At 59.4% G+C, this 55,637-nt stretch carries 56 protein-coding genes and 2 tRNA genes (1 of these 58 running past the window's edge); 34 read left to right on the top strand and 24 right to left on the bottom strand.

What is annotated here, in order from left to right:
* The 4 genes from GPS82_RS00710 to GPS82_RS00695 all read right to left on the bottom strand — a co-directional run.
* Nucleotides 1-544 carry the 5' portion of an A24 family peptidase gene (locus GPS82_RS00710; protein ID WP_296490154.1) on the bottom strand. Its footprint begins 299 nt before the window's first position, so the window shows 544 of its 843 coding nt (coding positions 1-544); it begins with the start codon at nt 542-544; its stop codon lies off the left edge, out of view.
* On the bottom strand, nt 544-1,758 hold the full coding sequence (locus tag GPS82_RS00705; protein ID WP_296490153.1) for a type II secretion system F family protein: 1,215 nt from the start codon (nt 1,756-1,758) through the stop codon (nt 544-546). Before GPS82_RS00705 ends, GPS82_RS00710 begins: the two co-directional genes overlap by 1 nt.
* 129 nt (nt 1,759-1,887) lie before the next feature.
* Nucleotides 1,888-2,568 carry a carboxylesterase gene (locus GPS82_RS00700; RefSeq protein ID WP_296490152.1) on the bottom strand — a complete coding sequence of 227 codons (681 nt, stop codon included), beginning with the start codon at nt 2,566-2,568 and terminating at the stop codon, nt 1,888-1,890.
* Between the two features lie 49 nt (nt 2,569-2,617).
* The gene (locus GPS82_RS00695) at nt 2,618-3,769 is read right to left on the bottom strand and encodes a signal recognition particle-docking protein FtsY (protein ID WP_296490151.1); all 1,152 of its coding nucleotides are present in this window, start codon (nt 3,767-3,769) and stop codon (nt 2,618-2,620) included.
* Nucleotides 3,770-3,843: 74 nt separating this feature from the next.
* Here GPS82_RS00695 and GPS82_RS00690 point away from each other — a divergent pair, with 74 nt between their 5' ends.
* From GPS82_RS00690 to GPS82_RS00665, 6 genes are read left to right on the top strand one after another with little or no spacing between them, the layout of a single operon-like run.
* Nucleotides 3,844-5,238, top strand: coding sequence for a pitrilysin family protein (locus tag GPS82_RS00690; RefSeq protein ID WP_296490150.1), 1,395 nt, complete (start codon nt 3,844-3,846; stop codon nt 5,236-5,238).
* 21 nt (nt 5,239-5,259) lie between these two features.
* Nucleotides 5,260-6,630 (top strand): pitrilysin family protein, encoded by a 1,371-nt coding sequence (locus GPS82_RS00685; RefSeq protein ID WP_296490149.1) that lies wholly within the window; start codon nt 5,260-5,262, stop codon nt 6,628-6,630.
* A gap of 28 nt (nt 6,631-6,658) precedes the next feature.
* On the top strand, nt 6,659-7,297 hold the full coding sequence (rsmD, locus tag GPS82_RS00680) for a 16S rRNA (guanine(966)-N(2))-methyltransferase RsmD (RefSeq protein ID WP_296490148.1): 639 nt from the start codon (nt 6,659-6,661) through the stop codon (nt 7,295-7,297).
* 36 nt (nt 7,298-7,333) lie between these two features.
* The gene (gene coaD, locus GPS82_RS00675; RefSeq protein ID WP_296490147.1) at nt 7,334-7,840 is read left to right on the top strand and encodes a pantetheine-phosphate adenylyltransferase; all 507 of its coding nucleotides are present in this window, start codon (nt 7,334-7,336) and stop codon (nt 7,838-7,840) included.
* Nucleotides 7,841-7,856: 16 nt separating this feature from the next.
* Nucleotides 7,857-8,312 (top strand): universal stress protein, encoded by a 456-nt coding sequence (locus GPS82_RS00670; RefSeq protein WP_296490146.1) that lies wholly within the window; start codon nt 7,857-7,859, stop codon nt 8,310-8,312.
* Between the two features lie 48 nt (nt 8,313-8,360).
* Entirely contained in the window at nt 8,361-8,630 is a 270-nt protein-coding gene (locus GPS82_RS00665; RefSeq protein ID WP_296490145.1) for a YfhL family 4Fe-4S dicluster ferredoxin, read from the top strand.
* Nucleotides 8,631-8,636: 6 nt separating this feature from the next.
* On the opposite strand, the gene GPS82_RS00660 is transcribed toward GPS82_RS00665, so the two are convergent.
* From GPS82_RS00660 to GPS82_RS00625, 8 genes are all read right to left on the bottom strand, one after another.
* Nucleotides 8,637-9,032: a hypothetical protein gene (locus GPS82_RS00660; protein WP_296490144.1), complete on the bottom strand. Its 396-nt coding sequence runs from the start codon at nt 9,030-9,032 to the stop codon at nt 8,637-8,639.
* A 42-nt stretch (nt 9,033-9,074) separates the two neighbouring features.
* The gene (gene pth / locus GPS82_RS00655; RefSeq protein ID WP_296490143.1) at nt 9,075-9,713 is read right to left on the bottom strand and encodes an aminoacyl-tRNA hydrolase; all 639 of its coding nucleotides are present in this window, start codon (nt 9,711-9,713) and stop codon (nt 9,075-9,077) included.
* Nucleotides 9,714-9,791: 78 nt separating this feature from the next.
* On the bottom strand, nt 9,792-10,454 hold the full coding sequence (locus GPS82_RS00650; protein WP_296490142.1) for a 50S ribosomal protein L25/general stress protein Ctc: 663 nt from the start codon (nt 10,452-10,454) through the stop codon (nt 9,792-9,794).
* 93 nt (nt 10,455-10,547) lie between these two features.
* Nucleotides 10,548-11,525, bottom strand: a complete 978-nt coding sequence (locus tag GPS82_RS00645) for a ribose-phosphate pyrophosphokinase (protein WP_296490141.1) — start codon at nt 11,523-11,525, stop codon at nt 10,548-10,550.
* Between the two features lie 64 nt (nt 11,526-11,589).
* Nucleotides 11,590-11,666: transfer RNA gene (locus tag GPS82_RS00640), tRNA-Gln, on the bottom strand.
* Between the two features lie 39 nt (nt 11,667-11,705).
* Nucleotides 11,706-12,539, bottom strand: a complete 834-nt coding sequence (gene ispE / locus GPS82_RS00635; RefSeq protein ID WP_296490140.1) for a 4-(cytidine 5'-diphospho)-2-C-methyl-D-erythritol kinase — start codon at nt 12,537-12,539, stop codon at nt 11,706-11,708.
* Nucleotides 12,540-12,580: 41 nt separating this feature from the next.
* Nucleotides 12,581-13,048 (bottom strand): lipoprotein insertase outer membrane protein LolB, encoded by a 468-nt coding sequence (locus GPS82_RS00630; protein ID WP_296490139.1) that lies wholly within the window; start codon nt 13,046-13,048, stop codon nt 12,581-12,583.
* Between the two features lie 35 nt (nt 13,049-13,083).
* Nucleotides 13,084-14,838: a tetratricopeptide repeat protein gene (locus tag GPS82_RS00625; protein WP_296490138.1), complete on the bottom strand. Its 1,755-nt coding sequence runs from the start codon at nt 14,836-14,838 to the stop codon at nt 13,084-13,086.
* 20 nt (nt 14,839-14,858) lie between these two features.
* On the opposite strand from GPS82_RS00625, the gene mutM reads away from it, so the two are divergent.
* A complete protein-coding gene (gene mutM / locus GPS82_RS00620; RefSeq protein WP_296490137.1) occupies nt 14,859-15,674 on the top strand; it encodes a bifunctional DNA-formamidopyrimidine glycosylase/DNA-(apurinic or apyrimidinic site) lyase in 816 nt (271 codons plus the stop codon).
* Nucleotides 15,675-15,698: 24 nt separating this feature from the next.
* Nucleotides 15,699-16,742, top strand: a complete 1,044-nt coding sequence (gene mutY, locus GPS82_RS00615) for an A/G-specific adenine glycosylase (protein ID WP_296490136.1) — start codon at nt 15,699-15,701, stop codon at nt 16,740-16,742.
* Here mutY and rapZ read toward each other — a convergent pair.
* The 3 genes from rapZ to GPS82_RS00600 are packed head-to-tail and all read right to left on the bottom strand — an operon-like array spanning nt 16,739 to nt 20,187.
* The gene (gene rapZ / locus GPS82_RS00610) at nt 16,739-17,629 is read right to left on the bottom strand and encodes an RNase adapter RapZ (protein ID WP_296490135.1); all 891 of its coding nucleotides are present in this window, start codon (nt 17,627-17,629) and stop codon (nt 16,739-16,741) included. The genes mutY and rapZ overlap by 4 nt on opposite strands.
* 6 nt (nt 17,630-17,635) lie before the next feature.
* Nucleotides 17,636-19,288 (bottom strand): DNA repair protein RecN, encoded by a 1,653-nt coding sequence (gene recN / locus GPS82_RS00605; protein ID WP_296490134.1) that lies wholly within the window; start codon nt 19,286-19,288, stop codon nt 17,636-17,638.
* Nucleotides 19,285-20,187 carry an NAD kinase gene (locus GPS82_RS00600; RefSeq protein WP_296490133.1) on the bottom strand — a complete coding sequence of 301 codons (903 nt, stop codon included), beginning with the start codon at nt 20,185-20,187 and terminating at the stop codon, nt 19,285-19,287. Before GPS82_RS00600 ends, recN begins: the two co-directional genes overlap by 4 nt.
* Before the next feature lie 28 nt (nt 20,188-20,215).
* Between GPS82_RS00600 and hrcA the strand changes: the two genes are divergently transcribed.
* From hrcA to GPS82_RS00585, 3 genes are all read left to right on the top strand, one after another.
* Nucleotides 20,216-21,220 (top strand): heat-inducible transcriptional repressor HrcA, encoded by a 1,005-nt coding sequence (hrcA, locus tag GPS82_RS00595; protein WP_296490132.1) that lies wholly within the window; start codon nt 20,216-20,218, stop codon nt 21,218-21,220.
* Between the two features lie 24 nt (nt 21,221-21,244).
* Nucleotides 21,245-21,323: transfer RNA gene (locus GPS82_RS00590), tRNA-Ile, on the top strand.
* A gap of 36 nt (nt 21,324-21,359) precedes the next feature.
* Nucleotides 21,360-23,516, top strand: coding sequence for an adenylate/guanylate cyclase domain-containing protein (locus GPS82_RS00585; protein WP_296490131.1), 2,157 nt, complete (start codon nt 21,360-21,362; stop codon nt 23,514-23,516).
* 26 nt (nt 23,517-23,542) lie between these two features.
* Here GPS82_RS00585 and GPS82_RS00580 read toward each other — a convergent pair whose 3' ends face one another.
* From GPS82_RS00580 to glsA, 4 genes are all read right to left on the bottom strand, one after another.
* The gene (locus tag GPS82_RS00580) at nt 23,543-25,498 is read right to left on the bottom strand and encodes a TolC family outer membrane protein (RefSeq protein ID WP_296490130.1); all 1,956 of its coding nucleotides are present in this window, start codon (nt 25,496-25,498) and stop codon (nt 23,543-23,545) included.
* Between the two features lie 36 nt (nt 25,499-25,534).
* Complete coding sequence (locus GPS82_RS00575) at nt 25,535-26,008, bottom strand: FecR domain-containing protein (RefSeq protein ID WP_296490129.1); 474 nt, start codon at nt 26,006-26,008, stop codon at nt 25,535-25,537.
* A 118-nt stretch (nt 26,009-26,126) separates the two neighbouring features.
* Nucleotides 26,127-27,497, bottom strand: coding sequence for a hypothetical protein (locus tag GPS82_RS00570; protein WP_296490128.1), 1,371 nt, complete (start codon nt 27,495-27,497; stop codon nt 26,127-26,129).
* 75 nt (nt 27,498-27,572) lie between these two features.
* A complete protein-coding gene (glsA, locus tag GPS82_RS00565; RefSeq protein ID WP_296490127.1) occupies nt 27,573-29,405 on the bottom strand; it encodes a glutaminase A in 1,833 nt (610 codons plus the stop codon).
* Between the two features lie 180 nt (nt 29,406-29,585).
* Here glsA and GPS82_RS00560 point away from each other — a divergent pair, with 180 nt between their 5' ends.
* The 16 genes from GPS82_RS00560 (at nt 29,586) to GPS82_RS00485 (ending at nt 45,907) form a co-directional block, all read left to right on the top strand.
* Entirely contained in the window at nt 29,586-33,482 is a 3,897-nt protein-coding gene (locus GPS82_RS00560) for an FAD/FMN-binding oxidoreductase (RefSeq protein ID WP_296490126.1), read from the top strand.
* 31 nt (nt 33,483-33,513) lie between these two features.
* Entirely contained in the window at nt 33,514-33,927 is a 414-nt protein-coding gene (locus GPS82_RS00555) for a DUF971 domain-containing protein (protein WP_296490125.1), read from the top strand.
* A 31-nt stretch (nt 33,928-33,958) separates the two neighbouring features.
* On the top strand, nt 33,959-34,690 hold the full coding sequence (gene ubiE / locus GPS82_RS00550; RefSeq protein WP_296490124.1) for a bifunctional demethylmenaquinone methyltransferase/2-methoxy-6-polyprenyl-1,4-benzoquinol methylase UbiE: 732 nt from the start codon (nt 33,959-33,961) through the stop codon (nt 34,688-34,690).
* Nucleotides 34,691-34,752: 62 nt separating this feature from the next.
* Nucleotides 34,753-35,745 carry a TIM44-like domain-containing protein gene (locus GPS82_RS00545; protein WP_296490123.1) on the top strand — a complete coding sequence of 331 codons (993 nt, stop codon included), beginning with the start codon at nt 34,753-34,755 and terminating at the stop codon, nt 35,743-35,745.
* A gap of 34 nt (nt 35,746-35,779) precedes the next feature.
* Nucleotides 35,780-36,331 carry a hypothetical protein gene (locus tag GPS82_RS00540; protein ID WP_296490122.1) on the top strand — a complete coding sequence of 184 codons (552 nt, stop codon included), beginning with the start codon at nt 35,780-35,782 and terminating at the stop codon, nt 36,329-36,331.
* Nucleotides 36,328-37,896, top strand: a complete 1,569-nt coding sequence (gene ubiB / locus GPS82_RS00535) for a ubiquinone biosynthesis regulatory protein kinase UbiB (protein WP_296490121.1) — start codon at nt 36,328-36,330, stop codon at nt 37,894-37,896. The genes GPS82_RS00540 and ubiB overlap by 4 nt, the downstream gene beginning before the upstream one ends.
* An 82-nt stretch (nt 37,897-37,978) precedes the next feature.
* The gene (locus tag GPS82_RS00530) at nt 37,979-38,305 is read left to right on the top strand and encodes an FmdB family zinc ribbon protein (RefSeq protein WP_296490120.1); all 327 of its coding nucleotides are present in this window, start codon (nt 37,979-37,981) and stop codon (nt 38,303-38,305) included.
* 23 nt (nt 38,306-38,328) lie between these two features.
* Nucleotides 38,329-38,967, top strand: a complete 639-nt coding sequence (locus GPS82_RS00525) for a DUF502 domain-containing protein (RefSeq protein ID WP_296490119.1) — start codon at nt 38,329-38,331, stop codon at nt 38,965-38,967.
* 52 nt (nt 38,968-39,019) lie between these two features.
* On the top strand, nt 39,020-40,822 hold the full coding sequence (gene aspS, locus GPS82_RS00520; RefSeq protein ID WP_296490118.1) for an aspartate--tRNA ligase: 1,803 nt from the start codon (nt 39,020-39,022) through the stop codon (nt 40,820-40,822).
* 77 nt (nt 40,823-40,899) lie between these two features.
* On the top strand, nt 40,900-41,388 hold the full coding sequence (gene nudB, locus GPS82_RS00515; protein WP_296490117.1) for a dihydroneopterin triphosphate diphosphatase: 489 nt from the start codon (nt 40,900-40,902) through the stop codon (nt 41,386-41,388).
* Nucleotides 41,385-42,119, top strand: a complete 735-nt coding sequence (locus tag GPS82_RS00510) for an endonuclease/exonuclease/phosphatase family protein (RefSeq protein ID WP_296490116.1) — start codon at nt 41,385-41,387, stop codon at nt 42,117-42,119. Before nudB ends, GPS82_RS00510 begins: the two co-directional genes overlap by 4 nt.
* 8 nt (nt 42,120-42,127) lie before the next feature.
* Complete coding sequence (clsB, locus tag GPS82_RS00505; protein ID WP_296490115.1) at nt 42,128-43,351, top strand: cardiolipin synthase ClsB; 1,224 nt, start codon at nt 42,128-42,130, stop codon at nt 43,349-43,351.
* Nucleotides 43,352-43,455: 104 nt separating this feature from the next.
* Nucleotides 43,456-44,157: a GTP cyclohydrolase I gene (folE, locus tag GPS82_RS00500; RefSeq protein WP_363716712.1), complete on the top strand. Its 702-nt coding sequence runs from the start codon at nt 43,456-43,458 to the stop codon at nt 44,155-44,157.
* 2 nt (nt 44,158-44,159) lie between these two features.
* A complete protein-coding gene (locus tag GPS82_RS00495; RefSeq protein ID WP_296490113.1) occupies nt 44,160-44,582 on the top strand; it encodes a BLUF domain-containing protein in 423 nt (140 codons plus the stop codon).
* A gap of 3 nt (nt 44,583-44,585) precedes the next feature.
* Nucleotides 44,586-45,413 carry a DUF429 domain-containing protein gene (locus GPS82_RS00490; RefSeq protein ID WP_296490112.1) on the top strand — a complete coding sequence of 276 codons (828 nt, stop codon included), beginning with the start codon at nt 44,586-44,588 and terminating at the stop codon, nt 45,411-45,413.
* A gap of 50 nt (nt 45,414-45,463) precedes the next feature.
* On the top strand, nt 45,464-45,907 hold the full coding sequence (locus GPS82_RS00485) for a thermonuclease family protein (RefSeq protein WP_296490111.1): 444 nt from the start codon (nt 45,464-45,466) through the stop codon (nt 45,905-45,907).
* Between the two features lie 4 nt (nt 45,908-45,911).
* On the opposite strand, the gene moeB is transcribed toward GPS82_RS00485, so the two are convergent.
* From moeB to gpmA, 3 genes are all read right to left on the bottom strand, one after another.
* Nucleotides 45,912-46,682 (bottom strand): molybdopterin-synthase adenylyltransferase MoeB, encoded by a 771-nt coding sequence (gene moeB / locus GPS82_RS00480; protein WP_296490110.1) that lies wholly within the window; start codon nt 46,680-46,682, stop codon nt 45,912-45,914.
* 8 nt (nt 46,683-46,690) lie between these two features.
* Nucleotides 46,691-48,163: a S41 family peptidase gene (locus tag GPS82_RS00475; protein ID WP_296490109.1), complete on the bottom strand. Its 1,473-nt coding sequence runs from the start codon at nt 48,161-48,163 to the stop codon at nt 46,691-46,693.
* 85 nt (nt 48,164-48,248) lie between these two features.
* Nucleotides 48,249-48,992, bottom strand: a complete 744-nt coding sequence (gene gpmA, locus GPS82_RS00470; RefSeq protein ID WP_296490108.1) for a 2,3-diphosphoglycerate-dependent phosphoglycerate mutase — start codon at nt 48,990-48,992, stop codon at nt 48,249-48,251.
* A gap of 95 nt (nt 48,993-49,087) precedes the next feature.
* Here gpmA and GPS82_RS00465 point away from each other — a divergent pair, with 95 nt between their 5' ends.
* The 6 genes from GPS82_RS00465 to nadA are packed head-to-tail and all read left to right on the top strand — an operon-like array spanning nt 49,088 to nt 53,389.
* Nucleotides 49,088-49,495, top strand: coding sequence for a rhodanese-like domain-containing protein (locus GPS82_RS00465; RefSeq protein ID WP_296490107.1), 408 nt, complete (start codon nt 49,088-49,090; stop codon nt 49,493-49,495).
* Nucleotides 49,496-49,510: 15 nt separating this feature from the next.
* Complete coding sequence (grxC, locus tag GPS82_RS00460) at nt 49,511-49,771, top strand: glutaredoxin 3 (RefSeq protein WP_296490106.1); 261 nt, start codon at nt 49,511-49,513, stop codon at nt 49,769-49,771.
* A 30-nt stretch (nt 49,772-49,801) separates the two neighbouring features.
* The gene (gene secB, locus GPS82_RS00455; RefSeq protein WP_296490105.1) at nt 49,802-50,260 is read left to right on the top strand and encodes a protein-export chaperone SecB; all 459 of its coding nucleotides are present in this window, start codon (nt 49,802-49,804) and stop codon (nt 50,258-50,260) included.
* Between the two features lie 50 nt (nt 50,261-50,310).
* Nucleotides 50,311-51,336 (top strand): NAD(P)H-dependent glycerol-3-phosphate dehydrogenase, encoded by a 1,026-nt coding sequence (locus GPS82_RS00450; protein WP_296490104.1) that lies wholly within the window; start codon nt 50,311-50,313, stop codon nt 51,334-51,336.
* Between the two features lie 30 nt (nt 51,337-51,366).
* Complete coding sequence (gene nadC, locus GPS82_RS00445; RefSeq protein ID WP_296490103.1) at nt 51,367-52,245, top strand: carboxylating nicotinate-nucleotide diphosphorylase; 879 nt, start codon at nt 51,367-51,369, stop codon at nt 52,243-52,245.
* Between the two features lie 22 nt (nt 52,246-52,267).
* Complete coding sequence (nadA, locus tag GPS82_RS00440) at nt 52,268-53,389, top strand: quinolinate synthase NadA (RefSeq protein ID WP_296490102.1); 1,122 nt, start codon at nt 52,268-52,270, stop codon at nt 53,387-53,389.
* A gap of 16 nt (nt 53,390-53,405) precedes the next feature.
* On the opposite strand, the gene GPS82_RS00435 is transcribed toward nadA, so the two are convergent.
* Nucleotides 53,406-54,311, bottom strand: coding sequence for a DMT family transporter (locus GPS82_RS00435; RefSeq protein ID WP_296490101.1), 906 nt, complete (start codon nt 54,309-54,311; stop codon nt 53,406-53,408).
* A gap of 109 nt (nt 54,312-54,420) precedes the next feature.
* On the opposite strand from GPS82_RS00435, the gene GPS82_RS00430 reads away from it, so the two are divergent.
* The gene (locus GPS82_RS00430) at nt 54,421-55,416 is read left to right on the top strand and encodes a quinone oxidoreductase (protein ID WP_296490100.1); all 996 of its coding nucleotides are present in this window, start codon (nt 54,421-54,423) and stop codon (nt 55,414-55,416) included.
* Between the two features lie 3 nt (nt 55,417-55,419).
* Here GPS82_RS00430 and lspA read toward each other — a convergent pair.
* A partial coding sequence (lspA, locus tag GPS82_RS00425) for a signal peptidase II (RefSeq protein ID WP_296490099.1) occupies nt 55,420-55,637 on the bottom strand: 218 nt, incomplete at its 5' end.

The raw sequence follows: 55,637 nt of genomic DNA, 5'->3' as shown, positions 1-55,637 counted from the left end.
CCACTGCGCCCCAGAAGGCGTCGTTGAGTCCGATCGGGGTCAGATGCAGGGCGGCCGCCATCAGGCCCGCCCACAACAGCGGCAGCGTCATGTCGTCGGGCAACAGGGTGGTGTCCCAGTCAATCAGGGTCAATGCCAGCAGGGTGGCGCTGAAGAAACTCCACGCCAGACCGGTTGCGTTGGCCCCAAAATGCCAGCCACACCACAAAAACAAAAGCCCCGTGACCAGCTCAACCAGGGGATAACGCGGGCTGATGCAGGCCTGGCAATGGCCACATCGACCGCGCAGCATCAGGTAGCTCAGCACGGGAATGTTTTCATGCCAGCTGAGCTGGTGCCCGCAACTTTGACAGCGCGAGCGCGGAACCAGCAAATTGAACCGTTCAGACACGGGCTCGGTGTGACCTTGCAACTCGGCGCATTCGGCCTTCCATTGGGCCTCGAGGATGACTGGCAAACGGTAAATGACCACGTTGAGAAAGCTGCCGATCAACAAACCCAGAATGCCCAGCAAGCCGGCATCCACTGCGGGGGATCCACTCATCAGACCACCTGTCCGAGTTTGAAAATGGGCAGGTACATGGCCACCACGATGCCGCCAATGACGGTGCCCAGAATCACGATGATGATGGGCTCCATCAGGCTCGAGATACCCGCCACCATGTCGTCCACCTCCGACTCATAAAAGTCGGCCGCCTTGCCCAGCATATGGTCGATGGAGCCGGATTCTTCGCCAATGGCGCACATCTGCAGCACCATGGAGGGGAACAGGTTGACGTTGGTCATGGCTGCGGTGAGGGCGGTGCCGGTGGAGACCTCCTGCTGAATCTTGACCGTGGCCACTTCAAACACCGAGTTGCCTGAAGCCCCCCCCACCGAGTCCAGCGCTTCCACCAGTGGCACGCCGGCAGCAAACATGGTCGACAGGGTGCGCGTCCAGCGGGCAATGCACGACTTTTCGACCAGGGTTCCAAAAATCGGCAGTTTCAGCATGATGCGATCCATCACAAGCTGCATCTTTCTGTTGCGCCGCCAGGCTTGCATAAAGAAATACACACCGCCGCCGAGGCCACCAAAAATCAGCCACCAGTACTGCACAAAAATCTCACTGATGGCGATCACTGCCAGGGTTGGCGCCGGCAGGTCGGCACCAAAATTGGAAAACACTTCCTTGAACGCAGGCACCACAAAAATCATGATCACCGCGGTGACCACAAAGGCCACCACCAGCACCGAGATGGGGTACATCAGGGCTGATTTGATCTTGGATTTCATGGCCTCGGTTTTTTCCATGTACACCGCCAGCCGATCCAGCAATTGGTCCAGGATACCGGCGGCTTCACCGGCCTCGACCAAGTTGCAGTACAGGTTGTCAAAGTACAGCGGGTACTTGCGAAATGCCATGCTCAGCGAGGTGCCGGTCTCGACGTCATTGCGAATGTCATTGAGCAGGCGGGTCACGCTCGGGTTGGGGTTGCCGCGGCCAACAATGTCAAACGCCTGCAACAGCGGCACGCCGGCTTTCATCATGGTGGCGAGTTGGCGCGTAAAAATGGCCATGTCTTTGGGCTTGATGGATTTGGTTGAACCCATGCGCCTCTTTTTAATCTTGATGGGTGTGACACCCTGGCGACGCAAACCAGCCCGCACCTGGTTTTCACCACCCGCACGGGTTTCGCCCCGCACCTGTTTGCCATTGCGGTCTTTACCCTCCCACTCATAAACAAATTCCTTGATGGATTTTTTTTCGGTTGCCATAAAGTTGTCAGAGGGTTAAGTTGATCGTTGCTGATGGAACACACGCTCATCAGGGAAGCATGCGCTATTTTCACGTTTTTCAAGTCAAAGTTGCGCAACCTGCCAAAACCAGGCTGTGGGGGGTTGCTTTCAGGCCACTTTAGGCGCCAGCACCCGGGTCAAAAAGACGGAAATATCAGCCACTTCGCGCGGATGCACGCTGTGTGGCATGGGGTAAATGTGCCAAGCCACGTTGTAACCCGAAGCTTTCAGCAGGTCGCGGCTGGCCTCGCCGCGCGCCGGCACCACCACCGGGTCCTGGCTGCCGTGCGCCATGAAGATGGGCGTGTCGGCATTGGCATGGGATCGCTCGGCGGGAAAACGGTCCGCCAGCGGCAGGTAGCCAGACAAGGCCATGATCCCTGCCAGTGGCGCGGGAAAGCGCAGCCCGGTGTGCAAGGCCATGGCACTGCCTTGTGAAAAACCCGCAAGCACAATGTTTTTGGCAGGAATGCCGCGTGCGATTTCACGCTCAAGCAGTGCTGTGATCGCCTTTTCTGACACGCGAATTCCCGGCTCATCCTGGCGACTGGTGAGGTCAGCGCCGCGAATGTCATACCAGGCGGGCATGACGTAGCCGCCATTGATGGTGACAGGCATGCTGGGTGCGTGCGGAAAGATAAAGCGGATGCCGGGGCAGCCCGAAAGGTCAAGCTCGGGCACCAGTCCGGCAAAGTCGTTGCCGTCAGCCCCCAGGCCATGCAGCCAGATCACGGCGGCGCCAGGGTTGGGGGTGGTGTCAATCTGGATATGGGGCAGCAGTTCAGTCATCAGGGTGAGGGTGTAGGTTGGTGCAAAAAAATAACCGGACCGCCAAGGGCTAGGCCAGCAGTGCCTGGGCAAATTCGCGTGCGTTGAAAGTTTCCAGGTCTTCGAGTTTTTCGCCCACGCCAATGAAATACACGGGCACCGGCCGCTCGCGTGCGATGGCTGCCAGCACGCCACCCTTGGCGGTACCGTCGAGTTTGGTCACGATCAAGCCGGTCAGGCCCAGCACGTCATCAAATGCCTTGACCTGTGTCAGGGCGTTTTGGCCCGTGTTGCCGTCAATCACCAGCAGCACTTCATGCGGGGGCGTGGCGAGGAGCGCTGCAGCTTGGTTATCAGGAGCCGAATTTTGGCCCTGATTGTCCTGGGCAGGTCCCGCTTTCTGGATCACGCGTTTGATTTTTTTCAGCTCTTCCATCAGGTGCAACTGGGTGGGCAGGCGTCCGGCGGTGTCCACCAGCACCACATCGCGACCGCGGGCCTTGCCCGCGCTGATGGCATCAAAAGCCACCGCGGCCGGGTCGCCGCCGTCCTGGCTGATGATGTCAACGGCGGTGCGGTCGGCCCATACCCCCAGTTGCTCACGCGCAGCCGCTCGAAAAGTGTCGGCGGCGGCCAGCAGCACACTGGCGTTGGCGGTAACCAGATGCCGGGTGAGTTTGCCAATGGATGTGGTTTTGCCGGCGCCATTGACGCCCGTGACCATAATCACCGTGGGTTTGAAGCGGCCAATCACCAGCGGCTTTTGCAGCGGCGACAGCAGGCTCGTGAGAGCCTCTACCAGCAAGCCTTTGACGGCAGCCGGGTCGGTGGTCTTGCTCTCCTTGACGCGGCGTTTCAGGTCCTGCAGCAAATGCTCGGTGGCCTTGACCCCGGTGTCGGCCATCAGCAGGGCGGTTTCCAGGTCTTCATACAAGGCGTCGTCGATTTGCGTGCCGGTAAAGACTGTGGCAATGCTGGCACCGGTTTTGCGCAAACCGGTCTTGAGTTTGTCAATCCAGGTGGTGCGCGCCGGTGCCGGCGCCGGGGTTGTGGCCAGGGCTTGTCCCAGCGCAGGGGCCGATGGCTCGGGCGCGGCAAACGGCAGCACGATTTCAGCTGGCACGGGCGCCGGCATCGGGGCGGACGTGGCCAGCGTTTCAGGCGCTGCGCCGACGACGGGCTGGGCGGGAGGAGGGGGCTTTTTTCTGAAAAAACTGAACATTTTGTGGGTTCGTGGTATCACTGCATTCTATGAAACACAAAGCACCTTCTTTTTTACCTGCGGGTATCACCCGAATGAGCGTTGCCTCCCTGATCTGCCTGACGCTCACCGCCGCCAATGCACAAGTGACCAGCGCGCCTGAGTCAGCTCCGCTCCTGGCGCAGCAGTTCACGCTGGCCAACGGCATGACCCTGATTGTCAAACCCGACCGGCGTGCGCCCACGGCCGTGCACATGCTGTGGCTGCGTGTGGGCTCGATGGACGAGGTCGATGGCAGCTCGGGCGTGGCGCACGTGCTGGAGCACATGCTGTTCAAGGGAACGCCGACGGTGCCCGCTGGCGAGTTTTCGCGCCGTGTGGCGGCTTTGGGCGGACGCGACAACGCTTTTACCAGCTACGACTACACCGGCTATTACCAGCAAATTCCCTCAACCCGGCTGGAAGATGTGATGCAACTTGAAGCTGACCGCTTTGCCAATAACCAGTGGCCCGACGAAGAGTTCAAAAGAGAGCTTGAAGTGGTCAAGGAAGAGCGCCGCATGCGCACCGAGGACAACCCGCGGGCACTGATGTACGAAGCCTTGAATGCGACTGTTTTTGTGGCGTCGCCGTATCGCCGACCAATTGTTGGCTGGATGAGCGACCTCGAGGCGCTCAAGCCGGATGATGCGCGCGACTTCTACCAGCGCTGGTATGTGCCGGCCAACGCCGCGGTGGTGGTGGCCGGTGACGTGGATGTTGCCGAGGTGCGCCGCCTGGCTGAAAAATACTATGGCCGCCTGCCGAGCCGGGCACTGCCCGAGCGCAAACCGCGCGTCGAGCCGGCCCAATCTGGCCTTAAACGTATCGCCTTCAAAGCGCCAGCCGAACAGGCCATGGTGACCCTGGCATTCAAGGTGCCGTCGTTCCAGTCGTTCGAAGGGGGTCAGGATGAAGCCGACGCACTGGCACTGACCGTGCTGTCCGCCGTGCTTGATGGCTACAGCGGCGCCCGGCTTGAGCGCGCCCTGACCCAGGGGCCTGACCGGGTGGCCGACAGCGCGGGCGCTGACAACGGTCTGTGGGGCCGCGGCCCGCAGTTGTTCACACTCTCAGCAGTGCCGGCACAGGGCAAAACAACGCAGCAAGCCGAGGCAGCGCTGCGCGAACAGGTGGCGCGCATTGCCAACGAGGGCATTTCCGAGGCCGAGCTTGCCCGGGTCAAAACGCAGTGGGTGGCCAGTGCCGTGTACAAGCTGGACTCGGTGTTTAACCAGGCGCGCGAGTTGGGCACCAGTTGGGCCCAGGGCCAGCCGCTGGATGCCAACGAACGCCTGATCGAGCGCCTGCGCGCGGTCACTGCAGACCAGGTCAAGGCGGTGGCCAGCAAATACTTTGGTGACGACCAGTTGACGGTGGCCCAGTTGCTGCCTCAGCCCCTGAACAAGGAGCGCAAGCCGCGCACCACCCTGGCTGGTGCCAGGCACTGAAACCGTTACCGAATTCCATCCATGATCACTCTGAAAAAAATAGTCAAAAATGCTTTTTTGGCAGTTGCCGCTGTTTTTGTTACCGGGCATGCCGCCATGGCAGCCATTGCCATCGAACACTGGGTCCAGCCCAGCGGCGCCCAGGTTTTTCTGGTGCAAAGCCATGCCATCCCGATGCTCGATGTGCAGCTTGACTTTGACGCTGGCAGCCGCCGTGACCCGGTCAACCAGGCCGGCCTGGCCAGCGTCACCGCCAGTCTGAGCGGCATGGGGGTGCTGGCCAGCCCGTCACGCGGTGAGCCTGCGCTGGATGAAAACGCGCTGGGCGAGGCCTGGGCCGACCTTGGCGCCAACTTTGGTGCCCAGGCCAGCAGCGACCGCATGAGCTTTGCGTTGCGCTCGCTCACCTACCCCGACTTGCTCGGTAAGGCGATTCATCTGGCTGCGCGGCAATTGGCTGAGCCCGCGTTTCCGGCAGACATCTGGCAGCGCGAGCGGGAAACCATGATTGCCGCACTCAAGGAAGCCAACACCCGACCGGCCACGCTGGCCCAGCGCGCTTTTGACCAGGCCGTGTTTGGATCGCATCCTTACGGGTACGACATGACGGAGGACAGCTTGAAGCGCATTGAGGTGGTTCACATGGCCGCCCTTCACCGGCAGTTGATTCAACCGTGTCGCGCCAAGGTCACACTGGTGGGCGCGCTCAATCGCAGCCAGGCCGATGCCTTGGTCACCCAGCTACTGGCCCGGCTGCCCGTCGATGCCAAAGCGGCGGCTTGCCCGGCGCTGCCTGCCGTGGCTGAGGTTGCGCCATTGAGCCGGGCCAGCGAGCAACGCATCGCCTTTGATTCGGCCCAGGCACACGTGCTGCTGGGTCAGCCTGGCTACAAGCGCAGCGACCCGGATTTTTTCGCCCTGCTGGTTGGCAATTACATTTTGGGCGGCGGTGGCTTTGTCTCACGCCTGACCAATGAAGTTCGTGAAAAGAGGGGTTTGAGCTACAGTGTCTACAGTTATTTTTCACCCGGACTGCATGCGGGTGCCTTTGCCATCGGCCTGCAAACCCGACCCGACCAGGCCGATCAGGCGCTGCAGGTGTCGCGCGAGGTGTTGGCCCGCTTTGTGACTGACGGACCGACCGAGGCTGAGCTCCAGGGCGCCAAAGACAATCTGATCGGGGGCTTTGCCCTGCGCTTGGACAGCAACCGCAAACTGCTCGACAACGTGACCAACATCGCCTGGAACGGGTTGCCCCTGGATTACCTCGACCACTGGACGCAGCGTGTGCAGAAAATCACGGTTGCTGACATCAAGGCGGCATTCCAGCGCAAGCTGCAGCCCGACCGGATGGTGACCGTGGTGCTGGGCGGCGCTGGCGCGGCACGATAGGGCCCTCCCCGAAGGTAAGATGAGGCGCATGAAGCGACCTCCATCCCCAGACCAGCCACGAAGCTTGCGCCCGAGCCGCCCGAAGGCGGTGCAAAGCCATGAAGTTCGCATCATCGGCGGTCAATTCAAACGCAGCAAGTTACAGGTGGCCGACAAGCCCGGTCTGCGCCCAACGCCTGACAGGGTGCGAGAAACCCTGTTCAACTGGCTGGGACAAGACCTGAGCGGCTGGCGCTGCCTGGACGCGTTTGCCGGCACCGGGGCGCTGGGCTTTGAAGCCGCCTCACGCGGCGCCGAACAAGTGTTGCTGGTCGAGCAGGATGGCGCACTGGTGGCGCAACTCAAGCGGATGCAGGAGCAATTCAAGGCGACTGCGGTGCAGGTGGTTCGCGGGGACGGGGTGGCGGCGTTGCGCCATGCGGCACCCGGCAGCCTGGAACTTGTTTTTCTGGATCCACCGTTTGACTCGAACCTGTTTGCGTCGGCGGTGCAGGCGGCTGCACCCGCGCTGACAGCTGCCGGTTTTGTTTACCTTGAAGCCCCGAAGCGCTGGACGGAGCCCGAATTGCAAGGCATGGGCTTGCAGGAGCACCGCCACCTCAAGGCGGGCTTGGTGCACGCGCACCTGCTCAAGCGACTTGATCCAACGCCAGCGCCAGCGGGTTGATAATGAACGGATGTCAACTCACTCCCTCTATTTCCCATGGCCAATGATCTGATTGCGGTATATCCCGGCACCTTTGATCCGATCACGCTGGGCCATGAAGACGTGATCCGACGCGCGGCCCAGTTGTTCAGCCATGTGATCGTGGCGGTGGCGGTCGGCCACCACAAAAAGGCCATGTTTTCACTGGAGGAGCGCATGGCCATGGCGCAAGAGGCTGTCAAGGCTTTTTCAAATGTCAAAGTGGAAAGTTTTGACGGTTTGATGCGGGACTTTGTGGTGACGCGCGGTGCCAGGGCGATGGTGCGCGGCTTGCGCGCCGTGACCGATTTTGATTACGAGTTCCAGCTGGCTGGCATGAACCGCAGCCTGATGCCCGATGTGGAAACCGTATTTTTGACCCCAGGCGACAAGTTCCAGTTTATTTCCAGTACTTTTGTTCGCGAGATTGCCACGCTGGGCGGTGAAGTGGATAAATTTGTATCGCCGGGGGTCAACCAGCGCCTGCTGGAAAAAGTGCGCAGCCTGGCGGGGCGCAACGTTTGAATTTTTGGAGAAAAAAATGAAGATTCTTTTGCCTTTTGATGGTTCGGCACTGGCCCTCGAAGCCGTGCGTTTTGTCATTCGCATGGCTGGCGATGGCCTGCAGACCAGCGTGGTGCTGGCCAATGTGCAGGAGCCTGCCACTTTGTACGAGTTGATGGTGGCACATGACCCCCAGGTGATCGAGCAGGTCAGCGCCGCGGCCGGGGCCAACACCCTGAATGCCGCCAAGGTGCTGCTTGACGCCGCAAGCCTGAGTTACGAAGTCGAGGTGGCCTCGGGCGACCCTGCGCACACCCTGGTGGATATTCTGGAAAACTACAGTTGCGACCTGGTGGTGATGGGCGCCAGCGGAACCAGCGCCCTGCGCAGCGCGCTGTTGGGTTCGGTCTCCAACGAAGTGCTGCACGCCGCCGGCGTGCCGGTGATGATCGTCAAGGGTGCTGAGCAAGTCAATGCTGACGACACGGAATAAGCCAGACTTTTAAAATCAGGGCCTTGTTACCTTTGACTGACTGCGCTTATGGCCCTGTGGATCACCGATGAATGCATCAATTGTGATGTTTGCGAGCCCGAATGCCCCAATGATGCCATTTACATGGGTCAGGAAATCTATGAAATTGACCCGGCAAAGTGCACCGAATGCGTCGGTCACTTTGACGAGCCGCAATGCGTGCAGTTGTGCCCGGTCAATTGCATCCCGGTCAACCCGGATTTTGTCGAAGACAAAGAAACTTTGTGGCAAAAATTCCGCCGTCTGCAAGCGCAAGGCGCGCCCGTTCAAACGAACTGAGTTGACTTAGGCGGGCTTTTTGCCCTTCTTCCTCGATTTCTTTTTCGGCACCTTCTTCTTGCCGCTTTCTGCGATTTCAGCGCCACTGGTCTTTTGTTCCTTGCTTGCGTCAACCCGTTTGGGTTGCTCAGGGGGCGCCTGATTGGCTGCCAGCAGACGTTTTTCTTCTGCCAACCGGTCTTGTTCCATGGTTTTGGCAAGTCTGGCATCGGTTAAGGCAGCAGCTTGCGTCTGTGTTTTTTGCTCTGGTTGGCGCGCGTCGCTCAGGTCCATCGGCAAGGCGCCCGGGCAGGGGAGTTGGCTGTAGGTGTTCCCACAACGGTAGATGGGTTGCGCCTGAACGCGCCAGGTGAATGCGACGCCAACAATCAGGAACAAGACCGGCAGACAAAATTTTCTCATCAGAACCCCCCTTGCTCCCTTAGGGAAGCATGGCGAAGCGTATCACGTGCCACCGTCTGCCGGTGGCGTTTCTGCGTTGGTGACTGGCCTGGGATTGTTGGGTCGGGGTGGTTTGCTGGTGTGCACCACGCGCGTTGCCTGTTCCATATTGCCGGATAAAAAATCAGGCAGCGCCTTGAGGGTGCGATCAATCGCCTGGTCAATGGCAATGCGGTGGTCAAGCGATGGTTTTTTCAGCACCCAGTGCAGCACCTCGGCCTTGCTGCCGGGGTGGCCAATACCCAAGCGCAGCCGCCAGTATTGGTCAGCGCCCAATTGGGCATGAATGTCGCGCAGGCCGTTGTGGCCGGCGTGACTGCCACCGAGCTTGAGCTTGACCTCGCCGGGCGCAATGTCAAGATCATCATGCGCCACCAAAATCTCCTGCGGTGCGATCTTGAAAAAGTTGGCCAGCGCGGCCACTGATTTGCCGCTTAGATTCATGAAGGTCTGGGGCGCCAGCAGCCAGACTGATTGGCCATTGACGCTGGTGCGTGCAACCAGACCGTGGAAACTTTTGTCGGGAGCAAGAGCGACCTTGAGTTCGCGCGCTGCCGCATCCAGCCACCAAAGACCGGCGTTGTGGCGGGTCTGCTCGTACTCCGGTCCCGGATTGCCCAGTCCGACAAAAAGTCTGATCATGATGTCATTATTGAACAAGTTGCAGGCAAAAAAAGAGCCCACCGTCGGGTGAGCCCTTTGGGTTAAGCACGGAACGGCTTATTTTTTGTTTGCTTTTTCTGACGGTTTGGCCGCGGCTTTGGCGGCTGGCTTGGCAACCGCGTCAGCAGCAGGTTCTGCGGCTGCCACAGGTTCAGCGCCCGCAACGACCACCACCGAGACGACCACCGGATTTTTGTCGCTGCCATGCTTGACCACCGACACGCCCTTGGGCAGGGTGATTTCAGCAAGGTGCAGCGACGAGCCCTTTTTCAGGCCGCTCAAGTCCACCTTGATGAACTCGGGTAGGTCGGCTGGCAGACACAGCACGTCAATCTCGCTGATCACGTGGTTGGCAATGCAGCCTTCGGTCTTGATCGCAGGCGAATTTTCGTCACCGAAGAAGTGCAATGGCACCTTCATGTGCAGCTTGGTCGAGGCATCGACGCGCTGAAAGTCAACGTGCAGGATGAGCTGCTTGAAAGGGTGGACCTGCACGTCGCGCAGCAGCACCGGGTTGCTGGCATCGCCAATTTCCATGGTCAGGACGCTGGAGTGGAAGGCTTCCTTTTTCAGCGCGTGCCACAGGGCGTTGTGATCAACCTCGATCACTTGCGGGGGCGTTGTGCCACCATAAACGATGCCTGGCGTGCGACCGGCGATGCGGAGACGGCGGCTCGCACCCGTGCCCTGCTTGGAACGCTCAAAAGCGGTAAATTTCATAACTAACTCCTTGAAGGGCCCACCGCGACCAGCAGTACCCTGATTTAAAAAACCGGGCACCTTTGACGGCGGCACCGGCGACTAGAAATCCGATCAGAAAAGATTTTCCTGATCAGAAAAAAAACTCATTACTGACTTGCCCTTGGCAATGCGCTGGATGGTCTCCCCAATGAGCGGCGCCACACTGAGTTGCCGAATCTTGGGGCAGGCAAGGGCTGCAGCCGACAGGGGAATGGTATCGGTGACCACCACCTCATCGAGTGCCACACCGGTGGTGATGCGCTCGATGGCCGGGCCCGAAAAAATGGGGTGTGTGCAATAGGCATACACCTTTTTGGCGCCGCGCTCCTTCAGCACCTCAGCAGCCTTGACCAGAGTGCCCGCAGTGTCGATCATGTCGTCCATGACGACGCAGTTGCGCCCCTCGATTTCACCGATCACATGCATCACTTCGCTGACATTGGCCTTGGGGCGGCGTTTGTCGATGATGGCCAGGTCGCAATTGAGTTGCTTGGCCAGGGCTCTGGCACGCACCACACCACCCACATCGGGCGATACCACGATCAGGTCATCGTAATTCTTTTGGCGCAGGTCACCGAGCAGGACTGGCGAGGCATAAATGTTGTCGACCGGAATGTCAAAAAAGCCCTGGATCTGGTCGGCATGCAAGTCCATGGTCAAAACGCGGGCCACGCCCACGGCCTGCAGCATATTGGCCACCACCTTGGCCGAAATCGGCACACGGCTGGACCTGGGGCGGCGGTCTTGCCGCGCATAGCCGAAATAGGGAATCACGGCGCTGATGCGTTCAGCAGAGGCGCGCTTGAGCGCATCCACCATGATCAGCAGTTCCATCAGGTTTTCGTTGGTGGGCGCACAGGTGCTTTGCACCACAAAGACGTCGCGCGCGCGCACATTTTGTTTGATTTCAACGGTCACTTCACCATCGGAGAACCGGCCAACCTCGGCATTTCCCAGCCCAATGTTGAGGTAATGCGCAATGTCATTGGCTAGCACGGGATTGGCATTGCCTGTAAAAACCATGAAATCAGGGGTTTGTTCGGCGTGCATTGAGATCCCAACTTATGAATCGCGGTGGCAGTTTCATGTCTCAGGTGGACATGTGCAAAAAATTTGGCAGGGGAGGAAGGATTCGAACCTTCGCATGCTGGAATCAAAATCCAGTGCCTTAACCAGCTTGGCGACTCCCCTACACGGGTTGAACATGAGACATGTCCAACCGAAAACTCTCTACGCAGCCCAATCCTGAAGTGGATGAACTGCCAAATTCCGGCATCGTCGGATCAGAAAACCGGCATCTTGACCAATCTCGAGATCATCCGTGATCCGTGCAAACACAGCACTTCCAGAGCCTGTCATTCTGCCTTTGAGCCCACGTTCGTCACACCAGGAAAGTGCCTGTGTCACAGGGGGGCAAAGCAGCTGAGCAACAGCTTGCAAGTCGTTTTGACCAAAGCCAAATGCGTTTGCAGCGAAGTCCAATATTGTAGAGGATTTGGTATCTCTTTTTAAGCGTGAATCTGAAAAAATTCGCTCGGTTTTCAGGCCATCCCCGGGCTTGATCACGACAAAACTGGCTTGTGGCAGCGCGATGGTGGTCATTTTTTCGCCAATGCCGCTCACCCACGCGTTGTGGCCATTCAAGAAGAAGGGCACATCGGCGCCCAATCGCAAACCAATTTGGCTGAGCTGTGCCAGGCTCAGCTTGAGCCCCCACAAACGGTTGAGCGCCAACAGGGTAGACGCGGCATCCGAGGAGCCCCCACCCAGTCCGGCCTGCTCTGGAATATGTTTGGCAATGCCGATGTGAACGCCTTGGGGTGTGCCGCTGGCAAGTTGCAATGCGCGGGCGGCGCGAACAATCAGGTCATCGGCGGGCAGGGGTGTGGTCAGGTCTTCCCGGCTGATATGTCCGTTCGGAGCCGCCTCGAAGTGCAGCGTGTCGCACCAGTCGATCAACATGAACACCGATTCCAGCAAGTGGTAGCCGTCGGCACGGCGGCCAACAATGTGCAAAAAAAGGTTGAGCTTGGCCGGTGCCGGAATATCAAACAAGGATTTCATGAAAATTCTGTGGATTCAGATCAGGCACCCGCTGTGGGCGATCACCGCTCGAGCAAGACCCGGATTTCGGCGCGCGGGGCGGGGTTGATGCGCTGCGCCACAATTTTGCCAGAGTCAAACTGTGAATGATCCACTTTCCAACCGTCCACGCCTGAAGGGTCGCCGGTCAACCATGCAAACAGCGCTGACAGCGGAACGGCGGTTCCAAGTACTTGCTCGATCAGTTCAGCGACATTGTTGAAATACCTGATTTCACCACCGGTCTGCAGTTGTGCCTGCAGGGGCGACCAGATGATGGCCGCAGCGGTGCTGCCCAGAGGCGTGAAAAATCGCAATTGCCCCAGCTCGGGTTTGCCTTGCAATTCAAATGAAGACGAAAACGACTGGGAACCCTGTGATGGCGTGGCATCCACCCGCACTGACAGCCGGCCGCTCCAGCTTGTGACTTGAGCGCTTATCTCGTCCTGGGTTCGGCTGGTCGTGGCACAACCAGTCATCGAAAATAGCATGAACAGGCCGAGCAGCCATGCCGCGCGATGGATGATCACAGCTTGACACGCAGACGTTGCAGTGTCTCGTTCAAGGTGTCGTTGTCAGGGTTGGCCTGAAAACCCTCACGCCAGAATTTCAGTGCCTCTTCGCGTTGGTCCGTGACCCACAATACTTCACCCAGATGGGCCGCGATTTCGGTGTCGGGTTTTTGGCTGTAGGCGCTGCGCAACAACCGCAGCGCTTCCTCGGTCTGTCCCATGCGAAACGCCACCCAGGCCAGGCTGTCAACAATAAAAGGATCGCCAGGGGCGAGCGCCAGGGCCTTTTCTATCAGTTGACGGGCCTCAGGCAAGCGCAAATTGCGGTCAGCCAGTGCATAACCCAGGGCGTTGTAGGCTTGGGCATCATCCGGCTTGAGTGCGATTTGGCGCCGCAGGAGCAGTTCCATCTCCGCTAAATCGCCCATTTTTTCAGCCAGCAAAGCAAGCTCATAGACCACATCGGTATCTTCCGGGTTGTCGGCCAAGGCTGTTTCGAGCAGTTTTCGGGCCCGGGCGAACTGCTTTTGGTCGCGCAGAATTTGTACTTCTGCCCCGCGCTTGAGTCGTGCATCCGTGGCTGAACGCTCTGGCAGACCATGAATCAGTGCCAGCGCTTCTTCCATCCTGCCTTGCCTGACCATCAAATTGGCACGCCTGAGTTGGGCCGTCAAGAGGTCGTCGGGATGATCGACGCGTTGCAACCAGTCCTGCGCTTGCTGCAAGTCTTTGCGTTGCATTGCAATTTGTGCCAGCGACAGGTAAGCCTGCGACAGGCCACGGGGTGACAGTGTGTCTGTTTGCGCCGCTGCTGGCGCTTTCATCAGTTCAATGTAGTGTAAAAAGTGGCTTTCTGCTGTGTCCCATTGCTGCATTTGCAGATTCACCACACCCTCTAGCAGCCAGGCCGGCGCATAGTCGGGTTGCTGAAGATTGATGTTGCGCAGCTCAGCGCTGGCTTCGGCGTTGCGTTTGGCCAGCAGCAGCGTTTGCACGTAAGCCATGCGAAATTCGGTACTGGCGGCGTTCGCGAGGTGAATCTTGACCAGGCTTTCGGCCTGGCTCACATCGGCCCGCATCAGGCTCAGCGCCAACCAGGCCGGGTGATCCTGGTGCACCGAGAAGGTCTGCCCCTTTTCAGCAGCACGCAGGGCTGCCACCAGGTCGCCGGCATTGACCCACATGCGGCCCAGTGTCGCCCAGGCCGTGGCACCCAAGGCAGTGTCGCTCAGCATGGGTGTCAAGGCTTTTTGCACCACCAAGGCAGCCAGTTGCTTTTCGCTGACACGTTCAAAGAGAGTAGGAATGGCCCAGATCGTGTCCACAAGTTCCCGTTGGGGCGTCAGCGTCAGCAGGCGTTTGAGAGGCTCCAGCGTGTCAGGCACTCGATTCATGCTCAACAGTATCTGGAGCACAAAGCGGTTGGCTTCCTGCGACATTGGCTTGGCCTCGCGCCAGGCCTTGGCCGCCTGCAGGGCAGAGTCGCCCGAACGGGCCCGTATCGCGACCTGCACTGACCGCATGAAAAGGGCCTCATCGCCGGTCTTGCGTGCGGCATCGAGCAGCAAAGAAAAAGCCGCCGCGGGCTCCTGGGCTTGGGCGCTGAGTTCACCTAGCAACACTTGGTAAAAAAGGGCGCTGTCGAGCGCCGAGCTTTGGGCTGGTGTTTCGGGAGGAGCGGGTGTTTGTGCCTGAGCGCTGAACCAGCCAGCCAAGAGCAAAGCAGACAAGAGACGATAGATGTGACGCATGTGGTCATAATAATTCATGTCCGTCAGAAAAAAATGCGATGCCTGAATTACCCGAAGTTGAAGTCACCCGGCGAAGTTTTGCCCTCGCCATAGAAAATGCCACCGTGCTGGCTGCCCGGTCTGGAAAACCCCTGCGTTGGCCGCTCGGATGCGCGCCTGAACTTTTGGTCGGTCGATCTGTGATGTCGGTCGGGCGACGCGGCAAGTATTTGCTGATTCAGCTTGACCCTGGCGTGTTGCTGGTGCATTTGGGGATGTCCGGCAGCCTGCGCTTTGCCACCGACTTGCCCGCCATGGGTACACATGATCATTTTGAACTGGTCACCACGCGCGGCACGCTGCGTCTGCACGATCCACGCCGTTTTGGCGCGGTGGTTTATGCCGACAGCCTGGCCGATCCGGTGGCGCAAAAGCTGCTTGGGCACTTGGGGCCGGAGCCCTTGTCTGACGCCTTTGAACTGGCGCAGTTTCAGCGGCAACTCAAGGGCCGCAAGGCCGCCATCAAGTCGGTGTTGCTGGCCGGTGAGGCGGTGGTGGGTGTGGGCAATATCTATGCGTCCGAGGCGTTGTTTCTGGCGGGTATCCGCCCCACCGTGTCGGCAGCTCGGCTGAGCCGCGCCAGGGTGGCACGACTTCACGAAGCGGTTGTGAATGTTTTGAGCCGCGCGGTGGAGCAGGGCGGCAGCACGCTGCGTGATTTTTCCAGTGCCAGTGGCCAGGCGGGCTACTTCCAGTTGCAGACCATGGTCTATGGACGCGCCGGCATGCCATGTCATGTGTGCGCCAGCCCGGTGCGCCAGATCAAGCAGGGTCAGCGTTCGACGTTTTACTGTGCCACCTGTCAGAAGACCTGACATGACTCCATTGAGTTTGTTCTGATGGATGGTTTTTTGGCAACGCAAGTTGTGCGCTGGCAAGCGCAATCGGGCCGGCATGATTTGCCATGGCAAAACACCCGCGACCCATACCGTGTCTGGCTTTCGGAGATCATGCTGCAACAAACGCAGGTGATCACAGTGCAAGCCTACTTTGGCCGTTTTTTGGCACGTTTCCCCGATGTGCAGGCGCTGGCGCAGGCACCGCTGGATGATGTGCTGCATCTGTGGGCGGGACTGGGTTACTACAGCCGCGCCCGCAATCTGCACCGCTGCGCCCAGGATGTGGTGCGTTTGCATGGTGGCCGCTTTCCAGAAGCCGCTGAGCAACTGCAAACCTTGCCAGGCATCGGCCGCTCCACCGCGGCAGCCATTGCTGCCCTGTGCTTTGGCCAACGGGTGGCGATTCTGGACGGCAACGTGAAAAGGGTGCTGACCCGCTACCTGGGATTTGCGGATGATCTGGCCCAGTCCGCGAACGAGCGGCGTCTGTGGGACTTGGCGACAAAACTTTTGCCTGGCCACCCCACTCTGGGCAACATGGCGCGCTACACCCAGGGCATGATGGACCTGGGTGCGACCCTTTGCACCTCCAAAAAGCCGGCTTGTGTGGCCTGCCCGTTGGCATCCCGCTGTGTTGCCAACGACTTGGGCTCGCCCGAAAAATTCCCCAACAAAACGCGCAAACTCAAGCGCAGCGCCCAGTCAATCTGGCTGTTATGGGTGGTCGCTGCTGACGATTCGGTCTGGCTGAGTCAGCGGCCCACTCCCGGTGTCTGGGCGGGCTTGTATTGCATGCCCTTGTTTGAGGAGCGTGAGGCATTGAGGGCTGTCGCCGGACCTGAAAACGAATCCGGGCTGCAGGACCTGCCGCCTTTCAAGCATGTGCTGACCCACAAGGACTTGTATTTGCACCCGGTATGGCTCGGCTTGCCAGGGCGGCAAGCGCTGCCGCTTGAGGGGCAGTGGTTTGACGGCGCCCAACTGGCGCAACTCGGCTTGCCCGCACCCATCAAAAAATTGTTGACCAAGCATCAACAGGCTTAGCGCATCGCCAGTTCACGGTGCCGCTTGAGCGTGCTCCAGCGCCGCTCGAAAAGTGCATTCAGCTGCTCCACCAGATAGACCGAGCGATGCTGGCCACCAGTGCAGCCGATGGCAACGGTCACATAACTGCGGTGATTGCGCACCATTGCCTCCAGCCAGTGATCCAGAAAAGCATGGATATGGTCCAGCATGCGCTTCACATCGGCCTGCTGCTGCAGAAATTCAACCACCGGGGCGTCGCACCCGGTGAGTTCGCGCAGCCCTGGTTCATAGTGCGGGTTGGGCAGCATGCGCACGTCAAAAACAAAATCGGCATCGTTGGGAACACCGCGCTTAAAGGCAAAGGATTCAAAGACCAGGGTCAATTGATCGTCCGGGGCATTGATGAAGGACTTGACGTAGCCCTGCAACTGTGTCGGTCTGATGATGCTGGTGTCGATCACATGGGAGCCGGCACGCAGTTCGCTGAGCAGTTCACGTTCAAGTTCAATGGCTTCAGCCAGTCCCCAGTGCTGGTCGTGGCTGCGATCCGGGGTGTCGGTTTTGGACAAGGGGTGACGCCGGCGCGTTTCGGAAAAGCGGCGCATCAGGGTCTCGGTGCTGGCATCCAGAAAAATGGAATCCACCTGCAAACCCTGTGCCTTGAGCTGGGCCAGCTGGCTGGGAACGAGCGGCAAGGACCCGGCACTGCGCACATCCATGGCAACCGCCAATTGGCTGGCATGGTAAGAACGTTCCAGCTTGATCAGCGGCATCAGCAGTTCGGGGGGCAGGTTGTCCACGCAGTAAAAACCCAGGTCTTCCAGCGCATTGAGTGCCACTGACTTGCCCGAGCCCGACATGCCAGTGATCAATACCAGGTGCATTTTTAGGGGTGGCTTTGTCATGTGGTCTCAGGGTGTTTGGACTTGCAGCATTTCACGCGCATGCGACAGCGTGCTGCTCAGCAGGCGCTCGCCACCGAGCATCCTGGCCAGTTCGGCAACGCGGGATTCATTTTCGACCGCGTTCACAGAGCTCAGCGTAACGCCATCCTGAAGTTGTTTGCGCACCACCAGATGGTGATCAGCGCAGGCCGCCACTTGCGGCAAATGCGTGACAGCCAGCACCTGGCGGTCCTGGCCCAACTGCTTCATGAGCGCACCCACGGTTTCAGCCACCGCGCCGCCCACACCGGCATCCACCTCGTCAAAAATCAGCGTTTGGGCCGCACCCAACTGGCTGGTGGTGACGGCGATGGCCAGCGCGATGCGCGACAGTTCGCCGCCGGAGGCCACCTTGTTGACCGCCCGTGGTGTGCTGCCCGCGTGACCCGCGACCAAAAACGTCACTTCTTCGAGCCCGCTTTGCAGTGGCTGTTCTGCGGGCAGCAAACGCACTTCAAATTGCCCGCCCTGCATGCCCAGGCCCTGCATGGCGAGTGTGATCGCGCGGGCCAGTGCAGGCGCACTCGTGTTGCGCGCCCGGGTCAATATTTTGGCCTCATGCGCATAGGCCTGCCAAGTCGCTGCGACGGCGTTTTCCAGCCCTTGTCGATCGGCCGCGGCATCAAGTTGCGCCAGTTCCTGTTGCCAACTCGCGAGCAACTCCGGCAATTCGTGCGGACTGCGCTTGTAACGCCGTGCCAGCGACAGCCACAGACCCATGCGCTCATCCAACTCGGCGAGCCGCTCCGGGTCCAGCTCGGTCTTGCGCAAGTAGCTGCGCAGCGCGTGTGCAGTGTCTTGCACTTGCGCCAGGCTTGAGGTCAGCACCTCGGTCAAATTTTTGAAAGCTGGCTCCAACTGTTCCTGTTGCTGCAGCAGTTGGCAGGCATGGCTCAAACGTTCAATCGCGTTGCCATCGTCTTCGTCCAGGGTCAGGGCAGCCGCCTGGGCGGCATCGAGCAGGGCCTGAGCATGGGCCAGTCGGGTGTGCTCGGTGTTGAGCGCGGGCCACTCTTCTGGCGCAGGGGCGAGCTTGTCAAGCTCGCCAATTTGCCATGTCAGGCGCTCGCGCTCGCGCAGCAGCACATCCTGTGAGGCCAGCGCCTGCGCCAGTTGGTTTTGCGCACTGCGCCACAGCTGCCATTTTTCGGCGACCGCGGTGCTGGAAACCTGGGCATAGGCGTCAAGCAGACAGCGCACCGCCTCCGGGCGGGTCAGACTTTGCCAGGCATGCTGGCCGTGGATGTCGAGCAGTTGCTCGCCCAGGTTGCGCAGTTGACTGGCGGTGGCCGGGCTGCCGTTGATCCAGCCACGGCTTTTGCCCTGGGCATCGAGCGTGCGGCGCAGCAACAAAGTGACATCTGGCTCGAACCCGGCCTCTTCCAGCCACTGCCTGACACCGGGGGTGCTGTCAAATTCAGCGCTTGCTTCACAGCGGCTGCATCCTTCGCGGATCAGGTTCACGTCGGCGCGGCCACCGGTGACCAGTTGCAGGGCATCAATCAGGATCGACTTGCCGGCGCCGGTTTCACCCGTCAACACGGTAAATTGATTGCCAAATTCAAGGTCCAGTTCGCTGACGATGACAAAGTCCCGCAGCACCATGCGTTTCAGGCTCACGTGACAGCCACTCCTTCATTCCAATGCAGTTTTTCGCGCAGCGTGTCGAAGTATGACCAGCCCTGCGGATGCAAAAAGCGCACATGGTGCTTGGAGCGGGTGACCTCAATCCGGTCGCCATGCATCAGCGAGGCCAGCGACTGCGTGTCAAAACTGGCGCTGGCATCCCGGCCTGAAACGATTTCGATGGCGATTTTGGCACTGTTGGCCAGCACGATGGGTCGGTTTGACAAGGTGTGCGGCGCAATCGGCACCATCACCCAGCCTGGAATCGAAGGGTGGATCAGCGGACCGCCAGAGGACAGCGCGTAAGCGGTGGAACCGGTGGGCGTGGCAATGATCAGGCCATCGGCGCGCTGGTTGGCGACAAAGTGGCCGTCCACCTCCACCCGCAGTTCCACCATGCCCGAAGTTGCCCCCCGGTTGACCACCACGTCGTTCATGGCCGTGGCCTGGTAAACGCAATGGCCGTCGCGCAGCACCTGGGCGTTGATCAGGCTGCGATGGTCTTCGACGTAGGCGCCACGCAACATTTGCGCAAGATGAGTGGCAAAGCTGCCATAAGGCACATCGGTGATAAAGCCCAGTCGACCCTGGTTGATGCCGATCAGCGGCACACCGTAAGGCGCCATTTGGCGGCCGATGCCGAGCATGGTGCCATCCCCCCCGACGACCAGTCCCAAATCACATTGGCTGCCAATTTGTGCCACGCTCAAGGCTGGGAAGTCGGTAAGGCCCATGTTGAGCGCGGTATCTTTTTCAAGCGAAACATCACAGCCCTGGTCATTCATGAAATGCGCCACCGCCAACAAGGCCGCGCGCGAGTTGGCGCCGCTGGTGCTTGCCGAGGTGGTCTGGTATTTGCCGATCAAGGCAACATGATGGAATTTGGACTTCATTTGCAAATTACATCACTAAAATGAAATCATGCTCGATGATCGTGCCAAGTTATTACTCAAAGCGCTGGTGGAACGCTACATTGCCGACGGCCAGCCCGTGGGTTCGCGCACCTTGTCGCGTGCATCCGGTCTGGAATTGTCGCCGGCGACCATCCGCAACGTGATGTCGGATCTGGAGGAACTGGGTCTGATCGCCAGCCCCCACACCTCGGCCGGGCGCATTCCCACGGCGCGTGGCTACCGCCTGTTTGTTGACACCATGCTCACGGTTCAGCGGGGCCAGATCGGCACACCGAGCCTGGCGCACGACCAACCGCAAAAGGTGATCTCCAACGCGGCTAACCTGCTGTCGAGCCTGTCGCAGTTTGTGGGCGTGGTCATTGCTCCAAAGCGTACCTCGGTGTTCAGACATATCGAGTTTTTGAGGTTGTCCGAGCGGCGTCTGCTGGTGATCATTGTCTCGCCGGAGGGTGATGTGCAAAACCGGGTCATCTTTACTGAAGTGGACTACGCCCAGGGCCAACTGGTCGAGGCGGCCAACTATCTGAACACCCATTTCGTCGGTCTGGCCATAGAGCAGGTGCGCGAGCGGCTGAAAAATGAGGTCGACAACTTGCGCGCGGAGATTGCCAGCCTGATGAACGCCGCCGTGGCAGCCAACTCGGAGGCCATGACAGAAGCGCAGGATGAGGTGATCATTTCTGGTGAAAGAAATCTGCTGTCGGTCAGTGATTTTTCCAATGACATGAGCCATCTGCGTCGTGCCTTTGATCTGTTTGAGCAAAAGGCGCAATTGATGCGCCTGCTCGACGTGACCGGCCAGGCCGAGGGCGTGCGTATTTTTATTGGTGGTGAAAGCAAGGTGGTGCCGTTTGAAGACCTGTCCATCGTCAGCGCACCCTACGAGGTGGACGGCCAGATCGTGGGCACGCTGGGTGTGGTCGGCCCGACCCGCATGGCCTACGACCGCATGATCCAGATTGTGGACATCACTTCCAAATTGGTCAGCAACGCGCTGAGCCACCATAAGTAGCCCCTTACAATCCACCACGCGATCGGGCCCCTAGCTCATGCTTGGTTAGAGCAGTGGACTCATAATCCATTGGTGCCGTGTTCGACTCACGGGGGGCCCACCACCATCTGCCCCAGTCTCTGCGGCTGGGTATTTTCTTATGATCAAAAAGCTGCGCCGCTGGTTTACCCTGAGCTTGAACATGCTGGTGCCAACGCTGGCAGTGTTCATCGGCGCGGCGCTGCTGTTGATCGACCCGCCGCTATTGCAAACCCTGCGTAATTCGGTCTTTGACCAGTACCAGCAGGCGCGTCCGCGGGTCTACCAGCCGGCGCCGGTGCGGATCATCGATATCGATGAGGAAAGCCTCACCCGAATCGGCCAATGGCCCTGGCCGCGCAGCCGGATTGCCGAACTGGTGGAGCGACTGCGCCAGGCCGAGGTGGCGGCTGTCGGCTTCGACGTGCTGTTTGCCGAGCCGGACCGCACCTCGCCCAAAGCCATGCTGGGCATTTGGAACCTGCCTGCCAGAGCGCAGCGCAGCGTTGCCAGCCTGCCTGATCACGATGAGCTGCTTGCCGCTGCCCTGAAGCCCGGCGGCGTGGTGCTTGGTTATGCCCTGGAGCGCCAGGGAGCCAGGGGGGCGACCCTGGCCGACGAGAAGTACCGTTACGTGATGATGGGCGAGCCGGCGCTGCCCTTTGCCCATGCTTTTGCCAGTGCCGTGCCGTCCTTGCCCCTGCTGAGCGCAGCGGCTGCAGGCAATGGTGTCATGACCTTTGTTCCGGACACTGACGGCGTGGTGCGCCGTGTGCCGTTGCTGCTGCGCCTGGGCGACACCCTGGTGCCTTCGCTGGCGGCCGAGGTGTTGCGGGTTGGTCAGGGCGCGCAAAACTACATGGTGCGCACCTCCGAAACCCCGGGCGTTGGCATGACAGAGGTGAAGATCGGCCAATTCACGGTGCCCACTACCGCCGCAGGCGAATCGTGGGTGTATTACACCAGGCCGGTCAAGGAGCGCACCATTGCGGCCTGGAGAATTTTGGCGGGAGAAATCCCCGATGCCGAGTTGCAGGGCAATCTGATGCTGGTCGGAACCTCGGCGCAGGGGCTGATGGACTTGCGCTTCAGCCCGCTGGGCGGCGTCATGCCGGGGGTCGAGGCGCACGCTCAGATGATGGAGCAGGTGCTGACCGACAGTTTCCTGCAACGGCCGGCCTGGGCCAATTCGATTGAGGCATTGACCATCATCATCGGCAGCATGACGCTGGCAATTCTGGGGCTGGTGACCGGAGCAGTCGCCTCCGCGTTACTCACGCTGGGGGTGATTGCGGGCATTATCTGGGGTGGCTGGGTGGCCTTTACCGATTACCAGTTGCTGCTGGACCCGGTCACGCCCGCGTTGGGTATTTTTGCTGCCTTCCTGTTGTCAAGTTTGATGCACCATTTTTCCAGCGAACGAAGCCAGCGCTTTGTCAAACAGGCCTTTTCACGTTATGTGTCTCCCAATCTGGTGTCCTACATCGTGGACCATCCGGCAGAACTTGAACTTGGCGGCAAACGTCAGGAATGCAGCTTTATCTTTACCGATCTGGCGGGTTTCACCAGCCTGATGGAAAAGATCGATCCAGCGGACGCGGTCGCGCTGCTGAATGCCTATCTGGATGAAATGATCGCCATTGCATTTCAATTCAACGGCACGCTGGACCGGATTGTCGGCGACGCGGTGGCCATCATGTTTTCGGCGCCAGTGCACCAGCCCGATCACCGGCAGCGGGCGCTGAACTGCGCGTTGGCCATGCAGCGCTTTGCCACCAAGTATGCAGGTGACTTGCAAGCCAAAGGCATCCCTTTTGGCCATACCCGCATCGGAATTCACACGGGTGAAGTCATTGTCGGTAATTTTGGTGGTTCAACCATCTTTGATTACCGTGCGCTCGGAGACCCGGTCAACACCGCATCGCGCCTTGAAGCAGTCAACAAGCATCTGGGCACGCGGGTGTGTGTCTCCGAGGCAACCTTGTCGGGCTGCACCGGGGTGGTGACCCGCCCTGTGGGTCAACTGGTGCTCAAAGGCAAGTCGAAGCCGCTGATGGTGTTTCAACCCATCCACGAAGGTTTGGAGATCCCGGGCGCGTCGCCGGATGATCCGCAATATGCTGCAGCCTATGCCTTGTTGACTCAGGACCCATTGGCGGCGCGCGCCGCCTTTGAGCAACTGGCCCTGGAGCGGCCGATGGATCCGCTGGTCAAATTGCACCTGCAGCGGCTGCGAGAAAATCAGACAGGCAACCTGATCGTGATGACCGAGAAGTAGTCGCCGCCCGCAGGCCTGAAGCCAGCCTAGCGCAAAGTTGCTTCGGCGCGGCGGTTTCGCTGTTCGGGCGTGTTGTCAGGAGTAGCCACCAGGGGGCTTCGCTCGCCGTAGGACTCGACAGTCACATTCAGGTCCTTGATCCCGAGTTTCTCAAAATTCCTGGCCAGCACCTGCGCCCGTTTGAGTCCCAGCGCATCGTTGCGTTTGGCGTCGCCTGTGGTGTCCGTGTGGCCGATCAACCAAATGTCCAGGGTCTGGCGCGCGCGCACTTTTTCCAGCACGCTAGGTAGCAGCGCCTGGGATTCTTTGGTCAGTTGCGTGCTCCCCAACTTGAAATAAAACACAAACTGTTCAGGCACGGGTGGACGCGCAGCGATCGCCGAGCCAAAATCCGCCTTCACTTTTTGCTCGCTCACGTCGATCGGCACTGGGGTGATGCCATCCAGAGAGACGGCTTGTCCGGCCTTGTTCAGAACCTGCTCGCCCTGCTTGCCCTGCACCGTCACCCGTCCGATACTGCCGTCCGGACTCGGGATCAGCACCACGTAGGAGCCTGGGCCCTTGGTCACAAATCTGGCCTTGATGGCATCCACGGTGTCCACCACGCTGGTGTCCAGCGGGCATAAATCAGCCGGGTCGGTGTGGTCCCGGTCCTGTCCTGCATCGGCGGCGCTTGGCATATCGGGGCGCTGGACACCCATCGCCGCCACCAGTTGACCCATGCCGGCCAGCGTGCGCGCCTGCGCCAGCACCTCGCCATGACGGGCATTGATGTAAGAGCGGCTGGCTTCGTAGTATTCTTTTTGACTGTCCAGCACATCGAGCAGGGTGCGTTGACCGATGTCGAACTGCTGGCGATAGGCTTCGCGCGATTTTTCAGTTGCCAGGCGGTATTGATTCAGGTAGCGCTGTTGCTCGCTCAGGTTTTGCACGTCACTGTAGGCGATGGTCAGCGTCTGGCGCACGTCGCGGCAGGCTTTCTCCTGCAGGTCGCGTGCCTGGGCCCGCTGGTCTTCTGCCTGGCGCTTCCTGGCGCTGTCCGCGCCACCACGGTAAAGGTTGTAGTTGAGAACCAGTTCAACCCCTTTGACATCGGTCGTGCCCAAATCCCCCGAGAGATTTTCGTCCTGGCTGACGTAGCCACGCAGATCAACACGCGGCATGAAAGCCGCTTGCCGGGTGGCAATGGCTTGCTGGTAGGCGCGTGTGTTTTCAAGCGCTGCATTCAGAGTCGGGCTGCCCGACAAACCTTGCTGCAACAGTGCTTCGGTATTGGCTGGCATGCGGCCCAGACTGAGTGATTCGGGCAGGCTTGGCAACTTGCCGGGCGGTTTTTCGCCGACCACACGCAGGTAGCGCGCGCTGGCGTCGTGCAGATTGGTCAGTTCGGCCAGCAAGCTGGATTCGGCCTGCGCCAGGCGACCACTGGCCTGCTCGACGTCGGCGCGACGTCCAACGCCGCCCTTGTTGCGCTCCTCAACCAACTGGGCAGATTGTTTGTGCTCGGCATAGTTTTGCGTGGCGGCTTCCACCTGTTCCTGGAATCGCGCCACGTCAACATAAGCGCGCACCGCTTCCAGGGCGGCGGTTTCGGAAATTTCTGCCAGCTCATAGTAACGAACGAGCTTGGCATAGCCCAGACGTTTGACTTCGCTGGGTGTGAACAGGCCGTCAAACAGCATCTGGTTGAGTGTGAGCTGGGCGCCGTTGATGTCGTAGCGGCCGTAATCGGTGGCGGGGGTGGTGCGGTTTTCACTGCCCACCGATGCTCTCAAATCAAGCTGGGGAAAATAGCCACCGCGCGCAGTCGACTGTTCTTGCCCGGCGGCCTTGAAACCGTTCCAGCGCGCCTGCACTTCAGGATTGGTCAGAACCGCCTGGCGGGCAGCTTTGACCAGTGCCTCTGGCATGGCCTGGGCCTGGGCGCCCCAGCAGCCCAGCAGGGCCAGCGTCAATGCCGTCAATTTCGTTTTTGTAGTCATGCGGGCCTCTGTCAGTGTTGCTCTTATTCTGATGGATCAGTTGACTTTGGCAGGCTCATCCACATTGAGCAGGAACTGGGTGCCACGCACACCAATGGTGCCGGTGGGTGTCTTGACAGTAACCGCTTCGGGCTTGAGCTTGGCGATCAGGCCGGAGACGTAATTCAGGCTGCCCTTGTCCAACCGGGTGCCCAATTTGAGCTGCCCCTGGGTCGGGGCAAAAAGAAACTCGTCAACCGTCATTTCGGTGTCGGGCCCGAAGGACATCAGCGTGTTGTCTTTGAACGTCACGCCCATGCTGGATGCCTTGGCGGTCTTGAGCTGACTGCCCAAATTCACGGGAGTGCCAACCTGTGCCTTGACGCGCTGCTGGGCTGTGATCACCCAGGCTTCACCGGTGACAGTCTTGACGGATCCGACGACCTCGGCGTGGGCTTGGGACAGGGCTGCAGCCGAAGCCAGCATCAGAATCGCGCTGGCGGTTAGAAATTGCCGAATGCTATGTGTCATTTTGAGTTACTCCTTGAAAAAACACGTTTATATACAATTTTTACGTTATTGCAAAATAAACTTACAAATTAGCGATCAGCCCCACCCAAAATACGCTATTAAATAAGACGGAACTAATCTATAGATTTTGTTCGAGTTCCAGGAGCGCGCCCCGCCGGGACACGGCAATTTGCGCACACGCATGAACGATGGCGAGGACCATGTTGCGATCCAGGGACTTCAGGAATTCGCGCGCCGACAAATGCCCGTCAAACATCTGTTTGGCCTGCCCAAGCGCACGCTGGGTTCCGGGTTGACCCAGAAACCGGTAGACGAATTCCGTCAGAGGCGATGCCGTCAGGTCATTGATCGAATCCAGCAAGTGGTCATTTCCAAAAAGTTGCAGCAACTCGGCGTTGACCGGCTGCCCGGCAGGCGGTACCGGCAGAAGTTCTTCGATCTGGTCTGGTTCGTTCAAGGACTGCGACTTGTCGCCGAGAAACATGCCGATTGGGCAGTCAGACCCGGTGCTCAGTGCCAATGCCTCGACGACGGCCATCGAGGCCAGTATGGCGGCTAGGTAATCGCATGAAAACGCGATGTTCTTAGCCACTGCGGCGTCCATTTCCAGCCGGGTATTTGCATCTGGCAGGTTGTCGTAACTCTGGCAGACAAGCTTCGGGTTAAGCTTGCTCAAGAAGGCATCCATGCGCAGCAGGGCGTCCCGGTACTCCTGAATCGAACTGAAACTCAGCGCCGCATAATGAGGCATTGACTCCTCAATCAGCAAAAGCGTGTTTGACAAGCACCGTCCAGGGTTGGGGTCGGTGAATCCGGAAAGATCCCGGTTGGCAAAAACGACGGCATCCGTGACAACCGTCCGAACAAATCGTGCCGCGTCCTGTTCCGAAAGTGAAGGAAAGCCCCCTGGTTTGTGGCAAAAGGCCAACACACGCTGTGCAAGCAACTGGGCGGCTGTCCGTCCGCTCTCGTCCGGTGCCCGGAAAGGGATCGTCATTTCGATACAGGCAAATACGGCGATCAGTTGCGCATCGCTCAGATAGTGCTGAAGAAGACGGGCTGCCAAGGCCGCACTGAGAAACTCATTCATTCCCCTTTGCAGTGGCAAGGTTTGACCTGGCACGAAGCCAAAAAGATCGGCACACAGCGCAACCGCTTTGTCTTCGGGCTTGATTTCACCAAGCAGCAGGGCGTCATTTTCTGATCGTGTGATGCCGTCAAGCAGCGTGGCGGTCTGTCCCGACAAGCCGCCATCGAGTTGGAAATACACCACATCATGAAACAGCGCAGCCAGCACCTGTTCCGGCTTCATCCCCCGGCTCAAATGCAAAACATGCTTGGTGGTGTGAAAAGCCCGCTTTTTCCCACTCATGGCAGTCTGGATCAGCATGGCCAGTTGCTCCACTTTCACCATCGGCACATCGACCGCCAAGGACCGAAATGCACCATCAAACAAAATAATGATGCGGTTGATTGTTGCAATTGCCACGCTTAAGTGCTCCTCGGTCTACACAAAAACAGTTTTTACACTGTAAAGAGTGGACGTATTTGAACACGAACCTGGCTACTTGAGAGATGCCAGTTCCCGCCCGTTATGGCGCAGCATGGTGGTCAACCTGCCTGCCAGGTTGCTCAGCAAGTGGATCTTGATGGCTGGCGCTAGTGTGTCAAGCTGGTCAAACGCTTCGCGGGTAAGTATCCGGCACGTCACCGGACTAAGCGCGGTCACGTTCGCCGAGCGCGGAGACCGGTCCAGAAAAGCGACTTCGCCAAAGGCTGCACCTGAAGAAAATGCGTCAAAGCGGGCAATGCCGTCCTGGGTTGCCATGCTGACCATGGCCGATCCCTTGGTCAAAACAAACAGTTCGTTGGAGGCTTGGCCAGCGGTGATGATGTTTTGCCCTTTAAGATAATTTCGATAAAACAAAAGCCGATCCATCAAGGCCAGTTCATCCGGGTTGAGCTCAAGCAAGAGGTCGCATTTTTCCAACGGGGTCTCGCTGCCCCAGGCCAGGTTCGGAAAGCGGTCGCCAAGCAAATGGTTCTCGCCACACTCCAACGCAAAGTCGTCGTCGGCAAAGAAGGCCTCCCGATCAACGCCAGCGTCTATTAATGGTTGCCAGAAGTTTCCTGATTCGGTAAAAAACAACAACTTGCCAGTACCGATCAAATCTCTGCGCAGCTCAGCCAGAATATTCACGCTGGCGCGGTCAATGCGATGGACCAGTCTGAGGTTCACGATAAAAACCTCAGTCTGGGCAGATTCGTCTGCCATGGTTCGGGCAACTGGCTCAATGGAGGCAAAAGTCAGTGCGCCATGCAGTTGGTACACGCGCAGCTTCTTACCAACACGCAAGAGGTAGTCATTGGCCGCCTGGGTGCGGCGCAGGTTGGACTTGACGGATTTGCGCGAGGTGGCTCTGCGAATGGCGGGAATGGCCGGCTGCGATGCACCAAACATGTGCAGTTCCAGATCGTCAGCCAAAGCCTGGCACGTGGCAAGTCCGCGAACACTGTTGCCTTGCTGATCGAGCCTGGGTGAAAACACGGCAATCCCCAGTCGACCCGGCAGCACGGCCATGATGCCACCGCCCACACCGCTCTTGGCTGGCATGCCGGTGTCGTAAAGCCATTCTCCCGAAGCATCGTACATGCCGCAGGTGGCCATCACCGAAAGCACATTGGCAACATATTTTTCAGGGATCGCCCGCTTGCCGGTGATCGGGTTGAGGCCCCCATTGGCAAGCGTTGCGCCCATGATGGCCAGATCACGGCAGGTGACACGTATGGCGCATTGCTGAAAATACGCTTCCAACGTTGCCGTGGGGTCGCATTCGATCACGGAGAAGTTGCGCAGCATCCAGCCGATGGCGCGGTTGCGGTGGCCGGTGTCGCTTTCTGACTGATAGACCGTGTGGTCGATGTCAAGCGCACGGCCGGCGTAGCGGGAAAAGGTCTCCAGAATGACGGCTGATTTTTCCTGCATGCTGTCACCGGGAATCAGGCTGCAAGCGGCAATGGCGCCTGCGTTGATCAAGGGATTCAGCGGTGTGCCGCTTGTCGGATGAAGGCTGATGGCATTAAAAGCATCGCCCGAAGGTTCGATGCCAATTTTTTTAAGCACGGCTGCTTCGCCATGCTGCTCCAGTGCCCGCCCGTAAGTCAGGGGTTTGGAGACTGATTGAATGGTGAAGTGCTGCTGGCTGTCGCCCACTTCGTAGATATGACCGTCTTGCGTGGCGATACAAATCCCGAACCAGTCGGGGTTTGCCAGCTTGAGTTCGGGAATGTAATCAGCCACCTCACCCTCGCTCAACCCGCTGAAACGGGCGATCAAGGTTTGAAGGTAATCTTGAATTGGGGAAATAGCCACGATAGATATAAGTGAGTTGGTCATTGCAGTCCAAGCAATAACAATGCCTGTTTAGCGGTTGATGCATGAATTTGGTGCCTTTTGAACAGTTTCCATGTCCCCAGCAAGGGGAATGCAGCGCTGCGGTACCATCGCCGTCTCGGCTTGAAAGTGCCTTTGTGCCAGTGCGCAATCGCCCGCCATGGCTGCTAACAAACTTTTCCGATGAACGCCCCCACACCGCTCAAGACTCTATTGCCTGCTGGCGCCATGACGCCGCATGAGCCCGAACGCATCCGCGAAATCCCCTACAACTACACCTCTTTTTCTGACCGCGAAATCGTCATTCGACTGCTCGGCGCACCAGCCTGGGGCTGGCTCAACAAACTGCGCGATGAACGCCGCACGGGCCGATCAGCCCGCATGTTGTACGAGGTGCTGGGTGACATCTGGGTGGTGCAGCGCAACCCGTATTTGCAGGACGACCTGCTCGACAACCCGAAACGCCGGGTGCTGCTGGTGCAAGCCCTGCAGCACCGTCTGGGTGAAATAGAAAAGCGCCGCACGCCCGCCGACGATCCCGAGCGCGATGCGCTGGTCGGTCAATTGCTCGATGTGGCGCGTCGGGCCGTGCAAGCCTTCGATGCCCATTTTGTGGAAACTGCCACGCTGCGCCGCCAGTCCCAAAAAGTGCTGGTCAGGCTGACCGCCAAGGACAACATCAAATTTGACGGTCTGAGCCGCGTCAGCCATGTGACGGATGCCACCGACTGGCGCGTGGAGTACCCGTTTGTGGTGCTGACGCCCGACTCCGAGGCCGAGATGGCGAATCTGGTGAAGGGATGTATTGAACTGGACCTGACCATCATCCCGCGCGGCGGCGGCACGGGTTACACCGGCGGCGCGATTCCGCTCACTTGGAAGAGTGTGGTCATCAACACCGAAAAGCTGGAAGCCATGACCGAGGTCGAAATGCGCGTGCTGCCGGGCCTTGACCATGAAGTCGGCACGGTCTGGACTGAAGCCGGTGTGGTCACCAGCCGCGTGGCTCATGCCGCCGAGCGCGCCGGGTTTGTGTTCGCGGTGGATCCCACCTCGGCCGATGCATCCTGTATTGGCGGCAACATTGCCATGAATGCCGGTGGAAAAAAAGCCGTACTTTGGGGCACCTCGCTGGACAATTTGGCCAGCTGGCGCATGGTGACACCGCAGGCCGAATGGCTGGAAGTGACCCGCATCAATCACAACATGGGCAAGATCCATGATGCAGAGGTGGCCAGCTTTGAGCTGCAGTATTTCAAGGCTGACGGCAAAACACCCATTCGCAAAGAACAGCTGGACATTCCCGGCAAAAGCTTTCGCAAGGAAGGCCTGGGCAAGGATGTGACCGACAAGTTTTTGAGCGGACTGCCGGGCATTCAAAAAGAAGGCTGTGACGGCCTGATCACCAGCGCGCGCTGGGTGGTGCACCGTATGCCCAAGCACACACGCACCGTATGCCTGGAGTTTTTTGGCAATGCCAGGGACGCGGTGCCGAGCATTGTCGAGATCAAGGACTTCATGTTCGCCGAGCAAAAGCGCTCTGGCGTGCTGCTGGCCGGGCTGGAGCACCTGGATGACCGTTACCTGAAGGCGGTGGGATATGCTACCAAGAGCAAACGCGGCGCAGCCCTGAGCAGTGGCGGCGTGCCCAAAATGGTACTGTTTGGCGATATTGCGGGCAACGATGCCGACGAGGTGGCCCGCGTCACCAGCGAAGTGGTTCGCATCGCCAACTCGCGCAGCGGTGAGGGCTTTATTGCCATCAGCCCTGAAGCGCGCAAGAAATTCTGGCTTGATCGCAAGCGCACGGCGGCCATCAGCAAACATACCAACGCCTTCAAAATCAACGAGGACGTGGTGATCCCGCTGCCACGCATGGCTGAGTACACCGACGGCATCGAGCGCATCAACATCGAGCTGAGCCTGCGCAACAAGCTGGCGCTGTGTGATGCCTTGCAAGATTTTTTCAGGCAAGGCCATCTCCCCGTGGACCGACAGGACGACGCCAATGAGATCAGCGCTGCCGAACTGCTGGAAGACCGCGTGGCCCAGGCGCTGGTGCTGCTTGACGAGGTGAAATCGCTTTGGTCAGGTTGGCTGCGCGATGTCGAACCGCTGTTTGCCCAACTGCAGGACCATTCGCTGCGTGCCAGCTGGAAGACGCAGATTCGCCAGCCACTGCAGCAAATTTTTGGTGGCGTTGCCTTTGAAGCCATCCTGAAAGAATGCAACGCCATTCACCAGCGGGTGCTCAAGGGTCGCGTCTGGGTGGCGTTGCACATGCATGCCGGTGACGGCAATGTGCACACCAACTTGCCCGTCAACAGCGACGACTATGCCATGCTGCAAGCCGCGCATGGCGCGGTCAAACGCATCATGGCGCTGGCCCGCAGCCTGGATGGCGTGATCTCGGGTGAACACGGCATTGGCATCACCAAGCTCGAATTTTTGAGCGATGCCGAGTTGCAGCCGTTCACCGACTACAAGGCCAGGGTCGATCCGCAAGGGCGTTTTAACAAGGGCAAGCTGTTGCGCAACAATCAGACGCAGCCAGGTCTTTATGCCGATTTGACCAACGCCTACACCCCCAGCTTTGGCCTGATGGGGCACGAGTCGTTGATCATGCAGCAGTCAGACATCGGCGCCATTGCCGACAGCGTGAAAGACTGCCTGCGCTGCGGCAAGTGCAAGCCGGTGTGCGCCACCCATGTGCCGCGCGCCAATTTGCTGTACAGCCCGCGCAACAAAATTCTGGCCACCTCGCTCCTGGTGGAAGCCTTTCTGTACGAGGAGCAAACGCGCCGGGGTGTGTCCATCAAACACTGGCAGGAATTTGAAGACGTGGCCGACCACTGCACGGTCTGCCACAAGTGCCTGTCACCGTGCCCGGTCAATATAGATTTCGGTGACGTTTCGATGAACATGCGCAATCTGCTGCGCAAAATGGGCAAGAAGAGCTTCAGGCCAGCCGGGGCTGCAGCCATGTTCATGCTCAATGCCACCAACCCCGAGACCATCAAACTGGCGCGCTCGGTGATGGTCAACGTGGCCATCAAGGCGCAGCGCATGACCGCCGATGTGTTGAAGGTGATGGGCCGCAAGCAGACCAAAGCACCACCGGCCACGCTGGGCACCGCGCCCATCAAGGAGCAGGTGATTCACTTCATCAACAAAAAATTGCCCGGCGGCCTGCCCAAAAAGACCGCGCGTGCCTTGCTCGATATTGAAGACAAGGACTACGTGCCGATCATCCGCAACCCCAAAACCACCACGGCCGAGACCGAGGCGGTGTTTTATTTTCCCGGTTGTGGTTCCGAGCGCCTGTTCAGCCAGGTCGGACTGGCCACGCAAGCCATGTTGTGGCACGCCGGGGTGCAGACGGTGCTGCCGCCGGGTTACCTGTGCTGTGGTTATCCGCAGCGTGGCGGCGGCCAGTTCGACAAGGCCGAGAAAATGATCACCGACAACCGGGTGCTTTTCCACCGGGTCGCCAACACACTGAATTACCTGGACATCAAGACAGTGGTGGTGAGTTGTGGCACCTGTTATGACCAGTTGCAGGGCTACGAGTTTGACAAGATTTTTCCTGGCTGCCGCATCATCGACATCCATGAATACCTGCTTGAAAAAGGTATCACGCTGGCCAACGCCGGGGCGTTTTTGTTCCACGATCCGTGCCACAGTCCGATGAAGCTGCAGGAGCCGATCAAGACCGTCAAAGCCTTGCTGGGTGACAATGTGATCCAGTCCGAGCGCTGCTGCGGTGAATCTGGCACGCTGGCCCTGAACCGGCCCGACATCTCAACCCAGGTGCGTTTTCGCAAGGAAGAAGAGATACTCAAGGGTGAGGCGCAGTTGCGCCAGATTCCGGGAGTTGGCGCCGAGGACAACATCAAGATGTTGACCTCATGCCCGGCCTGCCTGCAGGGCTTGAGCCGCTTCGGCGACGATCTGCAAAACGGACTGATGCAAGCCGATTACATTGTGGTTGAGATGGCGCGGCAGATTCTGGGCGAACAATGGATGCCCGAGTACGTCAAGGTGGCCAATGACGGCGGCATTGAGCGTGTGCTGGTTTGAGTTTGATGACAATTTAAAAGAGGAGACACACATGGCAGGTTTGCAGGCAGGCGCTCCAGCGCCACAAGACATCACCGTGCACAGTCAGTCGCGCGTTCTTGAAATCAGTTTCTCGGACGGTGCGCAATTTCGCATTCCGTTTGAACTGATGCGCGTTTATTCGCCGTCGGCCGAGGTGGCGGGCCACGGGCCGGGGCAGGAAACACTGCAGACTGGCAAGCGTGACGTCACGCTGACCGGTCTGGAGCCGGTGGGCAACTACGCCGTTCAACCCAGCTTTTCAGACGGGCACGACACCGGCATTTATTCGTGGGACTACCTGTACTTTCTGGGTTCGCAGCAAGACAAGTTATGGGCCGACTACAACGCACGCCTGACGGCGGCTGGCATGGACCGCGACGCACCCATGCCAGAAAAAGCTGGCAGCAGCTGCGCCAGCCATTGAGATATTCTTTCAGCCAAACTGCGATCCAATCATGAGTTCCACCCATTTCGGTTTTCGTACCGTTGAAGAGGCCGAGAAGGCCACCCACGTCAAAGGTGTTTTTGACTCTGTTGCGCCAAAATACGACGTCATGAACGACCTGATGTCGATGGGTTTGCACCGCGTCTGGAAGGCCTACACCGTCACCGTCGCCAACGTGCGCGAGGGCGACAAGGTGCTTGACATTGCGGGCGGCACCGGCGACCTGGCGCTGGCCTTTGCCGGCAAGGTGGGCAAGAGCGGGCAGGTGGTGCATACCGACATCAACGAGGCCATGTTGCTCACCGGACGCAACCGCCTGGTGGACGCCGGGGTGGTGTTGCCCACGCTGGTGTGTGATGCAGAAAAACTGCCGTTTCCAGACAACCATTTCAACCTGGTCACAGTCGCCTTTGGCTTGCGCAATATGACGCACAAGGACGTGGCGCTGGCCGAGATGAACCGGGTGTTGCAGCCCGGCGGCAAGTTGCTGGTGCTGGAGTTTTCCAAAGTGGCCAAGCCGCTGGAAAAGGCCTACGACTGGTATTCGTTCAAGGTGCTGCCCAAGCTCGGCGATTGGGTGGCCGGCGACGCCTCCAGTTACCAGTATCTGGCTGAGTCGATCCGCATGCACCCCAGCCAGGAAGAGCTCAAATCCCTGATGAAGGCTAATGGCTTTGGCCATGTCGACTACCACAACATGACGGGCGGTCTGGTAGCCTTGCACGTTGGTATCAAGTGTTGAGATGGGTCAGCCTGGTGGCCGCCTGATTATTTTTGGTTCATCAAATTAGATTTGGAGACGGTATGAAACGATGGCTTTCAGTGGTGACGATGAGTCTGTTGTTGTTGGTCGGGCACGCCGAAGCTGCCAAGCGTTTTGGCGGTGGCTCGTCGTTTGGCAAGCAGTCCAGCAACGTGACGCAACGCCAAGCTGCTCCTGCTCCTGCGCCAGCCGCGCCCAACCAAGCCACCGCAACAAAATCCCCCGCGGCGGCGGCCCCTGCTGCAGCGGCGCCCAAGAAGCCTTGGGGTGCCATGCTGGGCGGACTTGCGGCTGGTCTGGGTCTGGCCTGGCTGGCCAGTTCGCTGGGCCTGGGTGAAGCCATGGGGCAGGTGCTGATGTTTGCCTTGCTGGCCATCGTGATCATGGCCGCGGTGAGCTGGTTCAAGCGGCGCAAAAACCAGGGTTCTCAGACTTCTGCATCGCCCTTTGCATTTCAGGGGGCAGGAGCTGCCAGCCCGGCTTCGGTACCAGTCAGTTACCGACCGGAAAATGTTGGCAACGATGCTTCTGCGCGGCCCTGGGAACGCAGCACATCAGCTTTTGACAGCACCGCGCTGGGTGGCGCTTCGCCTGCCGCAGCGGGTTCGATGATCGGCTCCGGTTTGTCGGGTTCGCAGACCTGGGGTATTCCTGAAGGTTTTGATTCCGAGGGCTTCCTCAAGGCGGCAAAAGCCAACTTTGTGTCGCTGCAAGCGGCTTGGGACAAGTCCGATATCCCGGCGCTGCGTGTCATGATGACGGACACCATGATCAAAGAAATCCAGGCGCAACTGGCCGAACGCGAGGCCCACACCGGCGGACCTGTCAACCAGACCGAGGTGGTGATGATCGAAGCGCATTTGCTCGGCATTGAAGACCTGGGTGAAGAATACATGGCCAGCGTTGAATTTACCGGCATGATCCGCGAAGAACCTTCATCCGGTCCGAGCCCGTTCCGGGAGGTCTGGAACATGACCAAATCCAAAAGCGGTCGCAGTGGCTGGCTGGTGGCAGGGGTTCAGGCATTGCAGTAAGCTGGGGGTTTGATTTCAGGGAATAATGGCGTCCATGACCACACAGACGCCATTTTCTTTTTTGGAGAGTTTTGTAGAAAAACTCCCGCTTCCCAAACTCGCACCGCCGGCTTGGGCTGTCAATGAGGCCCAGCGCCGCATTGTGCTGCTGCTCAACCATGTGTTGATGCAAGAAAGTGAGGCCATGGCGCGTCTGGCGCGCCAAAAAGACCGCATCATGTTGGTGCAGTGGCGCACTTTTTACTTCAAGCTCATTGCCACCCCGGCAGGCTTGCTGGACTTGGCCGCCCCCGAGACCAAGCCCGATCTGGTGTTGACGCTGACTGACGAGTCGCCGCTGGCCCTGGCGCAGGCGGTTTTGAAAGGCGGCAAGCCAGCCGTGCGCGTCGAGGGAGACGTGCAATTGGCAGCCGAGGTGAACTGGTTGACCGAGCACGTGCGCTGGGACATGCAAGAAGACCTGGCACGCATCATTGGCGATGTGCCCGCGCACACGCTCAGCCAGATGGCCCAGGCCATGAGCACCAACTTGCGTGAATTTTTGGCCAAAGCAGCAGCGTTCGCCCCGGGCAAGTCGGCTAAATGACCAATATTTTTCGAGGTGCCTTCATCCTTTGGGTGATGTTGCGCAATGGCCTCGATGAACTGGCACTCAACAGCTTCAAAAAGCCCTGGTTGCTGCGTTTGACGCGCATCCTGACGCTGGGCCGCAAGCTTGATGCGCCCCGGGGCCAACGCATTCGTCAGACCCTGGAAAGTCTTGGGCCGATCTTTGTCAAATTTGGTCAAGTCCTGTCGACACGGCGTGATTTGTTGCCGGTTGACATTGCCGACGAGCTGGCGCTGTTGCAAGACCGCGTGCCACCGTTTTCAAGCGAGGTGGCAATTGGCATCATCGAACGGGCTTTCAAGAAATCGGTCGATGATATTTTCGTGTCTTTCGATCGACAGCCGGTGGCCAGTGCCTCCATTGCCCAGGTCCATTTCGCGGTGCTCAAGGACAGACAGGGCCAGGCACGCGAAGTGGCTGTCAAAGTGCTGCGCCCCGACATGTTGTCGGTGATCGACAAAGACCTTGCGCTGTTGGGCATGATGGCGGGCTGGGTCGAGAGTCTGTCGGATGACGGCAAGCGTCTCAAGCCACGCGAGGTGGTGGCTGAATTTAACAAATACCTGCACGATGAGCTCGATCTTGTGCGTGAGGCCTCAAGCGCCGCGCAGTTGCGGCGCAACATGGCGGACCTTGACCTGGTCTTGATTCCTGAGATGTACTGGGACTATTGCATGCCCGAGGTGATCGTGATGGAGCGCATGAAGGGTGTGCCGATCAGCCAGGTGGAGCGACTGCGCGAGGCCGGAGTGGACATCCCGAAGTTGGCGCGCGATGGTGTCAACATCTTTTTTACCCAGGTTTTTCGCGACGGCTTTTTCCATGCCGACATGCACCCGGGCAACATCCAGGTAAGCCTTGATCCAGCCACCTTTGGCCGTTTTATTTCGCTCGACTTCGGGATTGTGGGCACTTTGACGGAGGGTGACAAAGAGTATCTTGCGCAAAACTTCATTGCATTTTTTCGCCGTGACTACAAGCGTGTGGCCGAGTTGCATATTGAATCCGGTTGGGTGCCGGCAGCCACAAGGGTCGATGAGCTTGAGGCTGCCGTGCGTGCCGTATGTGAGCCGTATTTTGATCGACCGCTCAAGGAGCTTTCGCTGGGCCTGATCCTGATGCGGCTGTTTCAGACATCGCGCCGGTTTCAGGTGGAAATTCAGCCGCAGTTGGTGTTGCTGCAAAAGACCCTCCTCAACATTGAGGGTCTGGGGCGCCAACTCGACCCGGATCTTGACTTGTGGCACACCGCCAAACCCTTTCTTGAAAATTGGATGGTGGAGCAGATTGGTCCCAGCAAGTTGATCAAAGAATTGCGCAATGAAGCGCCGCGCTACGCCAAGATGCTGCCAGAGTTGCCACGCCTGTTATTTGACTTTTTACAACAGTCATCCTCAAAAAACCACGCGCGGGATCTAAAGGCGTTGCTGGTCGAGCAAAAGCGCACCAACAGTTTGTTGCAAGCCATCATCTATGGAGGCATCGGCTTTTTGCTGGGTCTGATCGTGATGCAGGTCCTGGCGCGGGTGCGACTTTTTTAAGCGCCAGGTCCAAACTGCTGTTGCACTGAAAGGTGCACTTTATAATGACAGGCTTTGCGACTCTTACTCCTGCTTTATCACCATGCCCATTTACGCTTACAAATGCAACGCCTGCGGGTTTGCCCGGGACGTGTTGCAAAAAATGTCTGACCCGGTGCTCACAGAATGCCCCAGTTGCGGAAAACCCAACTTTGACAAGCAGCTCACGGCAGCAGGGTTCCAGTTGAAGGGTTCGGGCTGGTACGCCACAGACTTCAAGGGCGGTGCCGCAGTTGCACCAGCGGCCGCAGCCGCGGCTGCCACGACGGCAGTGCCCGACGCGGGTGCCACTGCCGCACCCGCCGTCAAAACTGACACTGCCGCCCCGGCGGCAAGCGCCTGCGGCGGCGGCTGTGCTTGCCACAGTTGAGCTGAATCTTCTCGAAAGACCTTGTGCCGTATAAAAAATACCTGCTGACGGGCCTGTTGGTATGGTTGCCCACAGCCATCACGTTCGCTGTCTTGTTGTGGCTGATGGAATTGCTCGATGGCATCTTTGTTGGCTTTTTGACGGTATTGCAGGCCGTTCTGCCAGGCTCCCTGACGGGGATGCTGGAGTACTTCAAGCATATTCCCGGTCTCGGAGTGATCCTGGTCTTTAGTGGACTGTTGGTTACCGGAGCGCTGGTATCGAACGTGGCGGGGCGCTGGTGGCTGGTGCAATGGCATCGGTTGCAGACCAATATTCCGGTTTTCAAGACCATTTACAACAGTGTCAAAAAAGTTTCCGACACACTGTTCTCCAGCAATGGCAACGCCTTTCGCACAGCCCTGCTGGTGCAGTACCCGCGTCCGGGCGCCTGGACCATTGCGTTTCAAACCGGCGCGCCGGGTGGCGAGGTGGCGCAGCACCTGGGCTCTGACTTTGTCAGTGTTTATGTTCCCACCACCCCCAACCCGACCAGTGGTTTCTTTTTGATGCTGCCGCGCAGTGATGTGATTGAGCTCAAGATGAGCGTTGACGAGGCGCTGACCTACGTGATTTCGATGGGTTCTGTGGCTCCCGCAGCGCAAGAAGTTTTACCCAAATAAATTTTTGAAAACCCCGCCACCTATTCAAAGTGTGGTCACAGAAAGCAGTTTTATGGCGATGCGTACTCATTATTGTGGATTGGTCACTGAAGCCCTGATGGGGCAAACCGTGACGCTGTGCGGTTGGGTCAACCGCCGACGCGACCACGGCGGCGTGATTTTTGTTGACGTGCGCGACCGCGAAGGTTATGTGCAGGTGGTCTGCGACCCCGACCGTGCCGAGATGTTTGGCGTGGCTGAAAACCTGCGCAACGAGTTTTGCATCCAGGTCAAAGGACTGGTGCGGGCCCGCCCGGAGGGCACCGTCAATGGCAACCTCAAGAGCGGCAAGATTGAAGTGCTGTGCCACGAGCTTAAAGTGCTCAATCCCTCGGTCACGCCGCCGTTCCAACTCGACGAAGAAAACCTGAGCGAGACCACGCGCCTGACGCACCGGGTGCTCGACCTGCGCCGTCCCTACATGCAAAACAACCTGATGCTGCGCTACCGCGTGACGATGGAAGTGCGCAAGTTTCTCGATGCCAACGGATTCGTCGACATTGAAACCCCCATGCTGACCAAGAGCACGCCTGAGGGCGCGCGCGATTATTTGGTGCCCAGCCGTGTCCATGACGGCCACTTTTTTGCGCTGCCGCAAAGTCCGCAGTTGTTCAAGCAATTGCTGATGGTGGCCGGTTTTGACCGCTATTACCAGATCACCAAATGCTTTCGCGACGAAGACCTGCGCGCCGATCGCCAGCCAGAATTCACCCAGATCGATATTGAAACCTCGTTCATGGACGAAGAAGAAATCCGCGAGATTTTTCAGGGCATGATCAAAACCGTGTTCCAGAACACGCTCGGGGTGGACCTGGGCGAGTTCCCGGTCATGACCTACCAGGAAGCGGCGCGCCGTTTTGGGTCCGACAAGCCCGACCTGCGCGTCAAGCTTGAATTTACCGAACTCACCGACGTCATGGCCGATGTCGATTTCAAGGTGTTCTCCACACCTGCCACCACCAAGGGCGGCCGTGTGGTCGCGCTGTGCGTGCCGGGCGGCGCCGAGATCACACGCAGCGAAATTGACAACTATGGCGAATTCGTCAAGATTTACGGCGCCAAGGGCCTGGCCTGGATCAAGGTCAACGACGTGACCAAAGGCCGCGAAGGCCTGCAAAGCCCGGTGGTCAAGAATCTGCACGACGCGGCGCTGGCTGAGATTCTGAAGCGCACCGGTGCCAAGAATGGCGACCTGCTGTTTTTTGGCGCTGACAAGGAAAAAATTGTCAACGACGCCATCGGTGCGCTGCGCATCAAGATTGGCCACAGCGCGTTTGGCAAGAAAAACGGCCTGTTTGAGGACCGCTGGGCGCCGCTGTGGGTGGTGGACTTCCCGATGTTCGAGCACGACGAAGAGTCTGACCGCTGGATGGCCGTGCATCATCCGTTTACCGCGCCCAAGGACGGCCATGAGGACCTGATGGTCACAGACCCCGGAAATTGCATCTCCAAGGGCTACGACATGGTGCTCAACGGCTGGGAAATGGGTGGCGGCTCAGTCCGTATCCACCGTGCCGAAGTGCAGAAAAAGGTGTTCGATGCGCTCAAAATTTCGCCCGAAGAGGCGCAGCAAAAGTTTGGCTTCCTGCTCGACGCGCTGCAATACGGTGCCCCGCCGCATGGCGGCTTGGCCTTTGGCCTTGACCGCATCGTGACCCTGATGACCGGCGCCGAGTCGATCCGTGACGTGATCGCCTTCCCCAAAACCCAGCGCGCCCAGTGCCTGCTGACGCAAGCGCCGAGCCCGGTGGACGAAAAGCAGTTGCGCGAACTGCACATCCGTCTGCGCACCCCGGAAGCCGTAAAACCGGCCTGAGCCTGCTGATGCTGGTTTGATGCAAAATGAAAGGGCGCCAGGTCGGCGCCCTTTTTCATTGGAACCCTTGTTTTTCCGTGCCTGCACCTATTCACCCTTTCAAAATTCCGCAGTCGGTGCTGGTCGTCATTCACACCCCGGCACTGGAGGTGCTGTTGATCAGGCGCGCCGATGCGGATGAATTCTGGCAATCGGTCACCGGCAGTAAAGACAGCCTGGACGAGTCATTTGAGCAAACCGCCTGGCGCGAGGTAATGGAAGAAACCGGCATTGACTGCGCGCCTGGTTCGGCCCTGGCGGGTCAACTTCATGACTGGCAACTCGAGAATGTGTACGAGATCTATCCGCGCTGGCTTCATCGCTATGCGCCTGGCGTGATGCACAACACCGAACATCTGTTTGGCTTGCAGGTCCCGACAGGAACCCCGGTGCGCCTGAGTCCGCAGGAGCACACGGCCTACCAGTGGCTGCCCTACCCATTGGCGGCAGAGGCCTGTTTTTCACCGTCCAACGCCGAAGCTTGCCTGCTGCTGCCAAGGTTCTTTCAGCGGCAAAATCAGCCATGAACATCATCCGTGTTGCCACTTACAACATTCACAAGGGGGTGCAAGGCCTGGGGCCGGCGCGGCGTCTGGAAATCCACAATCTGGGCCTGGCGGTGGAGTCGCTCGATGCCGATGTGGTGTGCCTGCAGGAGGTGCGGCACAGCAACCGGCTTGAGGCCAAACGTTTTCCGTCTTGGCCTGAGTTGGCGCAAGCCGATTTTTTGGCGCCCCAGGGCTACGAGGCGGTGTACCGCACCAATGCCGTCACGCGCCACGGCGAGCATGGCAACGCTCTTCTGTCACGCTGGCCGGTGCTGGCCCACCAGCATGAGGATATGTCAGATCATCGTCTGGAGCAGCGCGGCTTTTTGCATGTCATGCTTGAAGTGCACGGGAAAATGGTGCACGTTCTGGTGGTGCATCTGGGGTTGGTCAAGGCCAGTCGGGTGCGTCAGGTGGAACAGTTGAAGCGCTTTATCGAGCGTGAAATACCAGCCTCGGCGCCGCTGCTGGTGGCAGGCGACTTCAACGATTGGGGCAAGACCGTGCAGATGGCGCTGGCGCAGGCAAACCTGCATGCCTGGGATGTGCGTCAGCCGACCTTTCCGTCACGACTGCCCCTGGCGCAGCTGGACTATGTTTTTGCCCGTGGGCTCACGCCGATGGGCTTGATGGTGCCGCGCGGGCGCATTTGGTCGCGCATGTCCGACCATTTGCCGCTGATCGCTGAATTTTCCCTGTCAGTTTCCTGATTCCCGGCATGTTTACACCCGGTCATCAGGTGGATTTGTTGCAAGGGTCGCAGGAATTCTTTCCGTCACTGGTGCAGGCCATAGACGGCAGTGCGCATGAAGTCCGTCTGGAAACCTATATTTTCAGCGTGGAAGCCTCTGGTTTGGAGGTGGCGCGAGCACTGGAGCGCGCCGCACAACGCGGAGTCAAGGTGTATCTGGTGGTGGACGGCGCCGGCACTGCGAGCCTGAGCAGGGAATGGATCGATCGTTTTTTGGCGGCAGGCGTGGCGTGGCGGATTTTTTCCCCACTCGGAGGTGTCGGCATTCTGTTTCCCAAGCGCTGGCGCCGCTTGCATCGCAAACTGTGTGTCGTGGATGGCCGTGTCGCTTTTTGCGGCGGCATCAATGTGCTGGATGACTTTTTTGACCCCAATTACGGGCGCCTTGATTTGCCCCGATTTGACTTTGCGGTACGCGTGAGCGGTCCGCTGGTTGAGTCGGCACACGCCGCCCTGGTGCAGTTCTGGTGGCGCCTGCAAGCCACGCGTATCGTGCGCCAGGGGGATCTGGCTGCGGGCTGGCAAGCCCTTCAGGAGGCGAACAAATCTGATCCCGATGCCCCGATCAAAGCGGACTTGAGCCCCGGCGTTGGCAACAAGGCGAGCATAGCGGCGATGACAAAGGCTGATTTGGTGCTGCGCGACAACCTGCGCCACAGAACTCGTATCGAGCGCGCGTATCGGCAGGCCATTGGCGAGGCAAAACAAGACATCATCATTGCCAATGCTTATTTTTTACCCGGGCGAAAAATTCGCCAGGGTTTGATCCACGCGGCCCAGCGCGGCGTGCGGGTGCGCCTGCTGCTGCAAGGGCGCTACGAATACTTCATGCAGTACCATGCGGCGCGCGTGGTTTACGGCAAGTTACTCGCTGCCGGAGTTGAAATCATTGAATACCGGGTGAGTTTTTTGCACGCCAAGGTCGCTGTGATTGATGGTCATTGGGCCACGGTGGGGTCATCCAACCTGGATCCCCTGAGCCTGTTGCTGGCACGCGAGGCCAATGTGGTGATCGATGACGCGGCTTTTGCGCAGAGGCTGCAGGCGCGCCTGGAACACGCCATGCAGGTGGAAGGCACGCGGGTCGCCCCCGAGGACTACGCCAACCGGCCGCTGGTGCAGCGCCTGCTGGATCAGGTGGCCTATGCCATCATGCGCACCTTGTTGTTCATACATGGAAAACGCTATTGAATAAATAGCTATATGTACAAAGGGGTGAGGTCTTTTGGTTGGAAAACCTTGTTGCGAAAAGACTGCTAATATTCGTCGATATTCAACCACCAGCCATGACAAACATGAATTCAGCCCCCTGCGAAGAAGGCACACCGGTCTCAGTCAAAATCCGCGAACGCATTCAGGCTGCACGCAAGCGTTTTCATGCCAATGACAACATTGCCGACTTCATTGAGCCCGGCGAACTTGAATTGCTCCTCGACGAAGTCGAAGCCAAAATGAAGGGCGTGCTGGGTAGCCTGGTGATCGACACCGAGCACGACCACAACACCGACGACACGGCACGCCGAGTAGCCAAGATGTACCTCAAGGAGGTGTTTCAGGGCCGTTATGTCAAGGCGCCACCCATTACCGAGTTCCCGAACGCCGAGCACCTCAATGAGCTGATGATTGTCGGCCCGATCACCGTTCGCAGCGCCTGCAGCCACCACTTCTGCCCGATCATGGGCAAGATCTGGATTGGTGTGCTGCCCAATGAGCACACCAATGTGATCGGCCTGTCCAAATACGCACGGCTGGCCGAATGGGTCATGGGACGTCCACAAATCCAGGAAGAGGCGGTGGTGCAACTGGCCGACCTGATCCAGCAAAAAACCCAGCCTGATGGCCTCGCCATCGTCATGGAAGCCAGTCACTTTTGTATGGGCTGGCGCGGAGTCAAAGACGTGGACAGCAAGATGATTAACTCGGTCATGCGCGGCAGCTTCCTGAAAGACGCCAATTTGCGTCGCGAATTTTTGTCCCTCATTCCCCAGAAAGGTTAATCATGTTGGTCCGTTTACTTTACGCCAGCCGCGCGGTTGAGACCCAGCCCGAAGCCATTGAGTCGATTCTGCAGCAGTCCCGCAATCACAACCCAAGCACGGGGGTCACCGGCGTGCTGTGCTACGGCGGCGGCATCTTTTTGCAAGCCATTGAAGGCGGCCGAATGGCAATCAGTGAACTGTACGGCCATATCCAGCGCGACAAACGTCATAAGGACGTGGTGCTGCTGCACTACGAAGAAATTTCCGAGCGGCGCTTTGCCGGCTGGACCATGGGCGAGGTCAACATGACCCGCATCAATGCGTCCATTTTGCTCAAGTATGCAGAAAGGCCAGAGCTGGATCCCTACTCTGTTTCAGGCAAGGTGTCCCTGGCCTTGCTTGAGGAACTGATGGCCACTGCCTCCATCATTGGCCGCGCCTGAACGGTGCCGGCCAGCGTGCTGCTGGGCTGTGATTTTTCCTGCGCACCCACGCCAAAAAAAACCATCGCCGTCGCCCTGGGTGAATTGCATCACGGTCGCGTCCAACTCGCCAAAATAGAGCGATTTGCCACTTTGTTGGCGTTCTCGGAGTGGCTTGAGCGGCCGCAAGCCTGGCTCGGGGTTTTTGATTTGCCCTTCGGTTTGCCACGCGAACTGGTGCAAACTCTGGGCTGGCCGACCGACTGGGCCGCCTGCATGTCACATTACACCGCGTTGAGCCGGGACCAGATTCGCCAGGCATTTGCCGCTTTTTGCAACGCACGACCGGTGGGCGGCAAGTTTGCCCACCGCGCCACCGATTTACCCGCCGGCTCCAGTCCGAGCATGAAATGGGTCAATCCCCCGGTTGCGTTCATGTTGCATGCCGGCGTGCCGTTGCTGCTGCGGGCCGGTGCCACACTGCCAGGCTTGCATCAGGGCGAGCCGCAGAAAATCGCGATCGAGGGCTACCCCGGCATGCTGGCGCGCGAAATCTTGGGTGGTCGCAGCTACAAGGCCGATGACAAGGCGCGTCAGACTCCCGAGCGACTGATTGCCCGCAAAGACCTGATCACTGCACTGGAGCAGGGCCGCACCCGGCTGGGTTTGCGCCTCAAGCTGACCCATGCGCAGCGTGACGCGCTGGCAGACGATGCGCGCGGAGATGCGCTGGACGCCGTGCTCTGCCTGATGCAGGCAGCCTGGGCGCAGGTGCGGCATGACGCTGGCGCGGCGCTGTATGGTTTGCCGCCCGACCTCGATCCGCTGGAAGGCTGGATCGTCAGCGCCTGAAGTTATTTATGTGGCGCCGATTCCTTTGCTGCTGTTTGCTGTTGCCCGCCATGGCCCAGGCCAAAGTCTGGCTGGGGCTGGTGACCCGTGTGTCGGATGGTGACACGCTGTGGATCAAGCCTGTGGAGGGTGCTGCACCAATCAAAGTCCGCTTGCTGGGTCTGGATGCCCCTGAGCTTTGTCAGGCCGGCGGTGAGGCGGCGCGCGCTGCATTGCAACAACTGGTGGTCGGCAAGCCGGTTCAGGTCAAGTCGAATTTTCAGGACACCTATGGTCGCGACCTGGCCCGTCTGCGCGTGGGTGAGCGTGATGTCGGTGCAGCTCTGGTCAGCGCTGGCCATGCCTGGTCGAGCCGCTGGCGCAACAGCAAGGGGCCTTACGCGGTGCAGGAAATGTCTGCACGCTCAGCCAGGCTGGGGCTGTTCGCTGATCCGGCAGCCGAGCTTCCGCGCGATTTTCGCGAGCGCCACGGCCCGTGTCAGCCCGCGCGCTGAAGGCTCAAGGCTTGGCCGATGCCGGCGCAGCGTTGCCGCACACCGGGCAGGCCACATGGCGGCCGATGCGAATCTCGGTAAATTCCATGGCGCGGCCGTCCAGCATCAACAGGCGGCCGATCAGGGGTCGGCCGGCGCCGGTGATCAGCTTGAGCGCCTCGGCCGCCTGCAAAGTGCCAATGATGCCCACCAGCGGCGCAAACACACCCATGGTGGCACAGCGTGTTTCTTCAAAGGTGGCCTCGGGCGGAAAAACACAGGCGTAGCAGGGCGACGAGGCGTCGCGCGCGTCATAGACGCTGATCTGGCCGTCAAAACGGATCGCGGCACCTGAAACCAGCGGCTTTTGGTGCGCCACACAAGCCGCATTGATCGCGTGCCGGGTGGCGAAGTTGTCGCAACAGTCCAGCACCACATCGGCTTGCGCCACCAGTGGATTCAGCAGCTCGGCATCGGCGCGTTGCTGGATGGCGGTGACCTGAACTTGCGGGTTGATCTGGGCGATGGCGGTCTGTATGGACTGCACCTTGGGGCTGCCGACACGCTCCACCGTGTGTGCCACTTGGCGCTGCAAATTGGTGATGTCTACCGTGTCGTGATCGACCACGGTGATGTGGCCGACCCCGGCCGACGCCAGGTACAGCGCGACTGGTGAGCCCAGGCCGCCAGCACCAATGATGAGCACGCGCGCCGCCAGGATGCGTTGCTGGCCTTCTACACCAATTTCGTTGAGCAGAATATGGCGTGAATAGCGCAGCAGTTCATCATCGGTCATGAAAGGCTCTAGTTTTCTTTTTTCTCTTCCTGACGCTCGACCAGGGTTTTGCTGACCACCACTGGCAGGCCCTTGAGTTGGTTCAATGCCTGGTTCAAGGGGAAGTCCTTGGCCGAGCCCAATTCTGGCAAACGGCGCTCAGACGCCGGCTTTTTCATTTCTTCTTCCAGTTTGATGCGGGCTTCTTCACGCGCTTTGTCACGTTCGGTGTCCTTGATTTCAGCGCCCTGGCCGCTGCCCAGGTGTTTTTCCAGGTCGGCCTCGCGTGTGCGAAGCGCGGCAAACAGGTTGCCGTCCGCTGACTCGTCCACCATCACGTCGGGCACGATGCCTCTGGCCTGAATCGACTTGCCGCTCGGTGTGTAGTAGCGGCTGGTGGTGAGCTTGAGGGCGGCGGTGGGGCAGTTGTCCATGCGGAAGGACGAATCCAGGCAGACCGCGGTCTGCACCGAGCCTTTGCCAAAGGTCTGGTTGCCCAGCAACTTGGCGCGCTGGTGGTCCTGCAGGGCGCCTGCCACAATCTCGCTGGCCGAGGCCGAGCCCTCGTTGACCAATACCACCAGGGGGACAGTCTTCAAGGCGCCCCGAGTGGCTTCCTCCAGCCGCTTCAGGGGATCCGGGCCACCGCGCCGCTGGTAATAGCGGGGGGAGGCCTTGTAGATGAATTTGCTGTCCGCGAGCTGGCCGTTGGCCGACACGACGGTCACGTTTTCGGGCAGAAATGCCGCCGAAATGGCGACCGCCGCATCCAGGTAGCCACCGGGGTCATTGCGCAAATCAAGCACCAGGCCCTTGAGTTGAGGCTCCTGCTTGTAAATATCTTCCACCTTGCGTGCAAAATCAGCCACTGTGCGTTCCTGGAACTGGCTGATGCGCACCCAGGCGTAGCCGGGCTCGATCAGCTTGGCCTTGACGCTTTGGGTCTTGATTTCTTCGCGCGTGATGGTCACCGGAAAGGTGCGGCTTTCATCCTTGCGGAAGACGCTCAACACAACCTTGGTGTTGGGCTCACCGCGCATGCGTTTGACGCCCTCATTGAGCGTCATGCCTTTCACCGGCGTGTCGTCAATCTTGACGATCAGGTCGTTGGGCTTGAGTCCGGCACGATCAGCCGGAGAGTCTTCGATCGGGGAGACCACCTTGATGAGTCCGTCTTCCTGCGATATTTCAATACCCACACCGACAAACTTGCCGGTGGTGCCTTCATTGAAGTCTTTCAGTGCTTTCTGGTCCAGGTAGACCGAGTGCGGGTCCAGCCCCGCCACCATGCCGGCAATGGCATCGGTGATCAGCTTTTTTTCGTCCACCGGCTCGACGTAATTGGTCTTGACCATGCCAAAAACGGCCGCCAGTTGTTGCAGTTCTTCAAGCGGCAGCGGCGCCAGCGCCCCCCGCGCCACTGTTTGCAAGGACACGGTGGTCAACGCGCCGGCAACCACGCCGACCGAGATCCAGCCAGCAACTTTTAATTTATGACCCATTGTGTTTCCAGACCCTGTGAACGGTTAAGTAGAAGCTGCTTCGAGCGGTGCGCCCGGCACAGTGTTCCCCTGATGCCGCAATAATTTAATGCTTTTCCTGCGCCGCCATGGTGGCGCCAGCCCCGGTCGCAGTCTGCGCACCGCCCAGATAATAATGGCGAATCGGCCAAAGCTCTTGGTCAAGCTCATAAACCAGGGGAATTCCACTGGTGATATTCAGACCCGCGATGCCGTCATCCGGAGCTTTGTCGAGGTATTTGACCAGCGCACGGAGCGAGTCGCCGTGCGCCACCACCACCACGCGCTTGCCGAGTTTGATGGCCGGAGCCAGAGCCTCATGCCAAAACGGCAGCACACGCGCCACCGTATCTTTCAGGCACTCAGTGAGTGGAACCTGCCCGGCGGCAAGCTTGGCATAACGCGCATCAGCGCGCTCGCAGCGCGGGTCGGTGGGCTCCAGCGCCGGCGCTGGCGTGTTGTAGCTGTGCTGCCAGGTCAGCACTTGAGCATCGCCATGTTGTCTGGCCACAGCCGCCTTGTTGAGCCCCTGCAGTGCGCCGAAGTGGCGCTCGTTCAGACGCCAGCTGTTGACGACCGGCAGCCAGGTGCTGTCCAACTCATCGAGCACATGCCACAGAGTTCGGGTGGCACGCTTGAGCACGCTGGTGTAAGCAATGTCAAACCCATAGCCTTCGGCCTTGAGCAGCCGGCCGGCGCTTTTGGCCTGTTCCAGGCCCAAGAGGGTCAGGTCCACGTCGGTCCAACCGGTAAAACGGTTGTCCGGGTCCCAGATCGATTCGCCGTGGCGAATCAAAACGAGGTTGTGCATGTAAAAAAAGGAATAAACGCGGGCGTCGGGGTATTGTGCCTGCGGCATTCTAAAATGCGCGGCTTGATACTCGTCCCTTAACTAGGAAATTACCCGTGAAATTTATTCTTGATAACTGGATGTTGATTGCTGTTGCCCTGTCGGCGGCCACCATGCTGATGATGCCGATGATCAAGGGCGCCGGTCAGGGCGCGCTCACGCCGGATGGCGCGGTGCAATTGATCAACCGCGAAAAGGCCGTGTTGATTGATATTTGCGAACCCAACGAATTTGCCGCTGGCCATGCGATTGGTGCCAAAAATATTCCCGTGGGCCAATTGGAAGCCAAATTGCCGACCACGGTCAAAAACAAGGCTTTGCCGGTGATTCTGGTGTGCCAGTCCGGAGCGCGCAGCAGTCGGGCCCTGGCACTGGCCAAAAAGTTGGGCTACGAAAATGTGCAGTCGCTGGCGGGCGGCCTGGGTGCCTGGCGCTCGGCCAACTTGCCGGTGGAAAAAGCCTGAACCCCGGAGCCCATGATGCAAGCCGTCAAGATGTACACCACCGCCGTCTGCCCGTATTGCATTCGCGCCAAGCAGCTGCTCAAGGCCCGTGGCGTTGAGCAGATTGAAGAAATCCGAATCGACCAGCTCCCCGCTGAGCGTGACCAGATGATGGCCAGCACCGGGCGTCGCACGGTGCCGCAAATTTTTATCGGCAGCACCCATGTCGGCGGTTGTGACGATCTGGTGGCGCTGGATGCAAAGGGTGGCTTGATGCCGCTGTTGCAAGCCGCCTGATGTATTTATTTTTTTAACTGAAAGATCCCCATGGCAGAAACCCAAGATCCTATTTTCCAAATTCAACGTGTCTACCTCAAAGAGGCTTCTCTGGAGCAGCCCAACTCGCCGGCGATTTTGCTGGAACAGGAGCAGCCCACGGTTGATATTCAATTGGGTGTCAATGCTTCCCCTGTGGCTGATGGTGTGTTCGAAGTGATGGTGACCGCCACCGTGCAAACCAAAATCAAGGACAAGACCGTGTTTTTGGTCGAAGCCACGCAAGCGGGTATTTTTGAGATCCGCAACCTGCCACAAGAGCAAATGGGCCCGATCATGGGCATTGCCTGTCCGCAAATTGTTTACCCCTACCTGCGCGGCAACGTGGCTGACTTGATCCAGCGCGGCGGCTTTCCGCCTGTGCATCTGTCTGAAATCAACTTCCAGGCCATGTACGAGCAGCAACAAAGCGCGCAGGCCGCGCAAGCCGAGCCCGCACTGGCGCAATAGTTTTGAGTAGCCGGCGTGTGCATGCTTCCTCAGGTACCGCTTGAACCGTGATGAAAATCATTGTTTTAGGGGCCGGCGCCTGGGGAACTGCACTTGCGGCAAGCGCCGCTTGCCAAGCCGGTTCGCATGCGGTCACATTGTGGGCGCGTGACATTGCTCAAGTCAGCCTGTTGCAGGCGCAGCACGAAAACCAGCGTTATCTGCCGGGGGCGCCTTTGCCGCGCGCGCTGGCTTTCAGTGCTGCCCCCCTGGCAGAACTGGACGCCCTGACGGCCTGCGCCGACCTGGTGGTGGTGGCCACGCCGATGGCAGCCTTGCGGCCTATGCTTAGGGTGCTGGCGTCCTGCCCGGCGCCGGTGGCCTGGGTCTGCAAGGGTTTTGAAGCGCCCATTGCCGGCGCAATTGGTTTGCTCGCCCATGAAATCCAGGCCCAGGTCGCGCCTCACCTGAAAGCCGGTGTGCTCAGTGGCCCAAGCTTTGCGCTGGAAGTCGCGCGGAGCCAACCCACTGCCCTGGTGGCAGCCAGCGCGCACGAATCGGTGCGCCAGGCGTTGGTGGACGCCTTTCACAGCCCAACGCTGCGGGTCTATGCCAACGATGACATCGTGGGCGTTGAAGTGGGTGGCGCCGTTAAAAACGTGTTGGCCATTGCCACCGGCCTGTGTGACGGGCTGGGGCTGGGGCTCAACGCCCGCGCCGCCCTGATCACCCGCGGTCTGGCCGAGATGACCCGCCTTGGGCTGGCACTGGGCGCCCAAGCCACCACCTTCATGGGCTTGAGCGGTTTGGGTGACTTGGTGCTCACCGCCACCGGCGATTTGTCGCGCAACCGGCAGGTCGGGCTGGCGCTGGCGCAGGGCCAGTCACTGGTGCAGGTCACGGCCGGGCTGGGGCATGTGGCAGAGGGTGTTTACAGCGCCCGCACCGTGGTGCAGCGCGCCGCACATCTGGGTGTGGACATGCCGATCGCCCAGGCCGTGGTGGCCTTGCTCGATGGTCTGCTGACGCCGCAGCAGGCGGTGGCCGACCTGATGGGCCGGGAGCCGACCGTCGAGCAGCTCGACGGCACCTCCTGAAATTGAGAGTTCGAACCGGGACACTTTAATATGACTGCTTATTCTGATTTTTCGCCCGCCTTCGTGGCTGAACTGGCAACTGCCGATGTCGCCAGAGCGTTTCTGGAAGACGTGGGCGCCGGCGACCTGACGGCTGGCCTGGTGGATCCGAAATTGCGTGCCCGAGCCCGCGTGGTGGCGCGTGAGAGCGCGGTGATCTGCGGTCAGCCCTGGGCCGAGGCCGCCCTGCGCCAGATGGACCCTGAAGTTGACATCGCCTGGCTTGTCCCCGAGGGCCATCGCTGTCATGCCGACCAGGTTGTCCTGGAGATTCATGGCCAAGCCAGGGCCCTGCTGACAGCCGAGCGCACCGCCCTCAATTTTTTGCAATTGCTCAGCGCCGTCGCCACCAAAACCAGCGACTACGTGCAGGCCATCTGCGATGTGCCAGGCGGCCAGGCCCGCATTGTCGACACCCGAAAGACACTGCCCGGGCTGCGTCTGGCGCAGAAGTACGCCGTCCTCATCGGCGGCGGGCTCAACCATCGGCTGGGCCTGTATGACGCGGTGCTGATCAAGGAAAACCACATTGCCGCCGCTGGTGGCGTGACCGCTGTGTTGCACAAAGCCGCACTGGTGGCGCCGCAGGCCCGTTTTATCGAAATCGAGATCGAAACCCTGGCGCAGCTGAGTGAGGCTCTGGATGCCGGCGCTGACATGGTGCTGCTTGACAACATGGGTTTGTCCCAGTTGCAGGAGGCGGTGCAACTCAACGCTGGCCGTGCCATTCTGGAGGTCTCGGGCGGGGTCAACCTGTCGTCGGTGCGCGCCATCGCGTCCACCGGGGTGGACCGCATCTCGATTGGCACCTTGACCAAAGACATCAAGGCGGTTGATTTTTCGATGCGCTTTGCGACCGAAACAGCTTGATTATTGAGATCCGGGAGACAGCATGAACATGGCCGTGAAAGAAGTTGACTATGAGCAGCCGCTCGCCGATGCCGGCGGCTCGGTTTGCGCCACCAAACATGCATGGGCGCGGGTTCCCGTGGAGCCCAGCCAGGCTGAGCGTGCAGCCCTGAAAGACAAAATCCGCCGCCTGCTCAAGGAAAAAAACGCGGTGATGGTGTCGCACTATTACGTGCACCCTGACCTGCAGGACCTGGCCGAGGAGACCGGTGGGCTGGTCAGCGACTCGCTGGAGATGGCGCGTTTTGGCCGCGACCATTCGGCCCAGACGCTGGTGGTCTCGGGCGTGCGCTTCATGGGCGAAACAGCCAAGATTCTGTCGCCCGAAAAGCGCATTCTGATGCCCGACCTGGCGGCGACCTGCTCGCTCGACCTGGGTTGCCCGGCAGATGAGTTCAGCGCTTTTTGCGATGCCCATCCCGAGCGCACCGTGGTGGTGTATGCCAACACCAGCGCGGCGGTCAAGGCGCGCTCGGACTGGCTGGTCACGTCCAGCTGCGCGCTCGACATTGTGCGGGCACTCAAAGGCAAGGGCCACAAGATCTTGTGGGCACCTGACCGCCATCTGGGTGGCTATATCCAGCGTGAAACCGGTGCCGACATGCTGATGTGGAACGGCTCCTGCATCGTTCACAATGAATTCAAGGCGATTGAACTGCAAGGCCTGATGCAGCAGCACCCGGGTGCCAAGGTGCTGGTGCACCCCGAGTCGCCGGCTGATGTGATTGCCTTGGCGGACGCGGTGGGGTCAACGTCAGGCATTCTGAAGGCCGCCCACGAGATGGAGGCAACAACCTTTATTGTGGCCACCGACAACGGCATGATGCACAAGCTGCGCACCCTGAACCCTGGCAAGTTGTTTCTGGAGGCCCCCACCTCGGGCAACAGCGCCACCTGCAAGAGCTGCGCCCATTGCCCCTGGATGGCCATGAACAGCCTGGCTGATGTGGCCCGTGTGCTGGAAACCGGTGCCAACGAGGTTCAGGTGGACCCGGCTATCATCCCCAGGGCAAGGCTGCCCATTGACCGCATGCTGGCCTTCACCGCGGCGCTCAAAGGCGGCCATGATGTGGGCAGCTTGGTGCCCAATATCGGGGCGGCCTGAATCGGTTTCCGCTTCATCAGCGTCGCGACGCCGACACCCAAATCCCGCCCACAATCAGCACAAACGCCAGCGCGTGGAATAGATGCGGCATCTCCCCCAGAAAAATACTTGACAGCACGGCGGTGAACAGCGGTGTCAGGTTGACAAAAAAACCTGCCACCGACGGCCCCGCGCGCGCCACCCCGGCACCATAGGCTCGGTAAGCCAGCAGGGCAGGGCCGATGGCAATAAACAGCAAGGCCAACGCAAGGCCCCAACTCAGCTCCAGGCGTCCCAGGCCCATCGACCATTCCGCGCTCGTGAACAAGGCTGACCAGATCAGACCAAAGGCAATTTGCGCCAGCAGAAAGGCAGACCAGTCGCGTTTGATCCCGGCCGGCTCGGTGGTCGGGCGGGCCAACATCCAGCTGTAGTAAGCCCAGGCGGCAGACGCCAGCAGGATGTAGACGTCACCCGGAACCAGCCGCACCTGCAACAGCACGTCCAGTTGCCCCCGGCTCAACACCAGCAACACGCCGCTGATCGACAACAAGGCGCCCAGCCATTGTTTGCCCGAGATCCGGATGCCAAAAAACATGCGTCCTATCAGCAGCGTCCAGACCGGCGTGCTGGCACCCACCAGGGTCACGTTGATCGGGGTGGACGTGTTGAGAGACAGATAGAGCAGCGCGTTGTAGCCGCCAATGCTCAGCAAGCCCAGCACCGCAAAGCGCCGCCAGCTGGGCCACAGCGCGCTGCCCCGGCGCAGCACCGGCGCAGCCAGCGGCAATAACAGGGCAAAAGCAATGGTCCAGCGCAGCAGGTTAAGCGTCATGGGCGAGGCCAGCGGGGCGACCAGGCGCCCCACCACGGCATTGCCAGCCCAAAAGATGGGCGGCAGGGTCAGCAACACGATGGTGCTGGGGCTAAGTTTGGCATGCATGAGCAAGGACTGTAACAAGGCTTGGGGTAATGCCTGATGCCCTTGTGACAGCTTTTGCGGCCTAATCGTGGCAATATCTTCTTAAACCAACTTTTCAGGAATTCAAACAATGACATCTGCCAACTCGCGCGCCATTCGGATCGACCAGCATGGCGGCCCGGAAGAACTCAAATTGGTGACCGTGACCGTGGGTGAGCCCGGTCCCGGCGAGATCCGCATCCGCCACCATGCGGTGGGACTCAACTTTATTGATATCTACCAGCGCAGCGGACTCTACCCCATGACGCTGCCGCAGCAATTGGGCATGGAAGCCGCCGGTGTGGTGGATGCGGTGGGCGAGGGTGTCACGCATCTCAAAGTAGGCGACCGCGCGGCTTATGCCAGCCAACCCCCGGGCAGCTACTGTGAACTGCGCGTGATGCCGGCCAAATGCGTCTGCAAGCTGCCCGACGCCATCAGCTTTGAGACCGGCGCGGCCATGATGCTCAAGGGCCTCACAGCACAATATTTGCTCAAAAAAACCCAACCCCAGGGTGGCTTGCAGCCGGGTGACTTTGTGCTGTTTCACGCGGCAGCCGGCGGTGTGGGCCTGATTGCCTGCCAGTGGGCCAGGGCCATGGGCTTGCAGCTGATCGGCACGGCGGGCTCGGACGCCAAATGTGCGCTGGCCAAAGCCAACGGCGCGGCGTTTGTCATCAACTACAGCACCGAAGACTTTTTGGCGCGTGTGAAAGAAATTACCGGTGGCAAGGGCGTCAAGGTGGTTTATGACTCGGTGGGCAAGGACACCTGGGACAAGTCACTGGACTGCCTGGCGCCGTTTGGCCTGATGGCCAGCTTTGGCAACGCCTCGGGTCCGGTAGCGCCGTTTGCACCTGGCATGCTGGGCCCCAAAGGTTCACTGTATTTGACCCGTCAAACGCTGTTCACCCATATCGCTAGTCGTGAAAGCACGCAGGCCATGGCCGATGATCTGTTTGAAGCCGTGGCCAGCGGCAAGGTGAAAATTCACATTGACCAGCGCTACAAGCTTGAAGACGTGCAGCAGGCGCACCGGGACATGGAAGCCCGCAAGACTACGGGCTGCAGCATCCTCACTTTATAAGCCTCAGCGCCCGCGCCGCACCCGCAGCAGTTCGTCCAGAATCAGGCAGGCGGCGCCCACCGTGATGGCGCTGTCGGCCACGTTGAAGGCCGGGAAATGCCAGCCGCGCCAGTGAAAGTCCAGAAAATCCACCACGTAGCCGTAGAGCACGCGGTCGATCACGTTGCCCACCGCACCGCCCAGGATGCTGGCGATGGCAAAGGCAAACAGCTTTTGACCGG

The organism is Rhodoferax sp., from assembly GCF_011391645.1.
Taxonomy (GTDB): domain Bacteria; phylum Pseudomonadota; class Gammaproteobacteria; order Burkholderiales; family Burkholderiaceae_C; genus Rhodoferax.
This window is presented reverse-complemented; position numbering and strand designations above follow the sequence as displayed.

Bases quoted from the DNA above. Each gene is read 5' to 3' on its own strand.
- GPS82_RS00705 (WP_296490153.1), bottom strand. From the start codon at position 1,758: ATGGCAACCGAAAAAAAATCCATCAAGGAATTTGTTTATGAGTGGGAG.
- GPS82_RS00700 (WP_296490152.1), bottom strand. From the start codon at position 2,568: ATGACTGAACTGCTGCCCCATATCCAGATTGACACCACCCCCAACCCT.
- GPS82_RS00695 (WP_296490151.1), bottom strand. From the start codon at position 3,769: ATGTTCAGTTTTTTCAGAAAAAAGCCCCCTCCTCCCGCCCAGCCCGTC.
- GPS82_RS00690 (WP_296490150.1), top strand. From the start codon at position 3,844: ATGAGCGTTGCCTCCCTGATCTGCCTGACGCTCACCGCCGCCAATGCA.
- GPS82_RS00685 (WP_296490149.1), top strand. From the start codon at position 5,260: ATGATCACTCTGAAAAAAATAGTCAAAAATGCTTTTTTGGCAGTTGCC.
- rsmD (WP_296490148.1), top strand. From the start codon at position 6,659: ATGAAGCGACCTCCATCCCCAGACCAGCCACGAAGCTTGCGCCCGAGC.
- coaD (WP_296490147.1), top strand. From the start codon at position 7,334: ATGGCCAATGATCTGATTGCGGTATATCCCGGCACCTTTGATCCGATC.
- GPS82_RS00670 (WP_296490146.1), top strand. From the start codon at position 7,857: ATGAAGATTCTTTTGCCTTTTGATGGTTCGGCACTGGCCCTCGAAGCC.
- GPS82_RS00665 (WP_296490145.1), top strand. From the start codon at position 8,361: ATGGCCCTGTGGATCACCGATGAATGCATCAATTGTGATGTTTGCGAG.
- GPS82_RS00660 (WP_296490144.1), bottom strand. From the start codon at position 9,032: ATGAGAAAATTTTGTCTGCCGGTCTTGTTCCTGATTGTTGGCGTCGCA.
- pth (WP_296490143.1), bottom strand. From the start codon at position 9,713: ATGATCAGACTTTTTGTCGGACTGGGCAATCCGGGACCGGAGTACGAG.
- GPS82_RS00650 (WP_296490142.1), bottom strand. From the start codon at position 10,454: ATGAAATTTACCGCTTTTGAGCGTTCCAAGCAGGGCACGGGTGCGAGC.
- GPS82_RS00645 (WP_296490141.1), bottom strand. From the start codon at position 11,525: ATGCACGCCGAACAAACCCCTGATTTCATGGTTTTTACAGGCAATGCC.
- ispE (WP_296490140.1), bottom strand. From the start codon at position 12,539: ATGAAATCCTTGTTTGATATTCCGGCACCGGCCAAGCTCAACCTTTTT.
- GPS82_RS00630 (WP_296490139.1), bottom strand. From the start codon at position 13,048: ATGCTATTTTCGATGACTGGTTGTGCCACGACCAGCCGAACCCAGGAC.
- GPS82_RS00625 (WP_296490138.1), bottom strand. From the start codon at position 14,838: ATGAATTATTATGACCACATGCGTCACATCTATCGTCTCTTGTCTGCT.
- mutM (WP_296490137.1), top strand. From the start codon at position 14,859: ATGCCTGAATTACCCGAAGTTGAAGTCACCCGGCGAAGTTTTGCCCTC.
- mutY (WP_296490136.1), top strand. From the start codon at position 15,699: ATGGATGGTTTTTTGGCAACGCAAGTTGTGCGCTGGCAAGCGCAATCG.
- rapZ (WP_296490135.1), bottom strand. From the start codon at position 17,629: ATGACAAAGCCACCCCTAAAAATGCACCTGGTATTGATCACTGGCATG.
- GPS82_RS00600 (WP_296490133.1), bottom strand. From the start codon at position 20,187: ATGAAGTCCAAATTCCATCATGTTGCCTTGATCGGCAAATACCAGACC.
- hrcA (WP_296490132.1), top strand. From the start codon at position 20,216: ATGCTCGATGATCGTGCCAAGTTATTACTCAAAGCGCTGGTGGAACGC.
- GPS82_RS00585 (WP_296490131.1), top strand. From the start codon at position 21,360: ATGATCAAAAAGCTGCGCCGCTGGTTTACCCTGAGCTTGAACATGCTG.
- GPS82_RS00580 (WP_296490130.1), bottom strand. From the start codon at position 25,498: ATGACTACAAAAACGAAATTGACGGCATTGACGCTGGCCCTGCTGGGC.
- GPS82_RS00575 (WP_296490129.1), bottom strand. From the start codon at position 26,008: ATGACACATAGCATTCGGCAATTTCTAACCGCCAGCGCGATTCTGATG.
- glsA (WP_296490127.1), bottom strand. From the start codon at position 29,405: ATGACCAACTCACTTATATCTATCGTGGCTATTTCCCCAATTCAAGAT.
- GPS82_RS00560 (WP_296490126.1), top strand. From the start codon at position 29,586: ATGAACGCCCCCACACCGCTCAAGACTCTATTGCCTGCTGGCGCCATG.
- GPS82_RS00555 (WP_296490125.1), top strand. From the start codon at position 33,514: ATGGCAGGTTTGCAGGCAGGCGCTCCAGCGCCACAAGACATCACCGTG.
- ubiE (WP_296490124.1), top strand. From the start codon at position 33,959: ATGAGTTCCACCCATTTCGGTTTTCGTACCGTTGAAGAGGCCGAGAAG.
- GPS82_RS00545 (WP_296490123.1), top strand. From the start codon at position 34,753: ATGAAACGATGGCTTTCAGTGGTGACGATGAGTCTGTTGTTGTTGGTC.
- GPS82_RS00540 (WP_296490122.1), top strand. From the start codon at position 35,780: ATGACCACACAGACGCCATTTTCTTTTTTGGAGAGTTTTGTAGAAAAA.
- ubiB (WP_296490121.1), top strand. From the start codon at position 36,328: ATGACCAATATTTTTCGAGGTGCCTTCATCCTTTGGGTGATGTTGCGC.
- GPS82_RS00530 (WP_296490120.1), top strand. From the start codon at position 37,979: ATGCCCATTTACGCTTACAAATGCAACGCCTGCGGGTTTGCCCGGGAC.
- aspS (WP_296490118.1), top strand. From the start codon at position 39,020: ATGGCGATGCGTACTCATTATTGTGGATTGGTCACTGAAGCCCTGATG.
- GPS82_RS00510 (WP_296490116.1), top strand. From the start codon at position 41,385: ATGAACATCATCCGTGTTGCCACTTACAACATTCACAAGGGGGTGCAA.
- clsB (WP_296490115.1), top strand. From the start codon at position 42,128: ATGTTTACACCCGGTCATCAGGTGGATTTGTTGCAAGGGTCGCAGGAA.
- folE (WP_363716712.1), top strand. From the start codon at position 43,456: ATGAATTCAGCCCCCTGCGAAGAAGGCACACCGGTCTCAGTCAAAATC.
- GPS82_RS00495 (WP_296490113.1), top strand. From the start codon at position 44,160: ATGTTGGTCCGTTTACTTTACGCCAGCCGCGCGGTTGAGACCCAGCCC.
- GPS82_RS00485 (WP_296490111.1), top strand. From the start codon at position 45,464: ATGGCCCAGGCCAAAGTCTGGCTGGGGCTGGTGACCCGTGTGTCGGAT.
- moeB (WP_296490110.1), bottom strand. From the start codon at position 46,682: ATGACCGATGATGAACTGCTGCGCTATTCACGCCATATTCTGCTCAAC.
- GPS82_RS00475 (WP_296490109.1), bottom strand. From the start codon at position 48,163: ATGGGTCATAAATTAAAAGTTGCTGGCTGGATCTCGGTCGGCGTGGTT.
- gpmA (WP_296490108.1), bottom strand. From the start codon at position 48,992: ATGCACAACCTCGTTTTGATTCGCCACGGCGAATCGATCTGGGACCCG.
- grxC (WP_296490106.1), top strand. From the start codon at position 49,511: ATGCAAGCCGTCAAGATGTACACCACCGCCGTCTGCCCGTATTGCATT.
- secB (WP_296490105.1), top strand. From the start codon at position 49,802: ATGGCAGAAACCCAAGATCCTATTTTCCAAATTCAACGTGTCTACCTC.
- GPS82_RS00450 (WP_296490104.1), top strand. From the start codon at position 50,311: ATGAAAATCATTGTTTTAGGGGCCGGCGCCTGGGGAACTGCACTTGCG.
- nadC (WP_296490103.1), top strand. From the start codon at position 51,367: ATGACTGCTTATTCTGATTTTTCGCCCGCCTTCGTGGCTGAACTGGCA.
- nadA (WP_296490102.1), top strand. From the start codon at position 52,268: ATGAACATGGCCGTGAAAGAAGTTGACTATGAGCAGCCGCTCGCCGAT.
- GPS82_RS00435 (WP_296490101.1), bottom strand. From the start codon at position 54,311: ATGCATGCCAAACTTAGCCCCAGCACCATCGTGTTGCTGACCCTGCCG.
- GPS82_RS00430 (WP_296490100.1), top strand. From the start codon at position 54,421: ATGACATCTGCCAACTCGCGCGCCATTCGGATCGACCAGCATGGCGGC.